55 protein-coding genes and 1 pseudogene (2 of these 56 only partly in view) are annotated in these 56105 nt (G+C 72.0%); 20 read left to right on the top strand and 36 right to left on the bottom strand.

Going from position 1 to position 56105, the window contains the following annotated elements; translation table 11 throughout:
• Window positions 1-568, top strand: partial view of an SAM-dependent methyltransferase gene (locus L3078_RS02150; protein ID WP_239750254.1) — the 3' portion only. 242 nt of this gene lie to the left of the window's left edge; the window shows 568 of its 810 coding nt (coding positions 243-810); the start codon falls outside the window, past its left edge; its stop codon occupies window positions 566-568.
• 101 nt (window positions 569-669) lie between these two features.
• Window positions 670-1095 (top strand): MarR family winged helix-turn-helix transcriptional regulator, encoded by a 426-nt coding sequence (locus L3078_RS02145; RefSeq protein ID WP_239750253.1) that lies wholly within the window; start codon window positions 670-672, stop codon window positions 1093-1095.
• Here the strand turns inward: L3078_RS02145 and L3078_RS02140 are convergent.
• From L3078_RS02140 to L3078_RS02115, 6 genes are read right to left on the bottom strand one after another with little or no spacing between them, the layout of a single operon-like run.
• On the bottom strand, window positions 1088-2833 hold the full coding sequence (locus L3078_RS02140; RefSeq protein WP_239750251.1) for a PP2C family protein-serine/threonine phosphatase: 1746 nt from the start codon (window positions 2831-2833) through the stop codon (window positions 1088-1090). The two genes, L3078_RS02145 and L3078_RS02140, sit on opposite strands and share 8 nt — an antisense overlap.
• Window positions 2830-3900: an ATP-binding SpoIIE family protein phosphatase gene (locus L3078_RS02135; RefSeq protein ID WP_239750249.1), complete on the bottom strand. Its 1071-nt coding sequence runs from the start codon at window positions 3898-3900 to the stop codon at window positions 2830-2832. Before L3078_RS02135 ends, L3078_RS02140 begins: the two co-directional genes overlap by 4 nt.
• Window positions 3900-4340: an anti-sigma regulatory factor gene (locus L3078_RS02130; RefSeq protein ID WP_239760176.1), complete on the bottom strand. Its 441-nt coding sequence runs from the start codon at window positions 4338-4340 to the stop codon at window positions 3900-3902. Before L3078_RS02130 ends, L3078_RS02135 begins: the two co-directional genes overlap by 1 nt.
• The gene (locus L3078_RS02125) at window positions 4340-4780 is read right to left on the bottom strand and encodes an STAS domain-containing protein (RefSeq protein ID WP_239750247.1); all 441 of its coding nucleotides are present in this window, start codon (window positions 4778-4780) and stop codon (window positions 4340-4342) included. The genes L3078_RS02130 and L3078_RS02125 overlap by 1 nt, the downstream gene beginning before the upstream one ends.
• Entirely contained in the window at window positions 4777-5676 is a 900-nt protein-coding gene (locus L3078_RS02120; protein ID WP_239750245.1) for an STAS domain-containing protein, read from the bottom strand. Before L3078_RS02120 ends, L3078_RS02125 begins: the two co-directional genes overlap by 4 nt.
• Window positions 5677-5735: 59 nt before the next feature.
• Entirely contained in the window at window positions 5736-6923 is a 1188-nt protein-coding gene (locus L3078_RS02115) for a PP2C family protein-serine/threonine phosphatase (RefSeq protein WP_239750244.1), read from the bottom strand.
• Between the two features lie 105 nt (window positions 6924-7028).
• Between L3078_RS02115 and L3078_RS02110 the strand changes: the two genes are divergently transcribed.
• A complete protein-coding gene (locus L3078_RS02110; RefSeq protein ID WP_239750243.1) occupies window positions 7029-7460 on the top strand; it encodes a MarR family winged helix-turn-helix transcriptional regulator in 432 nt (143 codons plus the stop codon).
• A gap of 185 nt (window positions 7461-7645) precedes the next feature.
• Here the strand turns inward: L3078_RS02110 and L3078_RS02105 are convergent, their stop codons facing one another.
• Window positions 7646-8050 (bottom strand): STAS domain-containing protein, encoded by a 405-nt coding sequence (locus tag L3078_RS02105; RefSeq protein ID WP_239750242.1) that lies wholly within the window; start codon window positions 8048-8050, stop codon window positions 7646-7648.
• Between the two features lie 114 nt (window positions 8051-8164).
• Window positions 8165-8992, bottom strand: a complete 828-nt coding sequence (locus tag L3078_RS02100; RefSeq protein ID WP_239760175.1) for an RNA polymerase sigma factor SigF — start codon at window positions 8990-8992, stop codon at window positions 8165-8167.
• Between the two features lie 380 nt (window positions 8993-9372).
• Between L3078_RS02100 and L3078_RS02095 the strand changes: the two genes are divergently transcribed.
• The 3 genes from L3078_RS02095 to L3078_RS02085 are packed head-to-tail and all read left to right on the top strand — an operon-like array spanning window position 9373 to window position 11041.
• A complete protein-coding gene (locus tag L3078_RS02095) occupies window positions 9373-10212 on the top strand; it encodes a SigB/SigF/SigG family RNA polymerase sigma factor (RefSeq protein WP_239750241.1) in 840 nt (279 codons plus the stop codon).
• A 22-nt stretch (window positions 10213-10234) separates the two neighbouring features.
• Window positions 10235-10534, top strand: a complete 300-nt coding sequence (locus tag L3078_RS02090; RefSeq protein ID WP_239750240.1) for a DUF5133 domain-containing protein — start codon at window positions 10235-10237, stop codon at window positions 10532-10534.
• A gap of 48 nt (window positions 10535-10582) precedes the next feature.
• A complete protein-coding gene (locus L3078_RS02085) occupies window positions 10583-11041 on the top strand; it encodes an ATP-binding protein (RefSeq protein ID WP_239750238.1) in 459 nt (152 codons plus the stop codon).
• A gap of 39 nt (window positions 11042-11080) precedes the next feature.
• Here L3078_RS02085 and L3078_RS02080 read toward each other — a convergent pair whose 3' ends face one another.
• The 3 genes from L3078_RS02080 to L3078_RS02070 form a co-directional block, all read right to left on the bottom strand.
• On the bottom strand, window positions 11081-11515 hold the full coding sequence (locus L3078_RS02080; protein WP_239750236.1) for an ATP-binding protein: 435 nt from the start codon (window positions 11513-11515) through the stop codon (window positions 11081-11083).
• Window positions 11516-11679: 164 nt separating this feature from the next.
• Entirely contained in the window at window positions 11680-13407 is a 1728-nt protein-coding gene (locus tag L3078_RS02075) for a SpoIIE family protein phosphatase (RefSeq protein ID WP_239750235.1), read from the bottom strand.
• A gap of 226 nt (window positions 13408-13633) precedes the next feature.
• Entirely contained in the window at window positions 13634-14722 is a 1089-nt protein-coding gene (locus L3078_RS02070) for a glutamate--cysteine ligase 2 (protein ID WP_239760174.1), read from the bottom strand.
• Window positions 14723-14907: 185 nt separating this feature from the next.
• Between L3078_RS02070 and L3078_RS02065 the strand changes: the two genes are divergently transcribed.
• The 3 genes from L3078_RS02065 (at window position 14908) to L3078_RS02055 (ending at window position 17495) form a co-directional block, all read left to right on the top strand.
• A complete protein-coding gene (locus L3078_RS02065) occupies window positions 14908-15141 on the top strand; it encodes a hypothetical protein (RefSeq protein WP_086799978.1) in 234 nt (77 codons plus the stop codon).
• Between the two features lie 273 nt (window positions 15142-15414).
• Complete coding sequence (gene rox / locus L3078_RS02060) at window positions 15415-16863, top strand: rifampin monooxygenase (protein WP_239750234.1); 1449 nt, start codon at window positions 15415-15417, stop codon at window positions 16861-16863.
• Complete coding sequence (locus L3078_RS02055) at window positions 16860-17495, top strand: GNAT family N-acetyltransferase (RefSeq protein ID WP_239750233.1); 636 nt, start codon at window positions 16860-16862, stop codon at window positions 17493-17495. Before rox ends, L3078_RS02055 begins: the two co-directional genes overlap by 4 nt.
• Before the next feature lie 108 nt (window positions 17496-17603).
• Here L3078_RS02055 and L3078_RS02050 read toward each other — a convergent pair whose 3' ends face one another.
• Together L3078_RS02050 and L3078_RS02045 are read right to left on the bottom strand one after the other, a co-directional pair.
• Complete coding sequence (locus L3078_RS02050) at window positions 17604-18641, bottom strand: glycoside hydrolase family 5 protein (protein ID WP_239750232.1); 1038 nt, start codon at window positions 18639-18641, stop codon at window positions 17604-17606.
• Window positions 18642-18776: 135 nt separating this feature from the next.
• A complete protein-coding gene (locus L3078_RS02045; RefSeq protein WP_239750231.1) occupies window positions 18777-20027 on the bottom strand; it encodes an LmeA family phospholipid-binding protein in 1251 nt (416 codons plus the stop codon).
• 211 nt (window positions 20028-20238) lie between these two features.
• Between L3078_RS02045 and L3078_RS02040 the strand changes: the two genes are divergently transcribed.
• A complete protein-coding gene (locus L3078_RS02040; RefSeq protein ID WP_239750230.1) occupies window positions 20239-21573 on the top strand; it encodes a cytochrome P450 in 1335 nt (444 codons plus the stop codon).
• Between the two features lie 22 nt (window positions 21574-21595).
• On the opposite strand, the gene L3078_RS02035 is transcribed toward L3078_RS02040, so the two are convergent.
• Both L3078_RS02035 and L3078_RS02030 read right to left on the bottom strand, forming a co-directional pair.
• The gene (locus L3078_RS02035; RefSeq protein WP_239760173.1) at window positions 21596-21727 is read right to left on the bottom strand and encodes a M15 family metallopeptidase; all 132 of its coding nucleotides are present in this window, start codon (window positions 21725-21727) and stop codon (window positions 21596-21598) included.
• Between the two features lie 33 nt (window positions 21728-21760).
• Complete coding sequence (locus L3078_RS02030) at window positions 21761-22822, bottom strand: AfsR/SARP family transcriptional regulator (protein WP_275593216.1); 1062 nt, start codon at window positions 22820-22822, stop codon at window positions 21761-21763.
• 190 nt (window positions 22823-23012) lie between these two features.
• On the opposite strand from L3078_RS02030, the gene L3078_RS02025 reads away from it, so the two are divergent.
• The gene (locus L3078_RS02025) at window positions 23013-24611 is read left to right on the top strand and encodes an AMP-binding protein (protein ID WP_239750228.1); all 1599 of its coding nucleotides are present in this window, start codon (window positions 23013-23015) and stop codon (window positions 24609-24611) included.
• Window positions 24612-24623: 12 nt separating this feature from the next.
• On the opposite strand, the gene L3078_RS44505 is transcribed toward L3078_RS02025, so the two are convergent.
• The 5 genes and pseudogenes from L3078_RS44505 to L3078_RS02005 all read right to left on the bottom strand — a co-directional run.
• Window positions 24624-24758, bottom strand: a complete 135-nt coding sequence (locus L3078_RS44505; RefSeq protein WP_275593114.1) for a hypothetical protein — start codon at window positions 24756-24758, stop codon at window positions 24624-24626.
• 190 nt (window positions 24759-24948) lie between these two features.
• Window positions 24949-25995, bottom strand: a complete 1047-nt coding sequence (locus L3078_RS02020; RefSeq protein ID WP_239750225.1) for a glycoside hydrolase family 5 protein — start codon at window positions 25993-25995, stop codon at window positions 24949-24951.
• A gap of 167 nt (window positions 25996-26162) precedes the next feature.
• Window positions 26163-26333, bottom strand: coding sequence for a hypothetical protein (locus L3078_RS02015; RefSeq protein WP_239750224.1), 171 nt, complete (start codon window positions 26331-26333; stop codon window positions 26163-26165).
• A gap of 139 nt (window positions 26334-26472) precedes the next feature.
• Entirely contained in the window at window positions 26473-27375 is a 903-nt protein-coding gene (locus tag L3078_RS02010) for a UTP--glucose-1-phosphate uridylyltransferase (protein WP_239760171.1), read from the bottom strand.
• 170 nt (window positions 27376-27545) lie between these two features.
• Window positions 27546-27819, bottom strand: a pseudogene (locus L3078_RS02005) (NmrA family transcriptional regulator); the annotation flags it as partial.
• Window positions 27820-27955: 136 nt separating this feature from the next.
• Between L3078_RS02005 and L3078_RS02000 the strand changes: the two are divergent.
• On the top strand, window positions 27956-28546 hold the full coding sequence (locus L3078_RS02000) for a GNAT family N-acetyltransferase (RefSeq protein ID WP_239750222.1): 591 nt from the start codon (window positions 27956-27958) through the stop codon (window positions 28544-28546).
• A gap of 7 nt (window positions 28547-28553) precedes the next feature.
• Here L3078_RS02000 and L3078_RS01995 read toward each other — a convergent pair whose 3' ends face one another.
• The 9 genes from L3078_RS01995 to L3078_RS01955 form a co-directional block, all read right to left on the bottom strand.
• On the bottom strand, window positions 28554-29045 hold the full coding sequence (locus L3078_RS01995) for a group III truncated hemoglobin (protein WP_239750221.1): 492 nt from the start codon (window positions 29043-29045) through the stop codon (window positions 28554-28556).
• Window positions 29042-30247 carry a globin domain-containing protein gene (locus tag L3078_RS01990; RefSeq protein WP_239750220.1) on the bottom strand — a complete coding sequence of 402 codons (1206 nt, stop codon included), beginning with the start codon at window positions 30245-30247 and terminating at the stop codon, window positions 29042-29044. The genes L3078_RS01995 and L3078_RS01990 overlap by 4 nt, the downstream gene beginning before the upstream one ends.
• A 167-nt stretch (window positions 30248-30414) precedes the next feature.
• On the bottom strand, window positions 30415-30855 hold the full coding sequence (locus tag L3078_RS01985; RefSeq protein ID WP_239750219.1) for an RrF2 family transcriptional regulator: 441 nt from the start codon (window positions 30853-30855) through the stop codon (window positions 30415-30417).
• A gap of 80 nt (window positions 30856-30935) precedes the next feature.
• On the bottom strand, window positions 30936-31928 hold the full coding sequence (locus L3078_RS01980) for a BtrH N-terminal domain-containing protein (RefSeq protein WP_239750217.1): 993 nt from the start codon (window positions 31926-31928) through the stop codon (window positions 30936-30938).
• Window positions 31929-31949: 21 nt separating this feature from the next.
• Window positions 31950-32882, bottom strand: a complete 933-nt coding sequence (locus L3078_RS01975) for a hypothetical protein (protein ID WP_239750216.1) — start codon at window positions 32880-32882, stop codon at window positions 31950-31952.
• Window positions 32883-32953: 71 nt separating this feature from the next.
• Window positions 32954-33625, bottom strand: a complete 672-nt coding sequence (locus tag L3078_RS01970) for a nucleoside deaminase (RefSeq protein ID WP_239750215.1) — start codon at window positions 33623-33625, stop codon at window positions 32954-32956.
• A 99-nt stretch (window positions 33626-33724) separates the two neighbouring features.
• The gene (locus tag L3078_RS01965; protein ID WP_239750214.1) at window positions 33725-34603 is read right to left on the bottom strand and encodes an SDR family oxidoreductase; all 879 of its coding nucleotides are present in this window, start codon (window positions 34601-34603) and stop codon (window positions 33725-33727) included.
• Window positions 34604-34744: 141 nt separating this feature from the next.
• Window positions 34745-36376: a phytoene desaturase family protein gene (locus tag L3078_RS01960; protein ID WP_239750213.1), complete on the bottom strand. Its 1632-nt coding sequence runs from the start codon at window positions 36374-36376 to the stop codon at window positions 34745-34747.
• A complete protein-coding gene (locus tag L3078_RS01955) occupies window positions 36369-36896 on the bottom strand; it encodes an SRPBCC family protein (RefSeq protein WP_239750212.1) in 528 nt (175 codons plus the stop codon). The genes L3078_RS01960 and L3078_RS01955 overlap by 8 nt, the downstream gene beginning before the upstream one ends.
• 256 nt (window positions 36897-37152) lie before the next feature.
• Between L3078_RS01955 and L3078_RS01950 the strand changes: the two genes are divergently transcribed.
• The 4 genes from L3078_RS01950 (at window position 37153) to L3078_RS01935 (ending at window position 40339) form a co-directional block, all read left to right on the top strand.
• Window positions 37153-38598: an eCIS core domain-containing protein gene (locus L3078_RS01950; RefSeq protein WP_239750211.1), complete on the top strand. Its 1446-nt coding sequence runs from the start codon at window positions 37153-37155 to the stop codon at window positions 38596-38598.
• A 78-nt stretch (window positions 38599-38676) separates the two neighbouring features.
• Window positions 38677-39579 carry an amidohydrolase family protein gene (locus tag L3078_RS01945; RefSeq protein WP_239750210.1) on the top strand — a complete coding sequence of 301 codons (903 nt, stop codon included), beginning with the start codon at window positions 38677-38679 and terminating at the stop codon, window positions 39577-39579.
• A 65-nt stretch (window positions 39580-39644) separates the two neighbouring features.
• On the top strand, window positions 39645-39950 hold the full coding sequence (locus L3078_RS01940; protein WP_239750208.1) for an ArsR/SmtB family transcription factor: 306 nt from the start codon (window positions 39645-39647) through the stop codon (window positions 39948-39950).
• Complete coding sequence (locus L3078_RS01935; protein ID WP_239750207.1) at window positions 39947-40339, top strand: VOC family protein; 393 nt, start codon at window positions 39947-39949, stop codon at window positions 40337-40339. Before L3078_RS01940 ends, L3078_RS01935 begins: the two co-directional genes overlap by 4 nt.
• A 24-nt stretch (window positions 40340-40363) precedes the next feature.
• Here L3078_RS01935 and L3078_RS01930 read toward each other — a convergent pair whose 3' ends face one another.
• A complete protein-coding gene (locus L3078_RS01930) occupies window positions 40364-41926 on the bottom strand; it encodes a cellulase family glycosylhydrolase (RefSeq protein WP_239750206.1) in 1563 nt (520 codons plus the stop codon).
• A gap of 350 nt (window positions 41927-42276) precedes the next feature.
• On the opposite strand from L3078_RS01930, the gene L3078_RS01925 reads away from it, so the two are divergent.
• Both L3078_RS01925 and L3078_RS01920 read left to right on the top strand, forming a co-directional pair.
• Complete coding sequence (locus L3078_RS01925) at window positions 42277-43353, top strand: LacI family DNA-binding transcriptional regulator (RefSeq protein WP_420864029.1); 1077 nt, start codon at window positions 42277-42279, stop codon at window positions 43351-43353.
• A 79-nt stretch (window positions 43354-43432) separates the two neighbouring features.
• Complete coding sequence (locus tag L3078_RS01920) at window positions 43433-44956, top strand: glycoside hydrolase family 43 protein (protein ID WP_239760169.1); 1524 nt, start codon at window positions 43433-43435, stop codon at window positions 44954-44956.
• Here the strand turns inward: L3078_RS01920 and L3078_RS01915 are convergent.
• Genes L3078_RS01915 through L3078_RS01900 form a run of 4 tightly spaced genes read right to left on the bottom strand, consistent with a single transcriptional unit; the run spans window position 44935 to window position 50065 of the window.
• Window positions 44935-45774 carry an ABC transporter ATP-binding protein gene (locus L3078_RS01915; RefSeq protein ID WP_239750205.1) on the bottom strand — a complete coding sequence of 280 codons (840 nt, stop codon included), beginning with the start codon at window positions 45772-45774 and terminating at the stop codon, window positions 44935-44937. The genes L3078_RS01920 and L3078_RS01915 overlap by 22 nt on opposite strands.
• Entirely contained in the window at window positions 45771-47564 is a 1794-nt protein-coding gene (locus L3078_RS01910) for a dipeptide/oligopeptide/nickel ABC transporter permease/ATP-binding protein (protein ID WP_239750204.1), read from the bottom strand. The genes L3078_RS01915 and L3078_RS01910 overlap by 4 nt, the downstream gene beginning before the upstream one ends.
• The gene (locus tag L3078_RS01905) at window positions 47561-48502 is read right to left on the bottom strand and encodes an ABC transporter permease (protein WP_239750203.1); all 942 of its coding nucleotides are present in this window, start codon (window positions 48500-48502) and stop codon (window positions 47561-47563) included. Before L3078_RS01905 ends, L3078_RS01910 begins: the two co-directional genes overlap by 4 nt.
• Window positions 48503-48511: 9 nt before the next feature.
• On the bottom strand, window positions 48512-50065 hold the full coding sequence (locus L3078_RS01900; protein WP_239750201.1) for an ABC transporter substrate-binding protein: 1554 nt from the start codon (window positions 50063-50065) through the stop codon (window positions 48512-48514).
• Between the two features lie 403 nt (window positions 50066-50468).
• On the opposite strand from L3078_RS01900, the gene L3078_RS01895 reads away from it, so the two are divergent.
• Window positions 50469-51449 carry a LacI family DNA-binding transcriptional regulator gene (locus L3078_RS01895; protein ID WP_239750200.1) on the top strand — a complete coding sequence of 327 codons (981 nt, stop codon included), beginning with the start codon at window positions 50469-50471 and terminating at the stop codon, window positions 51447-51449.
• A gap of 411 nt (window positions 51450-51860) precedes the next feature.
• The gene (locus tag L3078_RS01890; protein ID WP_239750199.1) at window positions 51861-52781 is read left to right on the top strand and encodes an alpha/beta hydrolase fold domain-containing protein; all 921 of its coding nucleotides are present in this window, start codon (window positions 51861-51863) and stop codon (window positions 52779-52781) included.
• 91 nt (window positions 52782-52872) lie between these two features.
• Here L3078_RS01890 and L3078_RS01885 read toward each other — a convergent pair whose 3' ends face one another.
• Entirely contained in the window at window positions 52873-55545 is a 2673-nt protein-coding gene (locus tag L3078_RS01885; RefSeq protein WP_239750198.1) for an alpha-L-rhamnosidase, read from the bottom strand.
• Window positions 55542-56105: the 3' portion of an alpha/beta hydrolase gene (locus tag L3078_RS01880; protein WP_239750197.1), read on the bottom strand. The gene runs 213 nt beyond the window's last position; the window shows 564 of its 777 coding nt (coding positions 214-777); its start codon lies off the right edge, out of view; its stop codon occupies window positions 55542-55544. Before L3078_RS01880 ends, L3078_RS01885 begins: the two co-directional genes overlap by 4 nt.

The following is a 56105-nucleotide window of genomic DNA, read 5'->3' as shown; positions in this document are numbered from 1 at the left end:
CCTCGACATCGGCACCGGCCTCCCGACCTACGACAACACCCATCAGGTCGCCCAGAAGGTCGCCCCCGAGTCCCGCATCGTCTACGTCGACAACGACCCGCTCGTCCTGCGGCACGCGCAGGCGCTGCTCACCAGCACCCCCGAAGGGGTCACCGACTACGTCGACGCCGATCTGCACGACCCGGACACCATCCTCGAGGCCGCCGGCAAGGTCCTCGACTTCGACAAGCCGGTGGCGCTGATGCTGATGGGCATCCTCGGCCACATCCAGGACTACGAGGAGGCCAAGGAGATCGTCCGCCGCCTCCAGGCCGCCCTGCCGTCCGGCAGCTACTTCGTCCACTACGACAGCACGGACACCGACGCCGAACTCAAGCGCGCCCAGGACGGCTACGACGACACCGGGGCCGTCCCCTACGTCCTGCGCAGCCCCCGCCAGCTCCACGCCTACTACGAGGGCCTGGAGCTGCTGGAGCCCGGCATCGTCTCCTGCCCGCTGTGGCGTCCGGAACCGGGCATCGCTCCGGAGCCGACGGACGTGTACGGGGGGGTGGCCTACAAGGCGTAGCGGCACCGGTCGGCGCGCACGGGGCGGGCAGCCGGCCCGGTCGGCTGCGGAGGTCGCGGAAACGGCCGTGTAGTCCTGGGCACTTCGGGTAGGCCCCCCGCATGACCGGCCCCGCCGACTTCGACCGGCAGGTTCTCGACGCGGTGGAGAACCTGGTGCCGCTCTGGTTCTCGGCAGTGGAGGAGGTCACCCCCAGACTGTCCCCGAGACAGATACTGGCGCTCCGTGCTGTGCGCGGGGTGCCAGAGCTGAACCTGACGGGTCTGGCGGAGCGGCTCGGCGTCGGTCTGCCCACCGCCAGCCGGCTCTGTGACCGTCTCGAAGCGGCCGACCTGCTGCGGCGGTGCGCCCGCCTCGACGACCGGCGTGAGGTCCGCCTGGTGGTGACGGAGCGTGGACACCGGTTCCTCGCGGATGTCACCGAACACCTGTCGGTACGGCTCGGCGACGCCCTGGCGGCTCTGCCGCCGGCGGAACGCGCACGGGTGGAACAGGTGTTGCGGACCCTGGGCGGAAGCCTCAGTTGAGGTGTGCCGTGGCGCGCCCCGCGGCACTGTGCACATGGCAGAGCAGCAGGCAGACGTCGTCCTCGTGCTCCTCGTCCAGCAGGGGGGCGAGCAACTGGTCGGCGGACTCCTGGAGGTCGTCGTCCAGGGTCCGCGACGGGAGCCCGCCGAGCGCTGTGGCCAGCTGTTCGATGCCCGGGTCGATGCCCAGGGCACGCCGCTCCACCAGCCCGTCCGTGTAGAGCGCCAGGGTGGACCCCGGCGGCAGCGGCACGGTGTGGTCGGCGATCTCCTGGTGCAGCGGGATGCCGAGCATCGCGCCGGGCTTGGCGTCCAGGATCCGCACACTTCCGTCGGGCGAGCGCAGCACCGGCGGCGGATGGCCGGCGGCGGCCCAGGTGAGCGTGGGTTCGTGCGGATGGAACCGGGCGATGACGGCCGTGGCGTAGAGGTCGGGCTGCAGATGGTGCAGGAACAGATGGAGATGGGTGAGGAGCTGGCCCGGGGTCTTGCCGTCGACCGCGTACGCGCGCAGCGCGGTCCGCAGCTGGCTCATCATCACCGCCGCGCGCAGACCGTGGCCGGTGACGTCACCGATCACGGTGATCAGACTGCCGTCGGGCTGCCGGAAGGCGTCGTACCAGTCGCCGCCGATGTTCAGGCCCCGCGTCGCCGGCAGATAACGCGCGGCCAGCCGCAGCCCCGGTGTGGTGGGCAGCTCGGTGAGCAGGGCCCGTTGCAGGGTCTCGGCGATGTCGCGGTTGTGCTCGAAACGCCGGGCGTTCTCCAGCGCGACACCCGCCCGTCGGGCCAGCTCGATCAGCATGAAGACGTCGTCGGCGTCCCACCGCTCGTCGTCGGGCGGTGACAGCGTCAGCACGCCCAGCGGCGCGCCCCGGGTCACCAGGGGCACGCACAGCAGCGGCCGGGTCGGGTCGAGCGCCGACGGCGGGTGGTCGTCGACCCCGGGCAGCTCGCCGGGATGGTCGGCCGCGTACTGGGGACGCCCGCGGCGCGCCGCGACGACGGCCGCCGCAGGACGCGGGCCGCCCCCGGTCACCTCGCCCTCCCCGTCGAACAGCCAGACGTCGGCGCTGCGGGCGTACCGGGGCACCAGCAGGGACGGCAGCAGCCGCACGATCGCGTCCGGGTTGAGCGACGCGGTGAGCGCGGCGCTGGCGTCGGCGAGGAGGGTGAGCCGGCCGCGCGCGTTCTCGGCCTCCCTGCGGGCCTTCTGCTCGGCGGCGAACAGCTCGCGCTGCGCGCGCCCGGCCGCGTCCAGCTCGGCGTGCAGGGCGAGGACACCCTGGTTGGTCTGGTGCAGCTCCTCGCGGTGGAACGCGACCAGCGCCTCCTGCTCGTCGAGCTTCTCCAGCAGCAGCGCCGCGTCCTCGTCGGCTCCGAACAGGGCCTCCGCGAGCGTCGTCGGGTCACCGGGCACATACTCGCTGTCCGGCAGCCGCACCTCCTCCGAGCAGGCGACCGTCAGCCGCCACGGCTGCCGGAACTCGCCCGGCCGCCGGTTGGCCGACGTCACCTCGACCAGGAACCGGCAGCCACCGGGCCGCGCCGTGACGGCCCGCGCCGTCAGCTGCCACGCGCCGCCCTTGGTCAGGCACTGCCGCAGCTGCGCCGAGAGCACGGACACCAGCCGCGCCCGGTCGGTCGGCGACACCCCGTGCGCGGTGGCCAGCCGAGCGGTGGCGATTCGCGCCCGGGCGGCGTCGGTGACGGAACGGACGGTCCAGGTACGGGTCATGGGAGGTGGTCCGGCGGGGAGGGGCTCAGTACGGCGACGGTGGTGTCGTCGCGGACCGGCCGGGCGGGGCTGCTCGCGTCGCGCACGATCACGGAGGCGATCACAGCGGGGTCGAGGGAGGGGCTGTGGGCGGCGGGCCCAGGACTCCAGCGGCTGGGCAGACCGTCGCTGTGCAGCACGAGCAGGCCGTCGTCCCCCCAGGCCACCTCCTGCTGCGGAAGACGGGCGGCCCGGTGGGCGCCCACTATGCCGGGCCGGGACAGCAACGGCTGCCAGTTGGCGCCGGTGCGCAGCCGCGCCCCGATGTTGCCGACCCCCGAGAACAGCAACCTACCGGCGGCGAGGTCGAGTTGGGCGACGGCGACCGCCGCGCCCCGGGTGTCGCGCAGCGCGCCCTCCAGCCGCCGCAGCAGCTGCGCGGGAGGCAGTTCGGGCGCGCGGTAGAGCTGCTCCACGGCAGCCGAGGAGGCGCGGGCCGCCGCCAGACCGTGGCCCAGGCCGTCGGCCAGCATGAGGGTGGTGAGGCTGTCCGTCCGGACCCAGGCCCAGGCGTCGCCGCTGAACTCCGCCCCGGCGAAGGGGACGTTGACGCCTCCGGCCCGCACGGAGGGGGCGGGGGAGTGGGCCCGGCCCGCCCGGCGCGGCGGGCGGGCGCCGAGCCGGGCCAGGGCGATCGTGCCCCGGCCGACCGTGCTGTGCAGGTCGAAGTCGTCGGCGACCCGGCGACAGGTGCCGAGCCCCGCGCCGAGCGACGACGTCGTCGAGTAGCCGTCGCGCAGCGCGCCCGCCACGTCGCGGACCCCCGGCCCGTGGTCGATCGCCACGATCTGCACCATGGGGGCCGCGCCGTCCGCCCGGTCGGGCGCGGGGCGGGAGACGACCTCCAGCAGTATCAGCCCGCCCCCGGCGTGCTTGAGCAGATTGGTCGCCAGCTCGGTGGCCACCAGCGCACAGCCGGCGGTGCGGTCCTCGTCCAGCCCGGCCCGCGCCGCGGCCGACTCGGCGGCCACCCGGGCGTCGCGCACCCGGGTCGAGTCGTGCACCGGAACCTCCCAGACGCGTGGCATCACCGCTCCTCGCGCGGGCGCGGCGCACCCGAGAGCCAGGACGTCACCGTCACCGAGGTGCCCGAGCCGGGCCGGCTGTCGATCGCGAACTCGTGGACCAGCCGCCGGGCGCCGCCCAGCCCCATCCCCAGCCCCTCGCCGGAGGTGTAGCCGTCGAGGAGGGCCTGGTCGAGGTCGGCGATGCCGGGCCCCTCGTCGCTGAAGGTCAGCCGCAGCCCTCGTGCGCCGCCCTTGTCCACCGGCTCGCACTCCATCTGGCCCCCGCCGCCGTGGACCAGGGTGTTGCGGGCCAGCTCGCTGGCCGCGGTGACCAGTTTGGTCTGGTCGACCAGACCGAAGCCGAGCTGGGCGGCCGCCTGCCGCACATGCTGACGTACCCACACCAGATCGAGATCCGAGTGGATCGGCAGGCAGGCGGAGATGCCGCCGGCGGTCTGCATCACGGACTCTCCTGGCGGGCGTGGACGCGGCGGGGGAAGGTCGGGTCCGGTTCGCCGAGGAGGCGCAGCGCGTCCTCGGTGCTGAGCGCGGTGCGCAGCCCCGGCAAGGTCAGCCCCAGCTCCACCAGCGTGATCGCCACGGCCGGACGCATCCCGGCGACGACCGTCCCGGCGGCGAGCAGGCTCGTCTGGGCGGCGATGTCGCCGAGCACCCTGCCGAGGAAGGAGTCGACCATCTCCACACCGGACAGGTCGATCACCACCCCCGTGGCGCCGCTGCGCGCGACCGTGTCGCTGATGTCCTGCTGGAGCTGCTCGGCCGCGCCGTCGTGCAGATCGCCCTGGAGCGACACCAGGAGCACACTGCCGAGCTTGAGCACGGGGACGGGCGCCCCGTACGCGGACGGGCCGCCGTGCGCGGCGAAGAGATCGCCGTTCACCTGGGCCCCGAACCGGCGCCGTCGCGGGACACGATGTCCGTGCCCAGCTGCCCGAGCGCGTAGGCCAGGGCGTCCGCGAGGCTCGTGCGGGTCAGCACCGAGCTGAGGTCGATGCCCAGGTGGACGATGGTCTGCGCGATCGGCGGCCGGATGCCGGAGACTATGCACTCCGCCCCCATCAGCCGGGCCGCCGCCACGGTCTTCATCAGGTGCTGCGCCACCAGCGAGTCCACGGTGGGCACCCCGGTGATGTCGAGGATGGCGAACCGGGCGTGCTGTTCGACGATGGAGTCGAGGAGCCGCTCCATCACCACCTGGCTGCGCGCGCTGTCCAGCGTGCCGATCAAGGGGACGGCGACGATGCCCTCCCACAGTTTGATCACCGGGGTGGCGACCTCCATCAGCTGCAGCCGCTGCCGGTGGATGAGCTCCTCGCCCTCATTGAGCGCCGTTTCCAGCACCACCAGGCGCAGGGTGCCCATCAGCACCGTCAGGGTCGTGGTGCACTCCCGCAGGTGCGCCGCGGGCGCCGCGGCGAACTCGGCCAGCAGCAGGTCGGTCACGGGCGGCCGCAGGGCGTCCACCTCGGCGGAGATCTGGGTGACCGTGGAGCCGGCCCGCGCCCGGGCGGCGGCCGTCCGGGCCAACTGCTCGCGGACGACGTGGAAGCCGCCGGACTCCGCGTCCTCCACGCTGTCCGAGGCGGCCACGGCGGCGAGCGCGTCCACCACGGCCCGGCCCGCCTCCACCGCCTCGTCGCGGGAGTGGGTGAAGACGGTGCGGAACAGCGCGGCGTCGGCCCAGCGCTGGGCGATCTGTTCCTGGCGGTCGCGCAGGAACCGCGCCACCTCCTGCGTCGGGGTCAACTGGTGGTCTGCCGTGTCCTGTTCCGGCACGGATGTCTCCTCACTCGCTGGGGCGCCTCCCCGCTCCGGGGAACGACTGCTGGGTCGGTTCATCGGGGTGACCGGTCGCCGGCACCCCCGCGGCCGAACCAGTCGAGACAGACCACGAGCGCGTCGTCGTCCGCCACGGGTGTGCCGCGGTGACCGGAGAGCTCCCTGAGCACCGCGCCGGGGACGTCGGCGGCGGGCAGCAGCCGGGTGGCGTTGATCGCCCGGGCCAGGGCCCGGTCCCCGTACGCCTCCCCGCCGGGCGTGGCGACGGAGTACACCCCGTCGCTGACGAAGACCAGCCGGTCGCCCGGTTCGAGCCGCACCTCCTGGGCGAGGTACTCGGTCTCCTCGAACATGCCCAGCGGCAGCTGTGCCTCCAGTTCGACGGCGGCGACGCTCCGGTCGCGCAGCAGCAGCATCCGGGGCGAGCCCGCGTCGACGATCTGCAGGTGTCCGGTGACCAAATCCAGGTCCAGCAGGAGCACCGACAGGTGCTGGGCCCCGCCGTACTGGGCGTGGACGGCCTGGTCGGCGAGGGCCGCCTGCTCGGAGATGGGGACGCCGGCCCGGCGGGCGTTGCGCAGCGCGTTGATCCCCAGCTGGGTCAGCAGGGACGCCTCGATGCCCTCGCCCATGCCGTTGGTGACGTACAGCATCAGGTGGTCGGCGTCGGCGGACCAGTCGAAGTTGTCGCCGAAGATGGCGTAGGCGGGCTCCAGTTGGCCGCCGAGCGCGTACTCGGCGCGAGTGGAGGAGCGGCCCGGCAGCAGCTGCCACTGCATCTCCGCCGCCAGGGTCAGCCGGCTGGAGCGGCGTGCCCGGAGGTAGACGTCGGTGTCGCGCTCCGCGACGACCAGCTCGTGTCCCAGCACCTGGGCGAGCTCGGTCAGTTCGGCGAGGCATTCCTCGGTGTGCGCGGCGGACGGCAGCGTCAGCCGCAGCACGCCCAGCCGGTCACCGCGCACGGTGACCGGCAGATGGAGCCGCACCCGGTCGTCACCGCGTTTCTCGACGTACGGCTCCTGCGCCCCGAACGCCCGGCCGGCCGGCCCGTCGTGCATGGGCAGGGAGTCCGGCGGGGCCGGGCGCGTGGACGCCGGCCGGAGCGCGGTGAGCGAGTAGTCGGCCAGGTAGAGCTCGACGTCCCGGGCCGACCAGTCGTCGGCCAGTACGTCTCTGAGAGCGTCCACCAAGTGGTGCGGAGCAGCGGAACGTAGGGCTCGTTCGGCTGCCACGAATCTGTTCACGATGTCGGATACGCCATTCTTGCCAGAGCTGACAGTGTTCGAGATGCCTGGAAGAGTGGGCCTGTGACTTCCTCCTCCAACCCGCGGCCGGACGAGGTGGCGCGTGTGACCTCCGAGGCGGCAGAGCTGCTGGAGGTCGTGTGGGGACGCGCCTCGACGGCACCGGTGTCCGCCTCCCAGCTTCGCGTGCTGTTCATCCTGGAGCACAACGACGGGATCAACCTGCGGATGCTCGCCGACGCCCTCGGCTCCACGCCGCCCTCCACCAGCCGGCTGTGCGACCGGCTGGAGGCGGTGGGCTTCGTCGAGCGCCACGCCAGCGCGGCCAGCAGGCGCGAGCTGTGTCTGCGGCTGAGCCGGCGCGGGCGGTCGTACCTCGTGGACCTGCGCGTCCGACGTGAACGCGCCCTGCGGTCCGTGCTGGAGCAGATGCCGGCCGCGAAGCGGACCGCGCTGGTGGAGGGGCTGGAGGCGTTCTGCGACGCCGCGGCGGCGCAGATCCACGAGGGCGACGCCACGGACGCGCGGAGCGCCTGACCGCCGCCGACCCGGTTCCGGTTCGACAGCCTCATTCCAACCCTTTCCACACTCTCGGCCCCCGCCTTCACTCTGTTGCCTTCCGGCCATAGTTGTCAAACGACAACCATTGGCCATGGGTGTGTGCCGCCGCGTCGGCGAATGACGCCAAGCGGCGCTGCGCGTCGGCGCGTTGGGGGCGACGGCTATTCCTGCGCGGGCGGCTCGTCCGGAAGCGGGGCGACCTGCCCGGAGTCCACGGCGGCCAGCGCCTCGTCCACGCTGTCCACCGTGGTCACGGTGAGGCTGACACCGGTGAGGTCGAGTATGCGTCGCACGGCCGGAGCCGGGGCGATCACATAGACACCGCCCGGGATCTTCCGCACCTCCTGGTACGTCCGCAGGATGATGTTCATACCGGACGAGTCCATGAAGGGGACGGCCGACACGTCCAGCAGGAAATGCCGTCGGCCGTGCCGCAACTGGTTCGCCAGGTGATGCTGCAGCTCGGTCGCCGTGTCGATGTCCAGTTCCCCTTCGATCGTGAGCAGCACGGCGTCGTCGCGGGGCAGATCGACCTTGATCGACAGGGGGTTGTGGGCAACGGACACGAGAGCCTCCAAGAGAGCCGACCGGGGCGGGTGCCCCGGTTCACGGATTCGACGCATCGTCCGGCGATGCGCCCGTGCGCATACCCGCGAATCGTGCGGGCACACGGGCCCCGATCAGGCGACTCCGGGTTCCAGCAGGCCCGCGCGCAGCCGCTTGATGATGCGGCTGATCAGCCGGGACACATGCATCTGCGACACCCCGAGCTGCTCGGCGATCTGCGACTGGGTCTGTTCCTCCACGAACCGCAGATGCAGGATCCGCCGCTCACGGTCGTCGAGTTCGGCGATCAGCGGCGCCAGCGAGTGGAAGTCCTCCACGAGGCGCATCGCGTGGTCCTCCTCGCCGATGAGGTCGCCCAGCACGGTGTCGCCGTCCTCGCCGCCGTCGGAGGTGAGCGCCGCGTCGAGCGAGGAGGTGTTGTAGCCGTTGGACGCCTTGCGCGCCTCGATGACCTCCTCCTCGGACAGCGACATCAGCTCCGACAGCTCACGCGTCGTCGGCATCCGGCCCAGCCGGGACTGCAGCTCGTCCGTCGCGCGGGCCAGCTCCACCCGCGCCTCCTGCAGCCGCCGCGGTACGTGCACCGCCCAGCTGGTGTCCCGGAAGAACCGCTTGATCTCGCCGACGATGTACGGCACGGCGAACGTGGTGAACTCCACCTCCCGGGACAGCTCGAACCGGTCGATGGCCTTGATCAGCCCGATGGTCCCGACCTGGACGATGTCCTCCAGGGAGTCCTCACGCCCGCGGAAACGCGAGGCCGCGTACCGCACGAGGGAGAGGTTCATCTCGATGAGCGTATTGCGTACGTACTGATAGGTATGGGTGCCTTCTTCCAGCATGGCCAGCCGGTCGAAGAACTGCCGGGACATCTCCCGCGCGTCCTTGGGCCTCACCTGCGACGGGTCCTCGATCAGGGGCAGGTCCACCCCGTCCGCCATGACCCTCCCCCGTGCCGTGGCCGTTGTACGTGCCGTCACGGCTGCCATGCTGTCCACCCCTCTCGCCCGAAGCGTTGTTGCCATCCCACGCTTGCCCCGCGAGCCGCATCTCAGTCCACCGAAATCGTGAAAGGGGCCGTGGCGCTCCCCACTCTGGCCGGAAGTCGTCGCCGGCCCGGGTGACGCGGATCCCGGCCTGGCGATCCGTCACCGAGAATGCGCGCACCGCTGTTTGCCCACCGGGTCGTGGGGCAAGCGGAGTTCCACGCCTCCGCATCGGAGGCACCCCGGCGGAAGCGGTGTTCCGCGCACGGGCCTCGGCGCCCGCCCACCGCTCCCCGTCACAAGTCCCTGAAAGCGTCGTTCAGGAGCGATTTCCCATGCTGGTCAATGCGTCCGCACACGCCACAGACACCACCGTCCGTCCCGTCACCCCCGACAGGAGGACGCACGACGACGCCCCCGACACCGCCTCCGCCTTCGCCCGGCTCGCGGCGATGGAAGAGGGACCCGAACGCGACCACGTCCGGGACGAACTGGTCCGCGCCTGGCTGCCCATGGCGCACCGCATCGCCGGCCGCTTCCGCAACCGCGGCGAGTCGCTGGAGGACCTGCGCCAGGTCGCCGCCATGGGCCTGGTCAAGGCGGTGGACCGCTACGAGCCCGAACGGGGGGCCTTCGAGAGCTACGCCGTGCCCACCATCACCGGAGAGATCAAGAGGCACTTCCGCGACCGGATGTGGACGCTCCGCGTCCCCCGTCGGGTGCAGGACCTCCGCAACAAGGTGCGCGTGGCGCGGCGCGAACTCAGCCAGACCTCCGGCGGCGCCGCCGAGCCCTCCGTCGCCGACATCGCCGCCCTCGCGGGCCTCACGGAGGAAGAGGTCCACGCCGGGATGGAGGCGCTCGACAGCTTCAGCGCCCTGTCGCTGGACGCCGAGATGGCCTCCGGCGACGACGGCTACAGCCTCGCCGACACCCTCGGCGCCCCCGACGCGGCCTACGACACCGTCGTGGACCGCGAGTCGGTGAAGGAAGGACTGCGACGGCTGCCCGAACGCGAGCGGGCCATCCTCTACATGCGCTTCTTCGAGGACATGACCCAGAACCGCATCGCCGACCGCCTCGGCATCTCCCAGATGCACGTCTCCCGCCTCATCAGCCGCAGCTGCGCGCGCGTCCGCGAAGAGGCCCTCGGCCGCACCACGCCCTCCGTCTGACAACCCCCCAGGAGAGAAACAGATGCTGATGCCCCACCCCGCGACCCTGCGCCGGCTCGTCGAGGAGTACGAGTCGGTCGCCCACGAGGGCGAGCGAGGCGACCCGCAGAGCGCTCGCCGCGCGCAGGACCTGGCGTACACGTTGTGCGTGTCCACGGGCACCCGCGACGTCCGCCGGGCCCTGGACGCGGCGCGCGCCCAGCTCGCCGCCGCGCAGGCGACCGCGACCGCCGAGCTGTGCGGGACCGGGACGACACTCCCGGGAGATCTCGGTGGCCATGGACCGGGCGGGAGCGGGTATGCGGCGCTTCATGAACAGTGATGAACCCAGCTGTCCCGAGTCGTCGACCCCGCACCTGACATGACATCGATGGAACGCCACCCGCTCGTGCACCACGACACCGCTCCCACGGCCGGGCCCGCCGCCCGGCCGCCGGGACCGCCGGGCGCGATCACCAACGCCGCGGCGGCCCGCCATCATGTGCGGGCGTTCGTGGGGGAGCGGTGGCGTTCCTCGGCCGGGCCACCGACCGAGCAGTCGATGATCGACCTCATCCTCGTCGTCTCCGAACTGGTCACCAACGCGGTCCGGCACGGCGGCGGCCTCGCCGGGTTCGACGTCGCCCTCACCCCCGAGGGCGTGCGGCTCAGCGTCCGCGACCACAGCGCCGCCGTGCCCGTGGGACTCCACGGGCCCGGCGCGCTGCCGCGTGCCCACGAGGGCAACGGCTACGGATGGCCGTTGATCAACCGGCTCTCCAGCCGGGTCGACGTCGTGCGCCGCGCGTCCGGCGGCAAGACCATCAGCGTGCTGGTGCCGCTGACCTGAGGCCCACCGGGGCCGTCCCGAGGGCCTGCCCCAGGCCCCTCACCAGGGCAGGAAGACGTGGACGTCCTTGCCGTGGTCGTGCACCACCACGCTCACCTCTTCGCAGAGCGTCTGGATCAGATACCAGCCGATACCGCCGCCGCCCTTGCTGGGATGGAAGGGGCGCGGCGCGGGCGACGTCGTGCTCGTGTCCCCCACCGTCACATGCACACCGTCCAGGGTGCGTCGCATCGTCAGCTCGAACCGCCCCGGGGCGTACTGCACCGCGTTCGCGGCCAGTTCCGTGACCACCAGCAGGATGTCGTCCCAGTGCTCGACAGCGGCAGGCGGCGACGTGCGCGAGAGGACACCCAGGAACCCCTCCGCGGCCGTACGAGCCCCCGTCACGTCGCCGAGTTCTCCGTCGAAGGCGGCGTGGCTGTCGTAAATCTCCTCGGCAGGCAGTTTGTCGTCCCTACGTGGCTCTGTTGACATCTCGTCGTCCCCGGTTCGGCTGCTTGAGGCGGACGCGATGGCGCGTGCCTCTCCGACGCTCGTGTTTCCCGTGCGGAGAGCCGCTACGCGTGCGAAAGCGTAGGGATGTGTGGGGTCTTCGGGAAGACCGTGGCCTCCCGGAGCCCCCGGCCCGTGTCCGCGCTCTACCGGTCACCCGCCTCACCGTCCTCGGAGGGGGTGCGGAAGACCAGCAGAGCGACGTCGTCGTCGTTGTCGACGGGACGGGCACGCTCCAGCAGCAGGTCGCAGAACACGTGCAGCGGCCGGTGCGCGAGGGCCGCCGCGTGCTGACGCAGCCGGGCCAGACCCCGGTCGAGGGTGTGCCCCGGCGACTCGATCAGACCGTCCGTGTAGAGCACCAGCGTGGACTTCGGCGGCAGCGGGGTGAGCGTGTCGGTGCGGGCCCGGGTCAGTCCGGTGCCCAGCAGGTGGTCGTGCTCCTCGTCCAGGAACCGGGACCTGCCGTTATGGGTGATCAGCAGCGGCGGCGGATGCCCCGCGTTGGTCCAGCGCAGGGCCCACGTGCCGTCGTCGCGCTCGACCCGGCCGAAGATCAGCGTCGCCATGGACGCCTCGGTCACGTTCACCACGGCCCGGTCCAGCCGCTCCACGATCACGCTCGGCGGCTCCTCCAGCGCCCAGGCGTACGCCCGCAGCATGTTGCGGACCTGCGCCATCCCGGCCGCCGCGTCGATGTTGTGTCCCACGACGTCCCCGATGGCCACCGCCGTGGCCCCGTCCGCCAGCGGGAACGCGTCGTACCAGTCGCCGCCGACCTGGGAGGACTTCGACGCCGACTCGTAGCGCGCGGCCATCCGCAGCCCCGGCACCTCCGGCATCTGGGGCAGCAGATGGCGCTGCATGGTCTCCGCGATGTGCCGCTGGCGCTGGTACAGGCGCGCGTTCTCCAACGCCAGCCCGGCCCGGCGGGCGATGTCGTCCAACAGCGACAGCTCGGCGTCGGTGAAGGCACCCGGCCGCTCGCTCAGGCCCAGGGTGAGAGCGCCGAGCACCGCGCGCGGCCCCCGGATGGGCGCGATGGCCGCCGAGCGCAGCCCCGTCTCCTTGAACAGCCTCTGCTGGGCGACCGTGATTCCCGAGTCCGCCGGCCCCTGGTAGGTCTCCGGCCCGGCCAGGGTCGAGGCCGCCCCGCGCAGTGCCCGGGACAGCGGCATCAGCGACTCCTCGTGCACCGGCGGGAGCGGGCCCTCCAACTCCTCGCGCCGCACCACCACACCGTCGCGGTGGGTCGCCACCGTGGTCCGCCAGACGTCGTCGCTCTCGGTGATCAGGTCCACGACGGCCCAGTCCGCCAGCCGTGGCACCACCAGTCGCACCAGACGGGCCACCGCCTCCTCGGCGTCCAGGGTGGAGCTCAGCCGGGTCGTCGTCTCGGCGAGCAGCGCCAGCCGGTCCAGCTGCGACATCGCCGACGGCTCGCCCTCCGGCACGACGCCGGTCTCCGGGGCGCCCTCGTGGAAGAGCACCGCCGCGCCGGTCGCGGTCCCGTCGAGCCGGCACGGGGTGACCAGCCAGGTCACCGGCAGCAGCGTGCCGTCGCCGCGCAGGAACCACTCCCGGTCACCGCTGCCCGTGCGGCCGCTGAGGAACGCGCGCATCATCGAGCACGCCGCCCGCGGCACGGTGTGCCCGAGCTGGTCCCGGTGCAGCAGCTCGTGGGCGTCCTGCCCGACGAGCGCCTCGGCCGGGCGGCCGAGCAGCTCCTCGGCCCGGGGATTCACCGCGACGACGAGGCCGTTGTCGTCCACCACGTACATACCGGCGTGCAGGAGGTCGGGCAGCCCGTCCGATGAACGCACCGCCGGTCCCGGCGGCCGCCGATCGGTGTGATCCGGACTCCACGCGCTCATGTGGGGGCTCCTCCGACTCCGGTCCCGGTCGAGGACAGGACCGTCGTAGACGTGGGCGGACGGTTCCGCCGTATGTGTTGCACGCATTACCCCGTCCCCGACGACCTACGCGCACGAGGTCCCGGACCGCAGGTGGGAGCGGCTGCCGGGCCCTCGGGCGCCGTCCCGCGCGGTGCACGGACGGCGATCCGCCGGACACGGTACGCGCACCGCGCCCAGGCAGGGGTCAGGCCTGGGTGTGCCGTACGCAGGCCGCGACGACCTCCCGCAGGCTTCCCGTCCGGGCCATCACCTCGCGCTGCACCCGGGCTCCGTTGCCGCGCCCCGTCAGCTCGGCGACGGCGTCGCGGGCCAGGTCGGCGTCCCCGTGGTCGGCGAGGGCCTCCTCGACGTGGTGGAGCAGTGAGCGGACGACGTCCAGGGCAGGCTTGGGCCGCATCGTGACGGGGTCCAGGAGGTTCTCCGACAGCCCGGAGCGGGCGGCCCGCCAGGTGGCCAGCCGCAGCAGCCCGGCACTGTGGCCGAGCGGCTCCACACCGGCCCGCCACTCCCGGGCCGCGGTCTCCACGAGCCCCCGGGCGAGGGCCGCGATGAGGACGGCGGTGTCGGGGTGCAGACAGACGTCCGCGACGCGGATCTCGACGGTCGGATACCGCTGGGAGAGCCGCGCGTCGAAGTAGATCATGCCCTCGTCGCGTACGACCCCCGTGGCGATCAGGTCCGTGACGCACTGGTGGTACCGCTCCGCCGAGCCGAACACGTCCGTCGGCCCGGCCATCGGCCACATGTCCCACACCTGGCTGCGATAGCTGGCGTACCGACTGTCGTGACCCTGCCAAAAGGGGGAGTTCGCGCTCAGCGCCGTCAGCACGGAGAGCCACGGCCGCATCCGGTCCAGGACGGCCACGCCCTCGTCGTCGGACTCGACGGACACATGAACATGGCAGCCGCAGACCAGCTGCACCTGCGTGTGCAGGCCGAACTCCCGCGCCATCCACCGGTACCGGCTGTTCATGGTGATCGTCGGACTCACCGGCAGCGGCGACGTCGCCAGCGCCGCGACCGCGCTGCCGATCCCCTCGGCATGGCGGGCCGCGTCCTTGCGGCAGCGGACGATCTCCGCTCCCAGATCGGTCATCGAGGACTGCGGGTGCGTGGCGAACTCCACCTGCTCGTCGTGCAGCTCCTTCTCGAACACGTCCTGGTCCGTGCCCTCCAACGCGACCCGCGCGAGCACCGCCGCGGCCCTCGCCTGGGGCTCGCCGGTCTCAGGGTCGACCAGGAGAAGTTCCTCTTCCACTCCGACGGTACGCAACGTCATCCGGCCCTTCTGCGCTAGGTGGTGAGAGCCGTGTGCCCTCGGACGACGCCGGGACACCTCACCGGACGGCGTGCGGGCCGTGGCCGTGTACGCGGCGACGGCCCGGGTACCCGTGCCGCGCTTCGGGAGCCGCGCCCGCCGGGCGCGGAACCCCAGTCCGCGACACGGAGGAGGAGAACGTGACCAGCACCACCGAGACGGGCCGCGTCACCGGTACCGCCGACAAGGACTACAACCTGATCTGGTACGTCGAGGCCTGCCTGAACAACGCGCTGCGCCTCGAGTCGTACATCGAGGACGCGGAGCGGGAGAAGGACACCGAGGTCGTCGAGCTGTTCCGCAAGGCGCAGGCCGACAGCCGCAAGGGCGCCGACCTCGGCAAGGAACTCCTGCGCCGGCGTCTGAGCGACTGACGGCGCTCCCGGGCCGCGCGCGGTCCGGGAGAACATCGCACGCTCCGTCCCCGGCACAGCGCCATTGTGGGCACGGCCCGGTCCGTCACGCGAACGGAGGACGGGCCGTCACGCGAACCGGGGGACGAGAACGACAAAGGCAAGGAGGTCCAGTCCTCCTTGCCTGTCTCAACTTATAGCGCACCGGGGGGCTTGCGGCAAGACCCTCCCCGTGCCGCAGAATCGCCGACCGAAGCGAGAAGCAGCGGCGAATCGGCGCACATGGGGGTTGAGATGATCGACGTGATCGTCGTCGGGGGCGGACCGACGGGGCTGATGCTGGCGAGCGAGTTGCGGCTGGCCGGCGTGGGCACGGTCGTGCTGGAGAGGCTGACCGAGCCGACCGGGGAGTCCCGGGGACAGGGCCTGCACGCGCGCAGCGTCGAGGTGATGGACCAGCGAGGACTGCTGGAGCGGTTCCTCGAGGTCAGCGAGAAGTTCCGGGTCGGCGGCCTCTTCGGCGGCATCATGAAGCCCTGGCCGGACAGCCTGGACACGGCACACGCGTACGGGGTCGCCACCCCGCAGCCGGTCACCGAGCGCATCCTCCAGGAGCGCGCCCTGGAACTCGGCACCGACATCCGGCGCGGCAGCGAACTGGTGGGCCTCGACCAGGACGCGGACGGTGTGACCGCCGAACTGGCGGACGGCACACGGTTGCGCGCCCGCTATCTCGTCGGCTGCGACGGGGGCCGCAGCGTGGTGCGCAAGCTCCTCGGCGTCGGCTTCCCCGGCGAGCCCGCCACCGTCGAGACCCTGCTCGGCGAGATGGGGGCGACCGAGGACCCGGCGACGATCGCCACGGTCGTCGAGGAGGTCCGCAGAACCCAACTGCGGTTCGGCCTCGCCCCGCTCGGGGACGGGCACTACCGTGTGCTCGTACCCGCCGAGGGGGTGGCCGAGGACCGTACGACCCCACCGACCCTGGACGAGTTCAAGCAGCGGCTCCGCGCCTTCGCGGGCACCGACTTCGGTGTCCACTCCCCGCGCTGGCTCTCCCGGTTCGGCGACGCCACCCGGCAGGCCGAGCAGTACCGGGTCGGCCGGGTGCTGCTGGCCGGCGACGCCGCGCACATCCATCCGCCGACCGGCGGCCAGGGGCTCAACCTCGGTGTGCAGGACGCCTTCAACCTGGGCTGGAAGCTGGCCGCCGAGGTCAACGGCTGGGCGCCGGAAGGGCTGTTGGACACCTACCACGCCGAACGGCACCCGGTCGCGGCCCGCGTGCTGGTCAACACCCGCGCGCAGATCACCCTGCTGGGGTCCGAGCCGGGTCCGACCGCGCTGCGCGAACTGCTCTCGAGGCTGATGGACTTCGAGGAGGTGAACCGGTACGTGACCGGGATGATCACCGGGGTCGACGTCCGCTACGACCTCGGCGACGGCCACGAGCTGCTCGGCCGGCGGATGCGGGACCTGCCCCTGAAGCGGGGGCGCCTGTACGAGCTGATGCACGACGGCCGCGGCCTGCTGCTCGACCGGAGCGGCACGCTCTCGGTGGAGGGCTGGGCGGACCGGGTCGACCACGTGGTCGACGCCGCCGAGGGCCTGGACGCGCCCGCGGTCCTCCTGCGGCCCGACGGCCATGTGGCGTGGGCCGGCGAGGACCAGCGGGAACTGCTCGACGCGCTCGCCCGGTGGTTCGGGGCCGGGCAGCCGGCGGCGCGCGGGACGCGGCGATGACCCCGGCCCCCGAAGTCCGTCCCTACCTGCCCGAGGATCTCGACGCCCTCCACGACATCTGCGTCCGCACCGCCCACAACGGCGGCGACAGCCGTCCCCACTACGCGGACCCCGACGTCTTCCCGGCGACCTTCGCCACCCCCTACGCCCGGCTGGAACCGGAGCTGACCTTCGTCCTGGACGACGGCCACGGCCGAGCGGTCGGCTACATCCTCGGCACCGCGGACACCCCCGCCTTCGTCGAGGCCTTCCGCGGGCAGTGGCTGCCGCTGGTGAGCGAGCGCTTCCCGCCGCCGGTCGGCCCGACGACCACGCCCGACGCGGAGATCGTCCGGCTGCTGCACCACCCCGAACGCATGGTCCTCCCCGAACTCCTCCCGTATCCCGCCCACTTGCACATCGACCTCCTCCCCGCCTGGCAGGGCAGGGGCCACGGCCGCGCCCTCATGCGCACCTTCCTGCACGCCCTGCGCACCCGGGGCATCCCGGCAGTCCACCTCTCCATGGTCACCAGCAACACACCGGCCCGCGCCTTCTACGACCGCCTGGGCTTCCACGAGATCAAGGTCCCGGACCCCGGCCCGGTGACCTACCTCGGCCGCACGACAGGGGATCGACCCGCGGGTCGGTGAACCGGGCGGTCGGTGGGCCGACGATCCGGTGTGCAGCCCGAAGAAGACAAAGGGGGAGCCGCCCCGACCTCGGTCGTGGCGGCTCCCCGGTCTCTCGGAGGGAGGGTGTTACTTCTGCTTCCACGCCCAGTGCAGCCGGTCCAGGCCGCTCTGGTTGTTGACCTTCAGGCTGAGGCGGGTGCCGGTGCCCTGGAGGGTGGTGAGGGAGTACGTGTCACCGTTGCGCAGACCCGGCCAGTAGACCGAGCCGAGGCGCAGCTCCCGGATGATGTCGGTCGCGGCCTGGATGTAGGCGACCTCGTTGGAGCCGTTGACCGGGCCGTTGTAGTCCAGACCGGTCGTCATGGAGGCGCCGAACTCGTCCAGGATCGTGCGCGAGGCACAGGTGCCGATGCGCTCCTTGAAGTCCGCCTTCCACTGGTCGACGCTGGTCCAGTCGGTGTGCCAGAAGCCGTAGTTGTGCAGGGCGATCCGGGTGCCGTCCAGCCGGCTGTCGGCGCAGATCGGCTTGACGTCCTCGCTGTACTTGTAACCGCCGATGAGGACCCGGTCGCGGGGGATCGAGCGGTGGGTGGCCAGCCAACGGGCGGCCACGTCGCGCCACTCCTCGGAGGTGTAGCCGAACGGCTCGTTCATCGGCTCGAAGTACACCTTGCCGTCGCGACCGTACGCGGAGGTGATCCGTGCCCACATACGGTCCCAGGAGGCCTGGTCGTCGATCTTGCCGTCCTTGGCGTTGTCGGCCTCCCAGTAGCCCAGGATGACCTTGAAGCCCTTGTCGGTGGCGGCGTCGATCGCGGCCCGGTACGACTTCCAGAACGGGCCGTTCACCGAGGTCGGGTTCACCGGCAGCCGGACCGTGTTCGCGCCCAGCTTGGCGAACCCGCCGACGATCGCCCGGGACTTGGCGTACGTCGTGGCGTAGGTGTCGGCCGTGGACAGGCCCGAGGGCACGACCGCGTCGTCGGCGTAGTTGTCGCGCGGGTCGGCCCAGTTGACGCCGCGGAAGTCGCTGACCGGCGGCGGTGAGGCGTGGCGGGCGGCGGGAGCGGCGGACGCGGGGGAGGCGAGGACTCCGCCGAAGGCCGTGACACCGGCCAGCGCTGCCGCGAGGCAGGCTGTCCCGCGATGGTTCTTTCGTGGCACCAGATCCCTTTCTGCGCAGTTGCGTCCGCGAAACCCGGCTGCTCAGGTCGGCGGCTCTGTAGCTTCCGCAACGTAGAAGAGATCTCGAACAGAGGTCAACACATCTGCACACCAAATTTCATCAAGAACACAGAATCACTGGCTGCCGAAGGCCAGTTGGGAGCCCGTGAGCCGGACCCGGATGCCGTCCTCCTCCACGCGTACGTCACGCAGTCGCACGTTCCCGCGCTCCGGTTCCGGCAGTTCGAAGGAGAGGGCCAACCGGTCGGCGAGCGCGGGCCGGGTGAGCCGGGACAGGGCGTCGAGGAGGTCGGGATCGAGGCCCAGACTCCGCAGGACGGCGGGGTTGTCCAGGGCCAGATCGACGAGGTTGAGGCTCTGGGCCTGGCGGGCGAAGCGCGGCGATCCCGTCAGTTCGGTGAGTGCGCCCTCGTCGGAGAGTGCCTCGCGGGCGGTGGCGTCCGACATCCCCAGCCGCCGTACGATCGCCGGCACCGACAACAGGGCCTTCGCCCTGCGCGTCTCCCGGGCGAGGTCGGCGGCGGCCTTCGGAGTCAGATGCAGACCGTCCGAGGCGCGCGTGCCGGGGCGGTACGTGGCCAGGTCCCCGATGTCCAGGCGCATGCCGCCGATCTCCGTGGCGATGCCCCGCTCGCCCTGCCGCTGGATCGTGGCCTCGGCGCGCAGCCGCAGATCACGCCCGGCGACCGGCAGCGTGCCACGCGCCCGGACCCGGTCACGGCCCTCGCCGGTGAACGTCACCTGGGACGCGCCGAGTTCGCGGTTGAGATCGGCGAAGGACAGCAACACGTCGCCGTCGAGCCGCGGGATGCGGGCGCCCCGCACGGAGGTGAGGCCCTCGGCGTCCAGCCGCACGTCATGGGCCGTCGCCGACACCTTCGCCAGCGACACCCGGTCGGCCGCGACGTCCGGCACGGTCAGCCGCACCGAGTCCAGCCGCTTGTCGGCGAGTTGGGTGAGGAAGGGGAAGCCGCCGATCTCCACCTCGGGCGCCGCCGCCAGGTCCAGCCGGTCCTCCAGGGCGTCCGCCGCCCGGTGCTCCGCGTACAGCACCGCCCACCGGTCCGCGAGACCGGCGAACGCGGCGAGGACCACCAGCCCCACGACCGCCTTCACCGCGAGCGGCAGCCCCGCGAACCGCCCCCGGCGCCGCCGTCCGCCCCGCCGGTGCACGGGCGGAGACCACTCCGGCTCCCGCTCCTCCTCGTCACCGCCTCCGACGGTGTCCTCGTCGAAGAACTCCTCCAGGGAGGTCACTTCCAGAGGGCCGTCGTCGAGGGCGCCGAGCTCCTCGTACGGGTTGCGCGGCGCCTCGGAGCGATCGTCGGAGAACTGGTGCGGATCTGTGCGGTGGGGGGAGCGCATCGCCTCATCCGAACATGTCCACCACCCCCGCCCGCAACCTGAACCCCGGGTATGCGATGTAGTTCACGATCGCGACGCCGACCGACGCGGGCCGTCGCGGGCCGTCGCGGAAGGCACGCGAATGAGCGGGCGCGACCGCTGACCGACTGTCACCGATGGTGCCCGCTCCCGTACAGTCCGTGCTGTGAGCCGTCGATCAGGGGGAGGACACATGGACACCGAGGCCGGCCCCGGCACTCATCCGCACGCTCCCGGGACGGAACGGCCCGTCCCCGAGGCCGAACCGGAGCTGGTGGCGCGGTGGCGGTCGGACGGCGGCGAGCTGCTCGATCTGCTGACGCTGGTGCGCGAACGGCTCGGCGGGGTCGCGGCGTTCCGCCTCGGCCCGAGGCCCACCGTCCTCGTGACCGACCCGCAGGCCGTCCGACACGTCCTCGTCACGCGGCCGGAGCGCTACGTCAAACGCTCGCACCGCGCCCGTGTGCTGATCGGCGACGGCCTCCTCGCCGCCGACGGTACGGCGTGGAAGCGGCAACGCCGTCTGCTGCAGTCCCAGTTCACCGGCACGGGGATGCGCCGCTACGAGGAGCGGATCACCGCCGCAGCCCGCACCACCGCGCGACGCTGGGACGCCTACGCCCGCACCGGGCAGACCTTCGACCTCGGCCAGGAGATGCGCCGCTTCGCCCTGGACACCATCTGGCGCTCCCTCACCGGCCACCCCCTCGACGACGAGACCCAGCGCGAACTGGCGGCCGTGGAAGCCGTGGGGGCCGCCCTGCCGGCCCTGCCCGCCGACGCGGACGCGGCCCGGGACGCCGTCGCCGCCGACCTCGCACGGATCGACGCGATCGCCCGGCACGCCATCGACGCCGCCCGCGGCGGTGCGGCGGGCCCTCATGGTCCGGGACTGCTGCACGTGCTGACGGACGCCTCCGCCGAACACCCCGAGTACACCGACCGGTTGATCCGCGACGAGTTCGTCACCCTGCTGGCGGCCGGACACGAGACCACCGCCACCACCCTCACCTGGCTCCACCTGCTCCTCGACCGGCACCCGGAAGCCCGCGCACAGGCCCTGTCCGCCGGTGACGAGGGCTCAGCGGAGCGCCGACAGGCCGTCCAGGCGCTGATTCACGAGACGCTCCGCTTCTACCCGTCCGCCTGGATCCTGGCGCGCCACGCCGCCGAGGACGACGTCCTCGCCGGTCACACCGTCGAGGCGGGCTCCGACCTCCTGGTCTGCCCGTACCTCACCCATCGCGATCCCGCCCTGTGGCCGGACCCCGAGCGCTTCGACCCTCGGCGCTTCACCTCCCCGGGCGGCCGCCCCGCCCAGCCGGGCGCGTACTACCCCTTCGGCATCGGGCCCCGCGCGTGCCTCGGCCTCCAGTTCGCCCTGCGCGAGTCGACCGTCCTCCTCGAACACCTGCTGCCCGTCCACACGCCGGTCTTCCACTCCGCCGCGCCGAAGGCCGTCCACGGCATCACGGTCCGCCCCGACGGCCCCACGCCCGTGAGCCTGAAACCGCCACGGGACCACTGAGGAAGGCGCCCCTCGGCCGGGCTCAGGCGTCGGCCGGGCCGTAGAGGGCCGCCGCCGCGCCGGTGCGCAGGGCCCAGTACCGGTCACCGTAGGACCAGTGCCACCACTCCGGCGGGTAGTTGGTGAGACCGGCCGTGGTGAGCGCGGCGGACAGGGTACGGCGGTTGCGGCGGGCTGCGGCGGTGAGTCAGATCGACGGCGGCGCCCGCGACGTGCGGGCCGGGCTCCGGCGGCGACGGCTGGTGCGGGACGAAGGGGCGGTAGCCCTCCGTGACCAGCAGGCACAGTCCCTCGGGCAGCAGCCGGGCGGCACGGGCCAGCCGCCATACGACCCCTCGCGCAGCAGGGCGTAGGCCCACACGTCGAGCTCGGTGCGGGCCGCGCCGTCGAGGCCCGCCAGCCGGGCCCGGGAGGTGATCAGCACGCCGCAGCGCGCTGCCGGGCAGCAGCGGCCGCACCTGCGCCTCGCAGCCCGCGTCGTCGAGGACCAGCAGCACCCGGCGGCGGGCGAGCAGACCGCGGAACAGGTCGCAGCGTTCGGCGGGATCCTCGGGCGGCTCGGTGCCGAGCGCGCGCAGCAGCCGTGCCAGCACCTCGACGGGCGGCACCGGATCACTGAAGCCGTGCAGTTCGGCGTAGAGCTGGCCGTCGGGATAGTCGGCGGCGACCCGGTGCGCGACCTGCACGGCGAACGGGGACTTCCCGACGCTGCCGGGAACGGGTCGATGCCCAGCGCGTCGGCGAGTACGGCGCGCCCCTCCGCGTAGCCGCGAGCGCGTCGGCCTTTCGGCCCAACCTGCCGCGCCTCCTCCAGCCGTTCGGCCTCGACCCGCAACGCTCGCCCCACCCCACCGAGAGCCGATCCACGCCACAACTCCAGTGCCTGCCCCAGAAGTTCGGAGGCGCCTCGATGATCAGCGGTGGCCGCCCGGTCACGCCCCGCAGCCGTGAGCCGCTCGAAGTCCCGCAGGTCGAGCCGGTCGCGGTCGCCGTCCACCCGCAGCAGATAGCCGGGCGGGCGTGTCTCGATGCCCTCGGCTCCGGCCGGCAGCACGCGCCGCAGTTCGGAGACGTACGTCTGCACGAGCGCGCGTGCGGAGTCCGGCGGCTCGTCGCCCCACACCGTGTCGATCAGCGTCCCGGCGGAGACCACCCGGCCCGGCCGCAGCAGCAACGCGGCCGGCAGCGCGCGGGGCTTGGGTCCGCCGAGCGGAAGTCGGCGGCCGCCGGACCAGACCTCGACCGATATGGGGGGTCACCGACGACATGCGAGTCTCTTCCAGACCTGTTGCCATTCCATCGCATCCCGCGGACCCCTCCCGTGACCTCGGCAAGGGCCCTGATGCGCGAATTCGGCACGGACTCGCCTGCGGCCTCGGCGCGTGGCCCGCGTCGACGGCGTAGCCTGCGGCGGGCCGACGCCTGACGAGGAGCCGCTCGTGACCACCCCTGAAGCGACGACACCCCACCCGCGCAACTCGGGCCTGCGGGTCGATCTCAACCCGGCCGCCGCCGTCGCACGCAACGCCCGCTACCAGGGCGCCTCCGTCGTCGTCCGCTACCCGGGCGGTGACCTCACCTACGCCGAACTCGACGACCGGGCCGCCCGCCTGGCCACCGTGCTGGCGCAGGGCGGCGTCGGCGACGGGGACCGGGTCGCCCACCTCGGACTGAACAGCAGTTCCTTCCTCGTCACCCTGCTGGCCGCCCACCGGCTGGGGGCCGTCTTCGTCCCGGTCAACTTCCGTCTGGCGGCAGCCGAGTTGGAGGCCGTCCTCGTCCGCAGCGGCTCCACCGCGCTCGTCTGCGAGGAGGGGCACCGGGCGAGCGTCGACGGGATCCGCGACCGGACCGCCCTCACCCGGTTCCTCCTGGTGGACGACGACCCCGAGGTGCCGACCGAGGGCGCGCCCGGCTGGGAACCCTGGGCGTCCCTCCTCGCCGACGCCCCGCCCACGACCTCCGTGGCCGTCAAGACCGCCGACGACCCGGCGATCCTGATGTTCACCTCCGGCACCACCGGCACGCCCAAGGGTGTCCTCCTCACCCACGGGAACGTCTGGTGGAACGGGGTGAACGTCGACCTCCAGCTCGACACCCGCCGCGGCGACGTCACCTGTGCCGTCGCCCCGCTGTTCCACATCGGCACCCTGAACAGCTTCGTGATCCGGACCCTGGTGCGCGGCGGCACGGTGGTCGTCAGCCGGGGGTTCGACCCGGGGCGGTGCCTCGACGACCTGGTCACCCACGGGGTCAACTCCATGTTCGGGGTCCCCCACATGTTCGCCGCCATGGCGAGACAACCCGGTGTGTTCGACCGGGACCTGAGCCGTCTGCGGTCGATCGTGGTCGCGGGTGCGCCGGTACCGCCCTCGCTCATCGAGCTCTACGCCCGGCACGGCATCCTGCTCCAGCAGGCGTGGGGCCTGACCGAGACCGCGCCGTTCGCCACGCATCTGCCGGTGGAGCGCACCCTGGAGAAGATCGGCTCCGCGGGCCTCCCCATGCCGTTCACCGAGGTCCGGGTCGTCGACGTGGTCACCCACGCCCCCCTGGGACCGGGAGAACCGGGGGAGATCGTCGTACGCGGCCCCAATGTCACCGCCGGCTACTGGAACGATCCCGGGGCCACCCGCGCCGCCTTCGACGAGGAGGGCTGGTTCCACTCGGGAGACGTCGGCCACCTGGACGAGGACGGCTGCCTGTACATCGTCGACCGGCTCAAGGACATGATCATCAGCGGCGGTGAGAACGTCTATCCCGCCGAGGTCGAGCGGGTCCTCGCCGCGATGCCGGGAGTCGTGGACGTCGCCGTCGTGGGCGTCCCCGACGAACGGTGGGGCGAGACGGTGCAGGCCGTCATGAGCGTGGACGGCACGTCGGAGATCACCCTGGAGGCCGTCCACGCCCACGCGGCGAACCGGTTGGCCCGGTACAAGCTGCCCAGCCGCCTGACCATCGTGCCGGCCGTCCCGAGGAACGCCTCGGGAAAGCTGGACAAGGCCGGCGTCCGCCGCCTGGTCGAAGAGGCGGGCTGAGAACGCGCCTGGTCAGAGCATGCGGCCCAACAGGTGGTCGCGGTCGACCAGTTGGTGCTTGAGCACCAGACCGACGTGCGCCGCGAACGCCGCGTGGAGAACGACCTGCGCCGCGATGTGGAGGAGGAGCACCGTGGCGCCGAGCACGACGTGCACGGTGACCAGCGCGTCGTCGCCGAAGGGCTCGTAGCCGTCCTCCCCGCCCCGGCCGCGCCCGCGTCCCCGGCCCGGGCCCTCACCGCGCCCGCCCCCGCCGACACGACGGGAGCCGGGGCCGGTCGGCGGCTCCCGTCGTGTCGTTGGCCACCGGTTCGGAAGTCGTCCGGCTGATCACCGGTCAGAAGTCGTCCGGTGTCCTGACGCGGTCGCGGATCCAGACGCCCGCCGGCTTGAGGGAGGACGTGCCGGCCCATGGGCCGTTGCCGGCGCAGGTGCCCTGCTTGAAGACGGCGCCACTGCGGTGGTCGTCGGAGAAGTTCCAGTTGACCCAACTGATCTTCTTGGCCGCCAGGAGATCGAGATAGCGCTGCGCCATGGCGAAGTCGTTCGCGCCCTCACCCGCGTAGTTCTGGGTGCCGAACTCGGTGACGAAGACGGGTATCCGGTCCGCCGCGCGAGAAAGGGTCTGGAGGTACTCGTCCCGGTGCGAGTACGCGTAGAAGTGGAAGGTGTACATGATGTTGGCCGCGTTCACCGGGTTGGCGACCACCTCGGACTCGTTCGCGCCCTCCGACACACCGAGCGAGGACCAGGCGCGGGTGCCGACCAGGATCGGCGTGTCCGCGTCCTTGGCCCTGATGACGGGGATGAGCTGCTCGGCGTAGCTCTTGATGCGGGACCAGCTCACGCCGCTGGGTTCGTTCGCGATCTCGTACAGCAGGTTGTTCTTGTCGCGGTGGCGCTGGGCGATCTCGGAGAAGAAGGTCTTGGCGCGGGCGAGGTTGTGGTGCGGGTCGCCCGGGTCGAGCATGTGCCAGTCGACGATGACGTACATGCCGCGGGCGGTGGCCTGCTCGATGGCCGAGTGGACCAGGTCGGTGAAGCGGCGCGGATCGGTCTCGTAGCCGTCCTCCTGGATGTACATGGAGACGCGCAGGACGTCCGCCCTCCAGTCGGAGGCGAGGGCGTTGAGCGAGCCGCTGGTGACGCACTGGCTGTACCACTGCAGACCGTGCGTGCTCATCCCTCGGAGCTGGATCGTTTTTCCTTGCTGGTTGCAGAGCTTGGTGCCGCAGACCTTGAGCTGTCCGTTGGCGGCGACAGGGCTCGCCGCCGCCTTCTGGGTCGTCGGGACGGTGGGGGCGGACTGCGCGGTCGCGGGGGTGAGGACGAGGCCGAGGAGCAGCAGCGCGGCGACGAGCAGAACGGATCGTGCCGGTCTCATGGGGGACTCCTGCCAACTGGTAGGAAACTTTCCTAACAGAAAGGGAATTAGCAGTTGGTCCGGACCTTTGCAAGGGTCACGGCAGCCCACATGTCACATCCGCACCGCGCGCGGTCTCCAGAGGGAAGCGCGGGAGGTCTACCCGAAGCCGGCGAGCTTGCTCGGGTTCAACACCGTGCCAGTACGCCCGCACACCCGTTGGCTTCGACGAACCGCAGTTCGGTGTCCCCCCGCAGCCCGTTGCCGTCGGACAGGCTGACGGCGTCGGGCGCGAGCAGGGCCTCCAGGGCGGCCACGGCCCCGATCCGTCGTCGGTCTGCGGTCTCAGCGAAAGTCACGGTTGCTCCAATCGCGTCTGCCCCCACAAGACCGATCGGCGAGCACTTTTGTGACAGCGCGGACGCGGACACGGTCCAGGGACCACCAGACTGGCGGCAGGAGCGACGGGCGGCCCCGGCTCGGCGGCGCCTGGCCCCGTCAGTTTCCGGGGGAGTCCAGGCCGTTCACCAGGCCGCGCAGGACGGGGCCGTACTCCGGGTGGGCCAGCGCGGAGGCCATCTGGGCGACCAGGTAGTCGGCCGGGTTGCCCGTGTCGTACCAGCGGCCCTTGATGACCTGCCCGTACACCGCACGCGTCGCGGCGTACGCGTTGATCGCGTCGGTCAGGTAGACCTCGCCCGTCCGGTGCTCGTACCAGCGGCGGGTCTGCTCGCGCAGTTCGTCGATGATGCCGGGGGTGACGACATAGCCGCCGATGGCCGCGTACGCCGAGGGCGCGGCGGCGGGCTCGGGCTTCTCCACCAGGCCGGTGATGCGCAGCTGGCCGTCGCCGAGGTCCTCCTTGACTATGGGCACGCCGTAGCGCTGGGACTCGGTCGGGTCCATCGGCAGGAGCGCCAGCACCGGGCAGCCGGTCTGCTCGTAGGCGCGGATCAGCTGCTGGGCGCGGGGGACCTCGGCCACGAAGACGTCGTCGGGCCAGAGCACCAGCACCGGCTCGTCACCGAAGGAGCGGGCGGCGTTCAGCACCGGGGTGCCGTTGCCGTACGGCCCGTACTGGTCGAGATAGGTGATGTGCCCCCGGCGGGCCAGCTCCGCGACCTCCTCGACCGCGTCCGCGTAGGCCGTCTTGCCGTCCTCGCGGAGCTGCTCGACGAGGGCGGGGTTGGGCCGGAAGTGGTCCTGGATGAGGCTCTTCCCGCCGGAGACCACGATGGTGATGTCGGTGATGCCGGAGTCCACCAGCTCGCGCACGGTGTGCTCGACGACCGGCTTGTCGCCGACCGGCAGCATCTCCTTCGGAATCGCCTTGGTGAGGGGCAGCAGTCGGGAACCGAGGCCGGCGGCGGGGATCACGGCCCTGCGAATCGTCGGGGACATCATGTCTCTCTTGGTCGAGCGGCACACCGGACCGGTGGGTACGGCGACCTGGTACACACGGTCGCGCGGCCCCGCCGGAAAGCCTACCCAGGAGGGTGCCCACCCGTCCGCCGGGTCGGCGCGGCCCTCACCCCTGCCGCGCGAGCCAGCACCCGAGTACAGGGCGTCGGGTCGGTGACGACCGTGCGGGGGTCGTTCGTGGCGGCGAGCGCCTCGCGGACGAGTGCGTCGAACTGGATCCCGACCGGGGCCAGCCGTACGGCGTCGCCCTCGGCCGACATGTCGGCTCCCCTGCACGAACTCGAAGAACTGCGTGGCACGCACGATCGACCAGGGGATCCCCGACGCCTCGATCAGCTCCTCCTGGACCTGCTTGGCGCGGAACTAGCCGCTCTCCTGGAGGCGGCCCGTGCCGACCACGGAGAGCGCGACGTGGTGTGTCACGCCGGCCTCGTGGCCCGTCGGCGGCGAGCCTGCACACCGGTTTCGAGCCGACGAGCCCGGCCCGGCGGGGCAGCGGGTGAACCGGCGTGGGCTTATTCGATTGCCGACGGCTCGTTCGGCCCGGTAGGAAGCTCGCATGCTGAGAGGTGCCAAGGTCGGGCTGAGGGCTCGGCACGAGGAAGACGTTCCGATTCTGGTGGCCGAGCTCTACAACGACGTGGTCAACGCCGCGCGGTCCGAGGGCAGGCCGTGGCGTCCGCTCGCCCCCGACGCGAAGGACGCGCGGCCCGTGGATGACGGCACGGCGCAGGACCGCGTCCCGTTCTCCGTCGTGGAGTCGGAGGGCGGGACGCTGATCGGCACCGCGGCGCTCTGGGGCATCGACACCCACAACCGGACCGCGCACATCGGGCTGGGGCTGCTGCCGGCCGCCCGGGGCAAGGGCTACGGCGCGGACGTGGTCGCGGTGCTGTGCCACTACGGTTTCCTCGTGCGCGGCCTGAACCGGCTGCAGATCGAGACGCTGTCGGACAACGCCGCGATGCTGGGCGCCGCCGAGCGCAACGGCTTCGTCCGCGAAGGCGTGCTGCGTTCCTCGGCCTGGGTGATGGGCGAGTTCCTGGACGAGGTGGTGCTCGGGCTCCTCGCCCAGGACTGGAAGCCGGACGCCACGGGCCGGGAGTCGCCCGGGCACGGGGCCGGAGGTGGCGAGCCCGCGCGGAGGTGACCCGGTCTCACCCCTCGCTTTCCGGCCGGTGTCCCGCCGGGTCCGTCCGTCCGTGGTCGGCCGACGGCTCGATGGTGACGAGGACGGGGCCGGGCTCCCGGCGGGGCCGTCCGTCGCCCGCGGTGTTGTGCAGCAGGGCGCGGGCCACGGCGTGCGCCTTGACGATCGCCCGCTCGGACACCGGTCCCGCGTGCCGTCGACGTACCACCGCCGACCACAGCTCCAGCCAGCGGTCGAAGTGCTCGGCGCGCAACGGGCTCTCGGCATGCAGGTCGCGGTGCGCGCGCAGGGCGTTGCGGCGGTAGACCCCCGGGGAGAGCAGGGCGCTCTCCCAGAAGTCGGCCATCACGGGCAGGTGGACGGCCAGGTCGACACGGGCCACCTCCGTGAAGAGCCGGCCGATGAGGGGATCGCCGAGGACCTCGTCGTAGAACGCGCCGACCAGCCGCTCCACGTCCTGGCGGTCGCGGATGTCGGGAAGGCGTCGCGTCCCGCTCACTTGCCGAGCCAGAGGTCGGGGCCGAACACCTCGTAGTGGAGCGCGGCGGGCCGCAGGCCCTTGGCCAGCAGCTCGCCCCGCACCGCCCGCATGAAGGGCAGCGGCCCGCAGAGGTAGGCGGTGGTGTCGGGGTCCGGGGTGAGGTGGTCGAGCGTGGCGCGACCGGTGAGGACATGGGTGCCGGGGGAGCGGTGGGCGTCGCGCTCGTACCACAGGTGGAGGTCGGCACGGGGGAGACGGCTGACGAGGTCCGCCTGCTCGTCGCGGTGCGCATGGTCGAGCGGGGAGCGGTCGGCGTGCACGACGGTGACGGGGCGGGACGAGGAGGTGAGGGCGAGGTGGTCGAGCATCGACAGCATCGGGGTGATGCCGATGCCGGCGGAGGCGAGCAGGAGCGGGGTGTCGCCCTCCGGCAGGACCAGATCACCGGCGGGCACCGAGACGTCCAGCACGCAGCCCACCTCGGCGTGGGTGTGCAGCCAGGACGAGACCTCGCCGTCGGGCACGGTGCCGTCGGCGGCCCTCTCGCGCTTGACCGTGATGCGCCAGGTCTTGTGGTCGGGGGCCGTGGACAGGCTGTACTGGCGGATCTGGTGGGCGCCGTCGGGCAGCTCCACGCGGACACTGACGTACTGACCGGGGCGGAACGCGGGCGTCGGACGTCCGTCGGGCCGGCGCAGGACCAGGGACACGGCGTCGGCGGACTCCTGACGGCGCTCGGCCACCTCCATGGGCCGCCACACCTCCCCGTCCGGCACACCGGCCTCGGTGTAGAGGCGGGCCTCGATCGCGATGAGGGCGTTGGCCATCAGCCAGTAGACCTCGTCCCAGGCGGCACCGACCTCGGGGGTGACGGCGTCACCGAGGACTTCGACGACCGCCGCGAGCAGGTGGCGCCCCACCAAGGGGTACTGGTCCGCGGTGACACCGAGGGAGACGTGCTTGTGGGCGATGCGCGCGAGGACGGCGTCCGGGCGTTCGTCGGGCCGCTCGACCAGGAGGGTGGCGAAGGCCGCCACGGCACCGGCCAGGGCCTCGCGCTGGGCGCCGGATGCCTGGTTGGCGCGGTTGAACAGGTGCCTCAGCAGCTCCGGACGCTCCTCGAACAGCCGCCGGTAGAACACTTCCGTGATCGTGGTCAGCGAGGCTCCCACCACGGGAAGCGTCGCGCGTACGACGGGGGCCGACTGCGCGGAAAGCATCGAAGACACTCCTGTTGCCGAAGATCGATTCGTTAATTGGTGCGTGAGACTCGTATTTTTGGCCGTGGTGGCCGTGGTGGCCGTGGTGGCCGTGGTGGCCGTGGTGGCCGTGGTGGCCGTGGTGCGTGGTGGCCGTTCGACGGTCGCGATCCGGTGCCGCGTGGCGGTCAGCCCGGGGGAGCGCCGAGTGCCAGCAGCACCGGTCCCGTCGGTGACGTCACCAGATCGGCCACGGTCACGCCGTTCAGCGAGGAGTAGAAGGCGGCCTGCGCCTGCCGCAGGGCCCGCCGCAGCCGGCAGGCACCCGAGAGGGGGCACGGGGCGTCGCCCTCGCACACCACGGCTTCCCGGTCGCCCTCCAACGTCCGGACCAGATCGCCCACTTGAGTGCTCCGCCCCGCGGCGGTGAGCGTCAGCCCGCCGTTGCGGCCGCGCCGCGCCTCGATCACGCCCAGGTGCTGCAACTGGGCGATGGCCTTCGCCATGTGCGTGTAGGGGACGTTCATGGAGTCGGCGATCTGGCGTGTGGTCAGCAACTCCTCGCCGTCCACGACGGCCAGGCGCATCACTGCCCGTAGTGCGAGATCCGTGTATCTGGTCAGCCTCACGGCGGCAGCCTAGCAATGTTGCATCGGAGATGCGTATTTAGGGGGCGTGCGGGAGGAGTGGCGTACGTCTCCTCGGTCGACTACGGCTCCAGGCGGCTCAGTTCCCGCATGGCCTCGCGCTCGATGCGTGCGAGATCGCCGAGCACCGTGCCCGCCTGCCGCAGGCACTCCTCCTCGCCCGACGTACCCGCCTTCCCGATCAGCGCTGCCACCTCCGTCCAGAGGCCGGCCGCCTCGGCGTACAGCGTGTGGCCCGCGCGGACCCGGTCGCTGTCGAGCAGTTCGGCGCACTCGGCGAGGAAGTCACGGTAGAGATTGCGGAACAGGGCGCCGCCGGTGCCGGCCTTCTCCATCAGGAGGGCGGCCTGCGGCAGATCCCGTCCTGGATCGTCGGTGCGCCGCGACCATGTCGGTACGAGCTTTCCGGCCTTCTCGATGCCCCGGTGCCCCAGGTTGGCGATGGGCGGGTGGAGGAAGGCGTCGGCGCAGGCGGTGATGGCCGGAACGATCCGGTCCGCCACGGCGGGCGGGCCTCCTGTCGGCACGGTCAGGGTGAACGAGCGGTGCCTGGCACTCATCGGCCCCCGCGCGGCCCGGGCCTCGGCCAGGCTCGCCAGGCTGGTGGACACCGCTCCGCCCTGCTGGTCGGTGTCCACCAGGTGGGCATCACGGTCGTCGTAGCCGTACAGGGCGACCACATGGCCGCCGAAGTGCACCTTCGAGGAGAAGTACTCCAAGTGGTAGCTGTCGAGCTGGAGTCCGACCGGTCGGCCCGCGTCGAGGGGAGCCTTCACGTTCTCCCACGCCCTGCGGGGTGAGCCGGTCTCCTTGACCACCAGGTCCAGGCCGAGGGCGGCGGCCAGGTTCCTGGTGAGCTCGAACGGCTTGACCCGCCCGCCGAGGAACGGGAAGTCCATGTTCTTGCTGTCCCAGTAGATGAAGGACAGGCCGGAGCCGAGGCCGAAGAGCATGGGCTCGGACAGGTCGAGCCCTTGGTGCCGCAGCAGCACCCCCAGGGCCGTCGTCTCGCAGTGGTGCGTACCGCGAGCGTCAATGCCTTCCACTGTCGTCATGCGGGCCATCCAACCCGTTCGCTACGTGCCGCGTCCCGACAGTCGCTTCACTTCGGACGCGGCGTCCCGGGCTTCCCGTTCGGCCCGGGAGACGGCGCCGGCGGCCTCCTCACGCTGTTTCTCCGCCGCACGCTGCTGCCGCTCCGCCCGCCGGAGGTCGTCACGCGCCTGCCGCAGGCGCTGATCGGCGGCCCGGGCCTCCTCCCGCGCCCGGCCGAGGCGTTCGCGCTTCTCCTGAGCCAGCTTCTCCCGCTGTCGCCTAGCAAGCTTCTCTTGCTCCTGCCGAGCCAGCTTCTCCTGTTTCTGCCGAGCGAGCTTTTCTTGTTTCTGCTGAGCGAGTCGCTCCTGCCTCTGACGGCGCCGTTCGGCGACCTCGTCCTGCGTGCTCGTGCTCGTGCGCGTGGGTGCGGTCGGCCTCCGGGGGCGATCGGTCCTCACGGCCGTGGTGCCGGGAAAGTCCGACGGCGGGGTGAGGGCGCTCTCCAGTCGGCCGGTCGCCCACCGGCCGGCCGCGTCCTCGTCGGCGAGCACGGCCCGCAGGGTGGCCTCGACCTCGCGCAGTACCGGGTCCGAGAGCCGGTGCCCGGCCTCGGCGGCGAGCTCGGCGGCCTGCCGGGACAGCGCGGCGACGACGCCCCGGCGCTGCTCGGACAGTTCCTTGACCCCGTCGGCGTCCAGGCTCCGATAGGCGTCGCGCAGCGCCTGCCCGAGGTCCAGGAAGGCCCGGCTCTCCTCCGGCCGGGAGCGCAGCAGCAGGTTCGCCGCCCACGCCGCCAGCGACGGGCGGCGGGCGGCGCGGATCCGACGAGCGTCCGCCACGCGTCCGGCCGCCTTGGCCTCGGTCGCCAGGCTCTCGCGGCGCGAGACGAACGCGGGCGGCGGCGTGACGTAGAGCTCGTCGAGCGCCGAGTCCACGGCACCGCCGTCACCGTCTGGTTCACCGTCGCGCCGCATGATCATCAGGTTCGCCCGGGCCGGGCCGCGCCGCACCTCGGGGCTGTGCCCGAAGCCTCGGGCGGACCGGCTCAGACCGGTCGGTGGCTCCCCGCCCCTTGCCGGGACGTCTCGTCGTGGGCGGCGCCCTGGCCCTGGCGCAGCCGTTGCGCCTCCCGGAAGAGCTGGTTGGTCCGGTCGGACAGGATGCCGCCGAGGAGCAGTTCGGGGGTGTAGAAGGACTGCGCGGCGGCGGCCACCTGCCGTGCGGTCAGGGCGATCTGGATGATGTCGGTGCGACGGATCTCGTCGATCGAGCTCGCCCAGACGACGCGCCGCACATCCGCCCACGCCAGCGCGCTCATGCACATCGAACAGGGCTCACCCGTCGTGTACAGGGTGGTCCCGGCCCAACCCTGGTTGCCCTGCCGCCGTACGTAGTCGTTCATGGCGACCACCTCGCCGTGCAGCAGTGGGCTGTCCGCCCCCTCATTGACCCCGCTCCCCAGCACTTCGCTGGTGCGGCTGTCGACGATCACCGCGCCGAACGGCCACTCGGGGTTGCGCCGAGCCTGCTCGATGGCCAGCCCCATGAACCGCTCGTGCTCGGTACGGCTTCGGGTGCGGCTGCCGCTGCGGATGTGCGGGTCGAACGGTCGGGCGTGGCTCTCCTGGAGCGCGGGCCGGGGGAGGGTGAGCGGTGCCGCGGCTCCCGCCACCACGACTCCGCACCTGCCGAGAAACTGCCGCCTGCCCGCATCCATATATCTCTCCTCACGCCATGTCGACGATTCCGGAGAGTATCGGTTCGAGTTCGCTTAGTAGTGGAGTCGGCGTGCGACGCAACGAACCGCGCAGGGTCCTCAGTGCGTACCGTCCCGAGGTTCCGGCGGTATGGCGCCGGGGCCGAGGAGGCCCGTGGGGTGCAGAGGGCGCTCGGATTCGAGGCGCGGGAGGGTGCGGCGCGTCGCGCGGAGCACGAGGGGCGGGATCGCGGCGCGGGTCAGCTGGGTCAGGCGGAGCCAGCGGGGGATGTAGACGACGGTCCGGCGCTGCTCGACGGTGTGTGCCAGGCGGACGGCGACGGGCTCGACGGGCTGGACGTGTCCGGCGGGAGGTGGCATGTGGGCGCGGAGTTCCCGCATGGTTCTGTGCCGGTTGGCGTCGCGGATCAGTTGGGTGTCGGTCCAGCCCAGATAGGCGATGCCGACGGCCACGCCGTGGTGTGCCGTCTCGGCGCGCAGCGCGTGGGTGAACGCCTCGACGCCGGACTTGGAGGCGCAGTACGCGCTCATCAGGGGCGCGGCGCCGATGGAGGCCAGGGAGGCGATCTGCAGGTGGTAGCCGGCCGTCCTGATCAGGTCCGGCAGGAACGCCCGGGCCGTCTGGGCGCTGCCGATCAGGTTGACGTCGATCACCCGGCGCCAGGTGGCGGGGTCCGACCGGGCGAAGGGGCCGCTCTCGGCGATCCCCGCGTTGGCCACGACGACCGAGGGCGGGCCGAGGCGACCGCGGACGGTCGCGGCGGCGTCGTCGAGCGCCGCGCCGTCGGTGACGTCGACCCGGAGGGCCAGCGTGGTGGCGGGGAGCGCGGCGGCGGTCGCCCGCAGCGCCGGTTCGTCGTGGTCGAGCAGAGCCAGGTGTGCCCCCCGCCGGGCGAGCTGGTGGGCGAGCGCCGCCCCGACGCCGCGGGCCGCCCCGGTCACCACGACGACGCGGTCCTCGAGTGGGCTGTCGTCCACGGCGGGCCCTCCTTCTCCCCGCCTTGCGGGGGTCCGTTCCTCGTGCGGGTCCGGTCCGTTCCTCGTGCGGGTCCTTTTCTCGTGCGGGGCGTCGGGCCCCGCGCCATCCGGCTGCCGTACGGCCACGGGGGGCGTGCGGCGTCAGCGGCGGGGGCCGGGTTTTCGGCCGGTGCGGTCCCGGTGGGCGAGGACACGTTGGGCGCGGGTCAGGCCCGGCAGCCGGTGCCGGCGCAGTGCGGCGCGGGCGGCGTTGGCGCCGGGGGCGCCGTGGACCCCGCCGCCCGGGTGGGCGGAGGCGGAGGCGAGGTAGAGGCCGTCCACGGGGGTCTCGGGGCGGCCGGTGCCGGGGGAGGGGCGGAACACGAGCTGCTGGTGCAGGGCCGCGGTGCCGCCGTTGAGGGCGCCGCCGTACAGGTTGCGGTCGAGGGACTGCAGGGTGGGCGGGGCCAGCACGCGCCGGGCGCGGACACGGGAGCGGAAACCGGGGGCGAACCGCTCGACCTGCCGTTCGATGCGATCGGCCATCAGCTCCTGCTCGGTACGGTTCCATTTGCCGGTCAGCCCCTCGTCGCCCGCGTCGGACTTGATGACCTGTGGCACGTGCGTGTAGGCCCAGGCGGCTTCGGTGCCCCGGGCCGAGCGGGAGGGGTCCGCCGTCGTCATCTGCCCGAAGAGGGCGAAGGGGCGGTCGGGTACCTGGCCCATGGCGATCTGGGCGGCACAGCGGGTGAGTTCGTCGACCCCGTCGGCCAGGTGGACGGTGCCGGCGCCCGCCGCCGCCTCGGCCCGCCAGGGCACGGGTCCGTCACAGGCCCAGTCGACCTTGAACGTGGCGAAGTCCCACTGGAAGCGCCTGAGGTCGGCCAGCACCTGGGAGGGAAGGTGCTCCGGGCTGACGAGGTCGCCGTAGAGGGCCGGTGCGGACACGTCCGCGAGGACGGCGTTGCGGGCGGTCACCGTCTCGCCCTCGGCGGTCAGCACCCCGGCGGCCCGTCCGTCGCGTACCAGGACCCGGCTCACGCGCTGCCCGCAGCGGATGCTGCCGCCGAGCGCCCGCAGCCTGCTGACGAGTGCCGCCGTCAGGGCTCCGGCGCCGCCGGCCGGCACGGGGAAACCGTACGTCTGTCCGAGCATGCACAGCAGCCAGCCGTAGCCGCCGCTGCCCGCGGCCTCCGGCGCGAGGTCGGCGTGCTGGGCGTTCCCGGCCAGCAGGAGTTTGCCGCCCTCCCCCCGGAACTCCTCGTCGCCCATCCGGCGCACCGGTGTCGCCAGGGTGCGGGCCATCCGCAGGCCCCCGGCAGCCCTCAGCCGGACGGCGAGGCGGGCCGTGGCGCGCAGCGGCGGGAAAGGGGTGAACAGCGCGTCGACGATGTCGGGGCCGAGGCGCTCCCAGGTCGCGTGCAGGCGCCTCCAGGCGTCCCCGTCGCCCGGGTGGAAGGCGTCGAGGGACGCGGCGGTGACGTCGATGTCGCGGGAGAGCACCGCGCACCTGTCGTCGCCGAGGGGGTGGGCGAGGACGTGCGGGGCGTGGCTCCAGCGCAGGCCGTGCTCGTGCAGACGCAGCCCTGCGAGGACCGGTGACGCGGCGGCGAGGGGATAGAAGGAGCTGAAGAGGTCGTTGACGAAGTCGGGGTCGACCTCCCGGTCGTGGCGCACCGCGCCGCCGGGCTCGGGCTGTTCCTCCAGGATCTCGACGCTCCATCCGGCGTCGGCCAGCAGATTGGCGGCCACCAGCCCGTTGGGACCGGCCCCGATGACGACGGCGTCAGCCATGGCCGCCGGCGGTGCGGTGCGCCGCCATCCCGCGCGGCTTCCTCGGTCGCTCCGTCCCCGCCTCCTCGGTGCTCTCCCGCTGGGGCGAGCCCTCGGCCTCGCACAGCCGGGCGAGCCGGGCGAGCATCGTGCGGTGCCGCACTTGGATCAGCGCCTCCACACCCACGTTGTGCAGCTTTCCGCCCACGCCCTGCAAGGGGTGCTCGTCCGCGATCACCAGGCAGTACGGCCCCCAGGGGCGCAGCTCGACGGAGATCCGTGCCGTCCCCAGCACCCCTGCCCGGGCCTCGAGGCCCAGCTCGGAGCCCTCGTCGCAGTACCGGACGACCGTCTCGTTGCTCAGCCGCCAGGGGCCCACCCGGATCTCGTAGGCGATGGCCGAGCCGACCTGCGGCCACTGTCCCCGCACCGGTTCGGAGGCCGAGGTCCCCACCACCCACTCCGCGTACCGGGTGCCGTCCGCGAGGACGTCCCACACGGTCTGCGGGCTCACCTTGATCAGACGATGCCGTACCGCCATCCCACACCTCCAGGCCGTCCCGCCTCGGTCGACGCCCGAGTGCCCGGCCCGGGCCGAACCACACCAGGCACGCGCATCGCACGGACGCGCCGGACCTACGACCGCCGTCTCCCGCCTCGTCTCTCGCGTCGTCCCCCGCGTCGCCCCACGGTGTTGCCCGATCGGATGCCGAGGTCTGCCCCTGAGGACCTCGTCGAACGGGGCGATGCCGGTGTAGCAAGGAATTCCACGCGTCGATCATGGGAGAGGGCTGTCAGTGCGGACACGCAGGAGCGACAAGGCAGGCGACGAGCGGAAGGAGAACCGGGGCTCGGCCGTCACACCGGCGGCGTCACCCGCACGGCGGCAGCCGGATCTGTCGTCGCCCCAGGGACTGCTCGCCCTGCAGAACGCCACGGGCAACGCGGCGGTCGTCCAGTTGCTCCGCGGGGCGGGACACTCCTGGGCCCAGGAGGAGCACCGGCACGGTGCCGGCTGCGGGCACGGGAGTGCCGTCGAGCCCACGGTGCAGCGCTCGGCCGTCCATGACGTCCTGCGCGCGCCCGGCCAACCCCTCGACGAGGCCACCCGCACGGACATGGAGGCGCGGCTCGGCGCCGACTTCTCGGACGTCCGCATCCACGACGACAGCGCGGCGAGGGCGTCCGCCGCCGAGGTCGGCGCCCGCGCCTACACCTCCGGCAGCCATGTGGTCATCGGTGACGGCGGAGCCGACAAGCACACGCTGGCCCATGAACTCACCCATGTCATCCAGCAGCGCCAGGGGCCGGTCGCCGGCACGGACAACGGCGGCGGGCTGAAGGTCTCCGACCCGTCCGACCGGTTCGAGCAGGCCGCCGAGGCCAACGCGCGCCGGGTGATGTCCGGCCCCGCCCGGCCCGAGGTGCAGCGGGCGGCCGACCCCGGGCGGGGCGCGGTGGACTCCGTGCGTGACCCGCGTCCGGCGCAGGCGGTCCAGCGGACCCTCGGCGATCCGCAGGAAATGCTCCAGGAGAAATACTGGAAGGACAAGATGACGGCTGCGGGTCATTCCCTCCTTCCGCCCAAGACGAAGAAGAAGAAAGCAGGGCCGGCACCGAAGCGGAAACTGGAGGACATTCTCCACACCGTCGGACCCCAGCTGCTGGAGGAACTGGCCGCCCTGGGCGACAAGGGCAAGGGCCGGCTGAAGCTCTACCGGACCATGTTCGCGAGCGAGGCCGTCGCGATCATGGATTGGAAGGGAAAGGCAGCGGCCACGGAGCAGTGGCTGATGACCGAGAGCAAGGACGGCAACGGGATCGCGAAGCGTTTCCGCGAAGCGGTCGCGGACGGCAGCGGCGACGTCGGAGTCATGCCCGTCAGCAACCACCTGGGTGACGCCGGTCAGGCCGCCGAGTACTTCCATGACGAGGACAAGCAGGTCATGGTCGAATTCACGCTCAAAGAGGGCGCGCACGAACGACTCTTCGATCCGCAATACATGGCGATATCCGGAGAGAAGGGAACTCCCTATCACATCAGGAAGACCCGCGAGGAGGAGACGGGAAGCACCTTCCCGACCGCCGCGGGCGGAGAGGGAAAGCTCCCCGGATTCATCGGCCTCAAGCCCGAGGCCAAGGAGCCGTTCAGCCTCTCCCTCGGGGACAGTGACATCACCCGCCTGCTCTTCCAGATGTTCGTGGAGGACGTCAGGGCGGTGAAGGGCGAGAAGAACGTGTAGTCCGGCACGGGTTGGTGAGAGATCCCTCATCGATCTCCCGGGCGCGGGGGTGGACCCGCCGGCTCGCCGGAGCCGATCATGGACGCCATGAGTGACATGTCCGTGGGGGAGGAAGCCGCCGAGGTCCGCCGTTTCTGGGCGGCGCTCGCCCTGCCCGGCCTCGTCGACGTCCACACGCACTTCATGCCCGAGCGTGTCCTGCGCAAGGTGTGGGAGTACTTCGACGGGCTCGGACCGCTGACCGGTGGCATGGAGTGGCCGATCACCTACCGTCACGAGGAGGCCGAACGGGCCGCCCTGCTGCGGGAGTTCGGTGTGCGGGCCTTCACCGCGATGCTGTACCCGCACAAGCCGGGCATGGCCCGGTGGCTGAACGGCTGGGCGGCCGACTTCGCCGGCCGCACCCCCGACTGTCTGCACACGGCGACCCTCTATCCGGAGCCGGGCGTCGAGGCGTACGTCCGGGAGGCCGTGGAGGCGGGAGCGCGCGTGTTCAAGGCGCATGTGCAGGTGGGGGCGTACGACCCCGCCGACGAACTCCTCGATCCGGCCTGGGGGCTGCTGGCCGAGGCCGGGGTTCCCGTGGTGATCCACTGCGGTTCCGGGCCCGCCCCGGGCAAACACACCGGCCCCGAGCCGATCGCCCGGGTGCTGGCGCGGCACCCTCGGCTGCGGCTGGTCGTCGCCCATATGGGGATGCCCGAGTACGAGGAGTTCTTCGGTCTCGCCGAGCGGTACGGGGAGGTGCGGCTGGACACCACGATGGCGTTCACCGACTTCAGCGAGGGGTTCATGCCGTTCCCCCGCAGGGCCCTGCCCCGACTGGCGGCCCTCGGGGACCGTGTCCTCCTCGGCTCCGACTTCCCCAACCTGCCCTATCCGTACGTGCACCAGCTCCACGCCCTGGAACGGCTGGGCCTCGGCGAGGAGTGGCTGCGGGCGGTGTGCCACGACAACGCGGCGGAGCTGTTCGCACTGTAGGAGCGCCGGGCGGCGCGTCGGCCGGTCACTTGATAGGCAAGTGCATACTTGCCTATGCTGGGGGTGTGGCCGACGACCTGTTCAAAGCCCTGGCCGACCCCACGCGCCGGATCATTCTCGACGAGCTCACCGAGAAGTCCGGGCAGACACTGTTCGAGATCTGTTCCCGGCTGAGCATGAGGCATGGGCTCGGGATCTCGCGTCAGGCGGTCTCCCAGCACCTCGCCGTGCTGGAGTCCGCGGGGCTCGTCGAGACCAGACGGGAGGGCCGCTACAAGTTCCACGACCTCGACACGGCCCCACTGCGGCGGATAACCGAGCGGTGGCCCGTGACCGACACCCCCGGACAGCGGCAGGAGAACACCCCGTGAAGATCCATCTGACCAGCGTCTTCGTCGACGACCAGGCCAAGGCCGAGCACTTCTACACCGAGATCCTGGGCTTCGTGAAGAAGCACGACGTCCCGGTGGGCGAGAAGGACCGCTGGCTGACGGTCGTCTCACCCGACGAGCCCCACGGCACCGAACTCCTCCTGGAGCCCGCCGGTCATCCGGCCGCCAGGACCTACCGGGACGCCCTCGTCGAGGACGGCATCCCGCTCGCCCAGTTCGCCGTCGACGACGTGCGCGCGGAGTACGAGCGGCTGCGCGGCCTCGGCGTGCGCTTCGTCCAGGAGCCCGTGGAGATGGGCCCCGTCACCACCGCCGTCTTCGACGACACCTGCGGCAACCTGATCCAGATCGCGACGGAACCGAAGTAGGGGCCCTCCCTTCGCCGACCGGGATCAGGCGGGCGAACCGGTCACGGTGCCCCCCGACTTGGTGACGTGGTACGTCGCCTTCGCGCCGCTCCAGAAGTGGAAGGTGAGCGTCACCCGGGAGTTCTCCCGCAGGGAGGTGAAGAACTCGGCGGTCAGCTTGATGGCGTCGTCGGTGTAGGCCGAGAACGCGGTGTCCCACTGCTGGTACGAGGTCCAGTTCGCCGGTCCCGCGTTGCTCCCGTCGTCGTACCGGGCCTCCATGGTGGCGAGCCGGTCGCCCCGGAAGCGGGTCGGGATCGCCAGGCCGGTGGTGCTCCCGGAGGCGGCCGAGAGCACCGGGCTGTCGGCGGTGATCACGTCGATCCGCCAGGGCACGCCCCGGGAGAACCGCGCCTCCAGTGTCGCGTTGACCCCGTACGCCCGGTCACCGGCCAGCTCGGTCAGCGCGGTGGCCGTCAGGGTGAGCCGGTTGCCGGAGAGCGTGTAGTCCCTGCCCTGGCGGAGGTTGCGGGAGCCGTGCCGCAGCCCCTGGAAGTCGGTGCCGTTGGGGTTGAGGGTGAGGTCCTCGGCGGTGATGGCACTCGATCGCGGCAGGAACACCTCGTCGCTGGAGGCGGTCCCGGAACGGGTGGTCCAGCTCGACTTAATCTGCCCGAACAGCTCCGCGTCGCGCCATCGGAGGGTGGTGCGGTTCAGGAACTGACCGGCGTCCCACAGCATGGTGGTGAAATTCCTACGGCGGGCGTAGTCGCCCAGGAACTCGAAGTACTTGCGCTGCTCTCCCCGTTGGATGATGCCGGGCCGGTTGTGGTCGTAGGCCAGCAGGGCGTACTCGCCGATGACGACGGGGATGCCGCGCGCGGTGAACGCGGCGTGCACCCGGTCGAAGGTGGCCGTCAGGTCCTGCTCCGAGGTCGCGTCGAACCGGGTGTACCCGGCGATGTTCACACTGAACGGCCACCAGCCGTAGAAGTGGACCGTCGTGGCCACCATGGGGTCGCGCAGCTCCGCCAGCTCGGCGGCCAGCGCGTCGAGGCGGCCCTGGTCGGCGTTGGTGTACAGGGTGGGCAGCACGAGCAGCCGGTTCGCGTTGCCGCCGCCCGAGTCGCGGACGACGCGGTGGAAGACCCGGTTGAGCTCGGCCAGCAGCCGGTAGTTCTCGTCGTCGCCGGAGGTGCCGGTGAACGTGGGCTCGTTGATGCTCTCCAGCGCCAGCCGGGGCGACCTGTCGCGGAACTCCGCCGCTATCTGCGTCCAGGTGGCTCGGTAGCGGGCGAGGACGGTGTCGTGGTCCGTGGGGAGGGTGTCGACCCACATCCAGGAGTCGTGGTGCATGTTCAGCAGGACGTACAGGTTCTCGTCCAGTGCCAGGTCGACGACCTGGCGCACCTTCGCCATCCAGGCCGCGTCGATCGTGTGGTCGGGGGCGCCGCCCTGGTGGATGCCCCAGGTGACGGGCAGGCGGATGCTCTTGAACCCCTGTGACCTGACCTTCTGGAAGAGGGCCCGGGTCACCGGAGGGTTGCCCCAGGACGTCTCGTCGGGGATGGCGTCGTAGGTGTTGCCCAGGTTCCACCCGGGCTGCATGGCCGCCACCGCGCTGCGGGCGGCCGGGGAGCTTGCCGGGGGGGGACGGGGGGATCGGCGGCCCGTGCGGTGGCGGGCATGAGCGGGATCAGGACGAGCGCCAGGAGCAACGCCGTCAGTGCGCTTGCGAGTCGTCCGCTTGCGAGTCTTCTCGTCATCACGTGCACCTTCTGAAGTGGGGGTGTGCGACGCGTGGAACCGGCCCGGAGGCCAGGAGATGCGAACTCGAAGAGAAGGAAACTTTCTCTCTCAGCGGCGGAGAAATTAACATGAGGACGCTTCGGAGGCCACAGTCGCGGCGACCCGAGATGCCAGAATGAAGCGGACAACCAGCAGACGGGCGGGCGATCTTGGCGGACTACACGGCCGACGGGCCGGTGGACGGCGTGGACGGCGACGAGGGACGGGGCGACACGTCCCGGCCGGTCACGATCGCGTTCATCGCCGAGTCGGCGGGGGTGTCGGTCCCCACCGTCTCCAAGGTCATCAACGGCAGGTCCGGCGTCTCCGCGGACACCCGCGCCCGCGTCGAGGAACTGGTCGAGCGCTACGGCTACCGCAAGCCGACCGGCGCGCAGCGCAACAACGTCGTGGAGCTCGTGTTCCGCGAGCTGGAGCACCTGTGGGCGGCCGAGATCATCAGGGGTGTCGAGCGGGTCGCCCGCCGCCACCGCGTCGGCGTCATGGTCTCCGAGTTCGGACTGCACGACTCGGACCCGCTCACCTGGGACGACACCGTCGCCCGGCGGCCGAACTGCGTCCTGTCCGTGGCCCAGCTGTCCGAGGCCGAGCGGGAGCAACTCAGGGCGAAGGGCATCCCGTTCGTCGTCTTCGACCCGGCCACGGAACTGCCCGACGACGTCCCGTTCGTGGGTGCCACCAACTGGTCCGGCGGCCGGGCCGCGACCCGCCACCTCACCGAACTCGGCCACCGCCGTATCGCCATGATCGCCGGCCCGCGTGACCAGCTGTACTGCTGCGCCCGCCTGGACGGATACCGCTCCGCGATGGGGGCCGCCGGTCTGCCGGTCGACCCGGAACTCGTCGTGCACGCGCCCCTCACGCCCGAGGACGGGCACCGGGCGGCACACTCCCTGCTGGCCCTGCCCGACCGTCCGACGGCGATCTTCACCACCAACGACCTCCAGGCGCTCGGCGTCTACCAGGCGGCACGCGAGGCGGGACTGCGGATCCCCGACGACCTGAGCGTCGTCGGATTCGACGACCTGCCGGTCGTGGCCTGGGTCGACCCGCCCCTGACGACCGTTCACCAGCCGCTGACCGAGATGGCCGTGGCAGCGACCGAACTGGCGCTCACCCTCGGCCGGGGCGAGGCGGCGCCGCAGGCCGGGCTGGAGATCGCGACGACCCTGACGGTCCGGGCCAGCACCGCGCCGCCCCCGGAAGCCGACCGGCGAGGCCATTGACCGCCCGGACGGCCGTTACTAGCCTGGTCGGGAAACTTTCCATAGAGGCAGAGAAACTTTCGTGACTGCGAAAGGACCCCTGAGGGTGACCAGCGTGTCCGAGACGGACCCCACCATCAGCAATCCGGTGATCCCCGGCTTCTACCCCGACCCCTCCGTCTGCCGCGCGGGCGACGACTACTACCTCGCCTGCTCCAGCTTCGAGTACTTTCCGGGCGTCCCCCTCTTCCACAGCCGGGACCTCGTGCACTGGACCCAGATCGGCAACGCCCTCGACCGCCCGAGCCAACTGCGGCTCCCCCCGGACACGGCCTCCTCGGGCGGGATCTACGCGCCCACCCTGCGCCACCACGACGGCCGCTTCTGGCTGATCGTCACCAACGTCAGCGGCGACGGCAATCTGCTGTTCACCGCCACCGACCCGGCCGGACCCTGGTCCGACCCGATCCGGCTGCCCGGGGTGCACGGCATCGACCCCGACCTCGCCTGGGACGACGACGGCACCTGCTGGTGCACCACCGCCGGAGTCGGGCAGATCGGCCTCGACCCCCACACCGGGCAGACGTCCGGCACCCGCCGGCACCTGTGGTCCGGGGCACCCGGCGCCAAGGCCCCCGAAGCACCGCACCTTTACCACATCGGCGACCACTGGTATCTCCTCATCGCCGAAGGCGGCACCGAGCGGGGCCACGGCGTCTCGATCGCCCGCGGCAGCAGCCCCACCGGCCCGTTCGAGCCCTGCCCGGCCAACCCGATCCTCAGCCACCGCGGCACGGACCACCCCATCCAGAACACCGGCCACGCCGACCTCGTGCAGGGACCGGACGGTTCGTGGTGGATGGTGCTGCTCGGCGTCCGGCCCGGTGGCGGCACCCCCGGCTGGCACGTACTCGGCCGGGAGACCTACCTGGTGCCCGTCGAATGGGTCGACGGCTGGCCCGTCGTCGGTGAACTGTCGACCACCATGCCCGCACCGCCCTGGCCCCTCACCCCACCCGCCGGCGCACCGGAGATCCGGGACGACTTCGACGCCGCCGAACTGGCGCCGCACTGGATCTCGCTGCGCCGGCGCCCCCCGGAGGACTGCACCACCAAGGAACGGCCCGGTTCACTGACCCTGCGGGCCCGTGGCGGATCCCTCGACGACGCCGACGTGACGTTCGTGGGACGACGTCAGCAGCACCCGTCGTGCCGGGTGCGCACCCTGGTCGACGTGACGCGGGAGCAGGGGCAGGGCGGCCTCGCCGTACGCCTCGACGAACTGCACCACTACGCGGTCGAGACGAGCGACGGACAGGTGCGGGTCCGCGCCCGCATCGGCCCGTTGAGCACGGTCGTGGCATCCCGGCCCGTACCCCCCGGGCCCGTGGTGCTCCGCGCCGAGACGGCCCCCACGCCCATGACCGACGCGCGGACCGGCCCCGACCACGTCTCGCTCGGCTACGAGGAACCGGACGGCACCTACGTCGAACTCGCCTCGCTGGACGGGCGGTACCTGTCCACGGAGGTCGCCGGAGGCTTCACCGGCCGGGTGTTCGGCATGTTCGCCTCCGCGGCCTCCGTCCACTTCGACTGGTTCGACTACGAGCCGCTGGAGAGCTGAAGCGACCGCTGCTCCCGGCGCCGCCGTTGCAGGTCCGGGTCGGGCACGGGTGCGGCCGCCACCAGACGGCGGGTGTACTCGTGCCGGGGCCGGTCGCACACGTCGACGCTGTTTCCCTCCTCCACGATGCGCCCGTGCTGCAGGACCAGCGTGCGGTCCGCGAACTCCTTGACGACGGCGAGGTCGTGCGTGATGAACAGATACGCACAGCCGAGCGTGCACTGCAGCTCGGCGAGGAGCTCCAGCGCGGCCGCCTGGGTGGTGACGTCGAGGGCGCTCGTCGGCTCGTCGCAGATGATCAGCTTCGGCTTGCGGGCGACCGCCCGGGCGATGGCGATGCGCTGGCGCTGACCTCCGCTGAACTGCGCCGGGTACCGGTCCGCCGCGTCCTCCGGCAGCCCGACCCTGCGCAGCAGTTCGGCGATGTCGTCGCGGACCTCGCCGGGGGACCGGGACGAGTCGGCGAGCAGCGGCTCGGCCAGCGTCCGGCCCACCGGCAGCGCCGGGTTGAGCGATCCGTACGGGTTCTGGAAGATCGCCTGGAGGTCGGGGGCGAGCAGCCGGCGGGCCCGGCCGGTGAGGTGGGTGGTGTCCCGGCCGTCGAGCCGGACGCGTCCGCCGCTGACCGGGGTCAGGCCCAGCACCGCGCGGCCGATGGTGGTCTTGCCCGAGCCGGACTCGCCCACCAGGGCCACCGTCTCGGCACGGCCGACCTCGAACGACACCTCCTCGATGACGGTGGTCGGGGGCTTGCGGAAGCCTCGGCCCGGGTAACGCACCGCGAGGCCGTCGATCTGGAGTACGGGAGTTCCGGTCACGCGATCCTGCCCTCGGTCTCGGCCACGCCCTCGGTCCTGTCCCCGGTGCGAGCGATGCTGGGTGTGCTCTCGATGAGCTTCTTCGTGTACGGGTGCCGGGGCCGGTAGAAGATGTCCTCGACCGAGCCCTCCTCCACGATCCGGCCCTGCTCCATCACGATCGCGCGGTCGCAGCTGTCGGCGACCACGCCCAGGTCGTGGGTGATCAGGACGATCGCCATGCCGTGCTCGTCGCGCAGCGACCGCAGCAGGTCCAGGATGCCCGCCTGCACGGTCACGTCCAGTGCCGTGGTGGGTTCGTCGGCGATCAGCACCTTCGGCGACCCGGCCAGCGCCATGGCGATGACGACACGCTGGAGCATGCCGCCGGACAGTTCGTGCGGGTACCGGCGCGCGACGTCGTCGGGATCGCGCAGCTGGACGCTGGTCAGCAGCTCACGGATCCGCTGCCGTACGGGGTCCTTGCCGCCGTCCGCCACGTCGCTGGTGCGCCGGATCACCTCGGTGAGCTGGGAGCCGATGGTGAAGTACGGGTCCAGCGCCACCATGGGCTCCTGCGACACCAGGGCGATCTCGCGGCCCCTCAGGCGCTGCAACTCCCGTTCCGCCAGGCCGCTGACGCGGGTGCCGGCCAGCCAGGCCGCGCCGCTCGTCACTGCTCCGTTGGGCGGGAGCAGCCCGAGCAGGGACAGCCCCGTCACCGTCTTGCCGCTGCCGGACTCGCCCACGAGGCCGAAGATCTCGCCAGGTCGGACGCTGAAGCCGATGGAGTCGACGACGGTACGGGGACCCTGCTCGGTGCCGAACGCGATGGAGTAGTCCCGCACGGCGAGCACCGCCCCGACCGGCGCGGTGCCCGACGGCTCGACGGCCTTGTCGAGGGCCACCGCGGGGACGGGCCGCCGCGACCGGCCGCCGGTAGCCTGCCGCTTGTCCTGTTCGAGGTCCCGCAGGCCGTCGCCGACGAGCCCGAAGGACAGGGACATCAGGCCGATCACCCCGCCGGAGACGAACAGCAGATAGGGGTCCTGCTGCATGATCTGCGCCGCCTCCCCGACCATGCCGCCCCAGCTGGGGGCGGGCGCGGGGGTGGCCAGGCCGAGGAAGCCGAGGCCGGTCTGGATGGCGAGGGCGTTGCCGGAGAAGAGGAAGACCGGGACCAGCACCTGCCCGGTCAGCCGGGGGAGGATGTGCCGGGCCATGATCCGCGCCGGGCCGAGCCCGGACACCCGCGCGGCGTCCACGAACAGTTCCTCGCGCAGCGCCAGACAGGTGCTGCGGATGATCCGGGCGAGACCCGCGGAGGCGAAGAAGCCGAGCGTGACCATGGCGGCGACATTGCTCTGGAAGAAGATCGCGAGCACGGCGAGCGTGATGATGACCGTCGGCACCGAGAGCATGACGTCCAGGACGGCGACGATGACCCGGTCGGTCCAGCCGCGCAGATAGCCGGCCAGCACCCCCAGGGACAGGCCGACGAAGGCGTACACCAGGACGGCCGCGGCCACGCCGACCAGGGTGGGCCGTCCGCCGTACAGGAGCCGGCTCAGCACGTCGCGGCCGAGCACGTCGGTGCCCAGCGGGTGGTTCGCCGACGGACCGGACAGCGTGTGCAGCAGGTCCTGCGCCAGGGGCGGATGCGGTGCCAGCAGCGGGGCGAGGATCACGGCGACGGTGATCCCGACGACCACGACCAGTGCCGCGGCCGCGAAGGGGCGGCGCCATATCCCGGCGAAGGGGTTGAGCCTCGCCCGTGATCGCGCCCTCGGGGGCGCCTCGACAGTGGTCATTCCGTCCGTACCTTCGGGTTGAGGAGGCTGTAGAGGACGTCCACGAGCAGGTTCACCACGATGACCATGACCGTGAAGGTGATGGTGAGCCCCTGGACGACCGGGAGATCGTGCTGGTTGGTCGCGTCCACGACGGTGGTGCCGAGGCCGGGCAGGGTGAAGACGTTCTCGACGAGGATCGTGCCGGGGATGAAGGTGACCATCATCAGACCGATGGTGGTCACCACCGGCAGTCCGCAGCCCCGCAGGGCGTGCTTCCAGATGATCGAGGTGGGGCGGACACCGGAGGCCCGCAGTGTTCTGATGTGGTCCAGGCCGAGGGTGGTCAGCATCGCGTCCCGGGTGACCTTGGAGATGAACGCGATCCCGCCGATGGCGAGCGAGATCACGGGCAGCACCAGGCCGAGCGCCCACTGCCCCGGCGACTCGGCGAACGGGGTGTACCCGGTCGCCGGGAAGACGGCGAACTTGACGGCGAACACGGCGACCAGGACCAGGGCGATCCAGAAGTTGGGCACCGCGCTGCCCAGCAGCGACACGACGTCGAACACCCGGCGGCCGACCCGGCCGCGTGTCGCGCTGAACACGCCGAGCGTCACACCGACCACGGTCGCGACCACGGTGCCTCCGATCACCAGCGCCAGGGTGACCGGCAGACGCTGCCCGATCAGCCCCAGCACGGATTCACCGGAGAACAACGAGCTGCCGAGGTCGCCGCGCACGGCGTCGCGGAGGTAGAGCCAGTACTGCACGACGACCGGCTGGTCGAGGTGCATGGCCGCCCTCAGCGCGTCGTACTGCTCCTGCGTCGCGTTGATGCCGAGGACCGTTCGTGCCGGGTCACCCGGCACGAACGACTCCAGGAGGAAGGTGATCGCCGAGACGATCACCAGCAGCGGCACGGACAGCGCCAGCCTGCGGAGAATGATGGGAAACATCTGCCCTCGTCAGCCGGTGGTCCACAGGGTGTTGGAGGTCAGCTGTGCGCCGCCCTCCGGGAACTTCACCCCGCGCAGCTTGCTGTTGAACATGGCGATCGTGTCGGTCCCGGAGATCGGCAGGGCGAGCGCCTTGCGCACGATCACGTCGGTGAGGTCCTTCGACGCCTGCGCACTGGACTTCGGGGGCGCCGCGGCGAGCCGGGTGAAGGCGGCGTCGACGTCCGGATCGGACACCTGGAAGACGTTCATGATGCCCGTCTTGCTGAACGGCGGCTGCTGAGCGTAGAAGTTGGCCTCGCCGCCGGTGCCGGGCGAGAGCACGGTGGCCGCGTACTTCTTCGTCAGCAGGTCGTTGATCCAGCCGCCGAAGTTCGTGGCGGCTCGCAGCTTCAACTTGACGCCCACCTTGGCGAGTTGATCCTGCACGGCCTGGATCATCTTGGTCGTGGACGGGTCGAACGACCCGTAGTTCACGGGGATGGTCAGGCCCTTGGCGTAGCCCGCGTCCTTCAGCAGCTTCTTCGCCTTGGCGGGGTCGTAGGGGTACATCTCCGCTGCGGCCTTGCTGTAGCCGTCGTAGCCGGGCATCTGCGGCTGCGACACGGGGGTGCCGTAGTCGCCGTAGACCGCCTTCGTGATCGCCGCGCGGTCGACGGCGAAGTTCAGCGCCTGCCGGACCCGCTCGTCGCCGAGCCCCTTGACGACGGTGCCGTCACGGTCGAGGAGGAACAGGCCCGCCCAGGTGGTGGGCTTCTGGAGCGTGGTGATCGCCTTGTCGCCCTTGACGGTCGGCGCCACGTCCGGGGTGCCGTACATGAGGTCGATCTGGCCGGACTTCAGGGCCTGCACCTGGGAGTTGACGTTGGGCATCACCCGGACGGTGATCTTCTTGAAGTGGATGGCGTCCTGGTCGTAGAAGTTCTTGTTCGGGACGTAGACGTAGTGGTCGCCGGAGACGGACTGCTTGGCGTCGTAGACGTAGGGTCCGGCGCCGAAGGTGGTGGAGGCCAGCTTCTTCGGGGCCTTGAGCCCGGCCGGGCTGATGATGGCGCCGCCCATGTACGGGGGAGTGAACAGGGTGCCCATGTCAGGGTTGGGCGTGGGGCTCGTGACCACGACGGTCGCGTCGTCGGGGGTGGAGAACGTCAGCGGACGGAACCAGGCGACGGCGGGCCCGCTGCCCTTCTGGAAGTACTTGAACGAGTTGACGACGTCGGCGGAGGTGACGGGCGTGCCGTCGGCGAACTTCGCGCCCTTGCGCAGGCGCAGCTCGAACCTGGTGTTCTTCTTGCCGACGTAGCCCCACTTGTCCGCGAGGCCGGCCCCGAGGCTGCCGTCCGGCTTGCGGGTCAGCAGCGTCGCGTAGGCGGGGTCCATGTAGTTGAGGAAGGGCCCGACGGCGACCGCGGAGGGATCCAGACTGTTGGGCGCGGAGGACAGGGCGATGGTCAGGTCGACCGGGCCGGTGCTGCCGCTGTCGCTCTGTCCACCGCCGCAGGCGGCGAGGGAGAGCGTGGCCACCACGCAGATCGAGGCCTGGAGTGCGGTTCTTCTCTTCATCGAGGGTCTCCGAAAGGAAAAGCGGGCCGAATTGAGGAGGTTGCGAGGGGTCAGCCATCGAGGCGGGGAGCCTGGTGGGCGGATCCGCCGATGTTCGGGTGAGGAGCCGACGGGAGAGCCGCCGGGGATATGGGGGGACGATGCCGATTCGACGGACGAGCCCACCGCGGCGTAGTCGGAGGGTCACTCCGTCTCGTGGGCGCCGCGGGGAGTCTGCTTCAATGTCGGCGATCGGATGAGTCGGTAGGGCGTCCCATCGCGAAAACCTCGCATCATCGCTACTTGGAGTAGCTTTAACGTGTCGCTAACACGTTAAAGTGGGTGCCCGTAAACTAACTGTGTCTCCTGCGTCGCGCAAGAGGTTCGTGGAAGGTGGTCGTCGATGGCACCGCGAGGCGCGAGAGTGACGAGTGCGGACGTGGCCCGTGAGGCGGGTGTCTCGCGGGCCACGGTGAGCTTCGTGCTCAACAACACGGCCCACCAGAAGATCACCGACGCCACCCGTCAGCGGGTCCTGGACGCGGCCCGCAAGCTCGGCTACGCCCCCTCCGCCGCGGCCCGGGCCCTCCGCTACGGACGCTCCGACGTGGTGCTCGGCCTGCTGCCCGACTGGCCGCTCGGCTACGCCACCGGCCTCCTCGTCCAGGAGCTGACGCTCGCGTTCGCGAAGCGTGATCTCACGTTCGTCGTCCACTCCAGCATCCGGGGGGCCCGCTCGCTGGGCGAGATCTGGAAGGCGGTCACCCCGGCCGCCGTACTGGCCTTCGCGCCGTTCTCCGAGGCCGACCACGCGGCGATGCGGGCCGCCGGCACCGAGGTGATCGCCGCCCTGTACGAGGACACGGGGCTCGGGGAGGAGGAGGGCATCACGAGTGCGAACGCCATCGGCGCCCTCCAGGCCCGCCATCTGGCCACCTCCCACCAGCGCCTCGGGTACGCCTATCCCGACGACGAGCGGGTCGACGTCTTCGCCCGGCCGCGCCTGGACGGTGTCCGCAAGGTCTGCGCCGAGCTGGGGCTGCCCGCGCCCGAGGTCCGGACCGTCCCGCTGACCCCGGGGGCCGCCGCCGAGGCCGTACGGTCCTGGCTGGACGCCGATTCGCCGGTCACCGGCATCTGCGCGTTCAACGACGACGTGGCCGTGAGCGTGCTGTCCGGTCTGCGGTACCTCGGCCTCGAAGCGCCCCGGGACATGGCCGTGGTCGGCGTCGACAACACCCCTGCCGCGGCGGTGTCCTGGCCACCGTTGACCACCGTCGTCCAGGACCTCCCGGGGATCGCCGAGCTGTACGCGGACTCGGTGCGGGCCGCGCTCGACGGGACACCGGCCGCGGGGCTCCAGGTGGAGCCGCGGATCAGGCTGGAGATACGCGGGTCGGCCTGACGGGCGGTCGTGACGGGGAGGCCGCCGGTCGTGATGGGGCTGGGCAGAAATCGGTACGAGGCTCATCGAGAGGCCGGTCCAGAGGCTGGGAGGCCGGTCCAGAGCGGTCAGGCGGACACCGAGCGCGGAGAAGCCGGTCGCGGAGAGTTCCATAGCGGGAAGGCCCGCCGAGGAGCCGGTCACGAGGGGGTCGGGAGCGGCCAGAGTTGAGAGACGCGAGGGGCGGGAGTCGCGAGGGCGGGGAGGCGCCAAGGCGGCTGAACCGGCCTGGTCCGACGTCTGTTGCCCTCCCCCCCCGTGTCGACCCCGGACCCTTCCTCAGGTCTCGACACCCCTCCCGGAGAGTTCCCGGCGTGCGAGCCATGTCGGGCCCCATGCCCACCCTGACGTCACCACCGAAAAGAGGTCACCATGCCCCTGGACCCCTATCTCGCGGAGCGACTCCACCTGATCGCCGGCCTCACCTTCCCCGATCTCGCCGAGGCGGACGCGCGGGCCAGGTTCGGCGTGTTCATGCGGGATCCGGCGGAGTGGACCCAGCCCGCCGTCGTCGTCGAGGATCGTGAGATACCCGGGCCGCACGGCCCCGTGCCGGTACGGACGTACACGCCGGCCCACCCCGCCTCCAGGGCCGTCCTGTGGGCGCACGGCGGCGGGTTCGCCGCCGGTGACCTCGACATGCCCGAGGCGCATGTCGTCGCGGCCGAACTGGCCGCGCGGACCGGGGCCGTGGTCGCCTCCGTCGACTACCGGCTGGCGACGGGCGGGGTCCGCCACCCCGTCCCGCCGGACGACGTCCACACCGCGTGGCGCTGGCTGCGGACCGAACAGGCCGCCGACGCCGACCTGGTGGCCCTCGGCGGGGCGAGCGCGGGCGCGGCGCTGGCGCTGTCCGCCGCGCTGCGGGACCGCGACGCGTCGCTGCGTCCGGCCGATGTCCTGCTGCTCGCCTACCCGTTCGCGCACTTCCCCGTCCCGGCGCTGGACGCCGCCACGGCCGCCGAGATGGCGGACTTCCCGCCGACGATGAGGTTCACCACGGCGGACATCGAGTTCATGGTGGAGAACTACGTCGGCCGGCTCACCGACCTGCCGCGTGAAGCGCTGCCGGGCGCTGCCCCGCTGCACGGCCTCCCGCCCGTCCGCGTCCTGATCGCCGAGTACGACGACCTGCGGCCCTCGGCCGAGCTCCTGGCACGGCAGTTGACCGCGTCCGAGGTCGGCGTCACGACCTACCTGGCCGCGGGCATGCCGCACGGCCACCTCAACCGGACCCCGGCGCTCGCCGAGGTCGACCGTTCGCTCGACTTCTTCGCCGACGCCCTGCGCTGAGACATGAGACTGGTAAGAGCGGCCCGCCGCGTGTCAGGGAGCAGCGGGCCGCTCGTACGGGGGCCCGGTCGTGGAACCGGGCGGGCGGGAGCTAGGCCGACGGCCTCCCGGGGTGCGTGGCTCGACGGGCCGAGCTCGGACGCAGGGACAACTGGTGGCTGCCTGAGGCGAGTTCACCGACGGCCTCAGCCGGTTGCCAGCCCTCGGGCGCGCTGAACCGTCCGGTGGTGCCGGGCGGCAGCACGGCCCGCACGGTGAGGGTGTCGTCGCTGAGGGACCAGGCGACGGACGCGATGCCGTACGGGGTGGCGATCGAGGCCTCGGCGGAGGTGAGCGTGGCGCCGGGGCGCGGGGCGAACTCCAGCGTGCGGTAGCCGGGGGAGAGGGGCCGCAGCCCCGCCACGGACCGGTAGAGCCAGGCGGCGACGGCGCCGTACGCGTAGTGGTTGAACGACAGCATCGTGACCGCCTTCTCGACGTCGACGGTGCCGTCGGGACGGATCGCGTCCCACCGCTCCCACATGGTCGTCGCGCCACGGTCGACCTGGTAGAGCCAGCCCGGACACTCGGAGTTGAGCAACAGCTCGTAGGCCTCGGCCACATGACCGGTGCCGTCGAGGGCGGGCAGCAAGAACGGCGTGCCCAGGAACCCGGTGCCGATCCGGCCACCGCCCGCGCGCACCAGGGCGGCCAGGGCCTTGCCCACGTCGGCGCGCTCGCCGTCGGGCGCGATGCCGAAGCAGAGGGCGAGCGCGCAGCCCGTCTGGGTGGTGCGGGCGTGGTCGCCCCACTCGCGCCAGGCGGCCTCGGCGGTACGTCGGTGCAGGTCCGCGTACCGTTCGACGTCCTCCGGGCGGCCCAGTTCACGGGCCGCGTCGGCGAGCAGCCGGGCGCTGTGCGCGACGAACGCGGTGGCGACGTACCCGGGGTCGGTGGTGGCGCGCGCCGGGTCCTCCGGGGGCGCGGCCGGGTCCAGCCAGTCACCGAGCTGCGCGTTGCCGCTCCAGGTCCCGTCCTCGTCGAGGTGGGCGACGGTGAACTCGACCCACGCGCGCATCGCCGGGTAGTGGCGCTCCAGCATGCCGGACCGGCCGTACGCCTCGAAGAGCGCGGTCGGCACGATCGTGGCGGCGTCGCCCCAGCCGGCGGCGGCTCCCGCGAACGGCAGTGCGGCGGGCGGCAGTTCACCGAGTGGGACGTCGGGGACCACCAGCGGGACCGCGCCGTCCGGCCGCTGCTCGATACGGAGGTCGGTGAGCCAGCTGTCGAGGAAGGAGGCGCTGTCGTACGTGGCGCAGGCCGTCGGGGCGAAGGCCATGATGTCGCCGGTCCAGCCGAGCCGTTCGTCCCGCTGCGGGCAGTCCGTGGGCACGGCGAGGAAGTTGCCGCGCTGGGAGCGTACGACGTTGCCGTACAGGGTGTTCACCCGTTCGTCGGAGCAGCGGAACTCGCCGATGCGCCGCAGGTCGCTGGCGACGACCTCGGCCTCGACCGCCTCGACCGTCACCCCCGGGGAGGCGACGATCTCGGCGTACCGGAAGCCGTGGAAGGTGAACTCCGGGACCAGTTCGGCGCTGCCACCGGCCAGCGTGTACTGGTCGGTGGCGCGGGCGCCGCGCAGGATGCTCGTCAGCAGGCGGCCGTCGGCGTCGAGGACCTCGGCGTGCCGGACGGTGACGGTGCCGCCGCGGGGGCCGTCGACGCGCAGCCGCAGCCAGCCGGTCAGGTTCTCGCCCGCGTCGACGGCGATCGTGCCGTCGGGCAGGGTCCGCCGCTCGGGCCGCAGGACCTGGACGACACGGACGGGCGGATGGGCCCGTTGGGCCAGCCCTTTCGGCAGGGGCAGGACGGCGACCGGTTCCCAGCCGGTGTCGACGAAGCCCGGCAGGCGCCAGCCGTCGGGTTCGTGGCGCAGGTCGCGTTCGCAGCCGTCGTACAGGTCCGCCGCGAGCAGGTCGCCGTAACCGCCCTTCCAGTGGCGATCGGTGGTGATCGTGACCCTGGTGCCGTCCGCCAGGTCCACTTCGAGCTGGGCGAGCAGTGCCGTGGTGTCGCCGTAGACGTCACGGTTCTTGTGCCAGGTGAGGTGGCCGCGGACCCAGCCGTCGCCGACCGCGGCCGACAGCGCGTTCGCGCCGGGGCGGAGCAGGGGGCTGACGTCGTAGGTGGCGTAGAGCAGCCGGTCGGGGTAGCTGGTCCAGCCCGGTTCCAGCAGGTCCTCGGAGACGGTACGGCCGTTGACGGCGGTGCGGTGCACGCCGAGCGAGGTGACGTACAGCCGTGCGGAGACCGGCTCCGCCGGGAGGTGGAACTCCCGGCGGAGCAACGGCACGGGGCCGGGGGAGGTGCGGCCCCGGTCTTCGGACAGGTGGACGGGGCGGGCCGCCCAGTCCACGTCGTCGAGCAGCGCGCCCTCCAGCCGGGCGGCGTCGCTCCACCGCGTCCACCCGAGGTCGGTGCGGACGCGGACGCGCCAGTACCGGACCTCGCGACTGGCCAGCGGCTGGGCCGGCCACGGGTGGTCGGTCACCGTGTCGGCCTCGATCTCCCCGCTGGAGACGGGGTCGTCGAAGGACGGGTCGGCCGACACCTCGATCTCGTAGGCGTGCTGGAGGATGCCCGGCCGTTCGCCGGTGAGCGACCAGGACAGACGCGGCATGGGGTACGCGGTGGCGACGAGACCTGAGTCGTCCGCCGTGCGCAGGCCGGTCACCGAGGTCGTGGTGTCCGTCGGGGGCGGTGCTGTGGGACCGGGCGTGGTCATGGCTGGAGGTGCCTTTGGAAGAAGCTGAGCGTGGAGCCGTGCAGCGCGGTGCGGTGGGGGACGCTTCCCCAGTCGTGTTCCGCGCCTTCGACGATCTCCAGTTCGGCGTTCTGGCCGTAGTGGTCCAGGTAGCGGCGTGCGTACTCCACGGGCGCGATGTCGTCCTTGTCGCCGTGCAGGATGTGGACCGGCCCGGTGTACGTGCTCGACCGTCCGTAGACATCGAGGCCGGCGATGTCCGCGACGAGCGCGGCGCTCATCCTGTGGCCGCCGGCGTCGACGTAGCCCTTCTCCGCGAGCTCCGGGGCGAGTGCCCGGCCCTTGAGGTATCCGCTGCCGATCTCGAACGGGGCGACCGCGGCCGGGGACCACAGGCACAGGGCGGCGATCCCGGGCTCCTCGCCGGCCGTGATCCCGGCGACCACGCCGCCCATGCTCATGCCGACCAGGCCGATGCGCTCCGGGTCCACGAAGTCGAGGGTGCGCACGGTGCTCAGAACCGCGCGCGTCTCGGCGATCTCGCCCGTGATGGTCACGTCGAAGAAGTCGCCGTCGCTCTC

The sequence above is a fragment of the Streptomyces deccanensis genome (assembly GCF_022385335.1).
Taxonomy (GTDB): domain Bacteria; phylum Actinomycetota; class Actinomycetes; order Streptomycetales; family Streptomycetaceae; genus Streptomyces; species Streptomyces deccanensis.
Note: the sequence above shows the minus strand (reverse complement) of the source record. Positions and strands in the feature narration are given on the sequence as shown.

Excerpts from the sequence above, each read along its gene's own strand:
- L3078_RS02145 (WP_239750253.1), top strand. The coding sequence starts at position 670 with ATGACCGGCCCCGCCGACTTCGACCGGCAGGTTCTCGACGCGGTGGAG.
- L3078_RS02140 (WP_239750251.1), bottom strand. The coding sequence starts at position 2,833 with ATGACCCGTACCTGGACCGTCCGTTCCGTCACCGACGCCGCCCGGGCG.
- L3078_RS02135 (WP_239750249.1), bottom strand. The coding sequence starts at position 3,900 with ATGCCACGCGTCTGGGAGGTTCCGGTGCACGACTCGACCCGGGTGCGC.
- L3078_RS02130 (WP_239760176.1), bottom strand. The coding sequence starts at position 4,340 with ATGCAGACCGCCGGCGGCATCTCCGCCTGCCTGCCGATCCACTCGGAT.
- L3078_RS02100 (WP_239760175.1), bottom strand. The coding sequence starts at position 8,992 with ATGGCGGACGGGGTGGACCTGCCCCTGATCGAGGACCCGTCGCAGGTG.
- L3078_RS02095 (WP_239750241.1), top strand. The coding sequence starts at position 9,373 with ATGCTGGTCAATGCGTCCGCACACGCCACAGACACCACCGTCCGTCCC.
- L3078_RS02090 (WP_239750240.1), top strand. The coding sequence starts at position 10,235 with ATGCTGATGCCCCACCCCGCGACCCTGCGCCGGCTCGTCGAGGAGTAC.
- L3078_RS02085 (WP_239750238.1), top strand. The coding sequence starts at position 10,583 with ATGGAACGCCACCCGCTCGTGCACCACGACACCGCTCCCACGGCCGGG.
- L3078_RS02080 (WP_239750236.1), bottom strand. The coding sequence starts at position 11,515 with ATGTCAACAGAGCCACGTAGGGACGACAAACTGCCTGCCGAGGAGATT.
- L3078_RS02075 (WP_239750235.1), bottom strand. The coding sequence starts at position 13,407 with ATGAGCGCGTGGAGTCCGGATCACACCGATCGGCGGCCGCCGGGACCG.
- rox (WP_239750234.1), top strand. The coding sequence starts at position 15,415 with ATGATCGACGTGATCGTCGTCGGGGGCGGACCGACGGGGCTGATGCTG.
- L3078_RS02055 (WP_239750233.1), top strand. The coding sequence starts at position 16,860 with ATGACCCCGGCCCCCGAAGTCCGTCCCTACCTGCCCGAGGATCTCGAC.
- L3078_RS02045 (WP_239750231.1), bottom strand. The coding sequence starts at position 20,027 with ATGCGCTCCCCCCACCGCACAGATCCGCACCAGTTCTCCGACGATCGC.
- L3078_RS02040 (WP_239750230.1), top strand. The coding sequence starts at position 20,239 with ATGGACACCGAGGCCGGCCCCGGCACTCATCCGCACGCTCCCGGGACG.
- L3078_RS02020 (WP_239750225.1), bottom strand. The coding sequence starts at position 25,995 with ATGAGACCGGCACGATCCGTTCTGCTCGTCGCCGCGCTGCTGCTCCTC.
- L3078_RS02010 (WP_239760171.1), bottom strand. The coding sequence starts at position 27,375 with ATGTCCCCGACGATTCGCAGGGCCGTGATCCCCGCCGCCGGCCTCGGT.
- L3078_RS02000 (WP_239750222.1), top strand. The coding sequence starts at position 27,956 with ATGCTGAGAGGTGCCAAGGTCGGGCTGAGGGCTCGGCACGAGGAAGAC.
- L3078_RS01990 (WP_239750220.1), bottom strand. The coding sequence starts at position 30,247 with ATGCTTTCCGCGCAGTCGGCCCCCGTCGTACGCGCGACGCTTCCCGTG.
- L3078_RS01980 (WP_239750217.1), bottom strand. The coding sequence starts at position 31,928 with ATGACGACAGTGGAAGGCATTGACGCTCGCGGTACGCACCACTGCGAG.
- L3078_RS01975 (WP_239750216.1), bottom strand. The coding sequence starts at position 32,882 with ATGCGGCGCGACGGTGAACCAGACGGTGACGGCGGTGCCGTGGACTCG.
- L3078_RS01970 (WP_239750215.1), bottom strand. The coding sequence starts at position 33,625 with ATGGATGCGGGCAGGCGGCAGTTTCTCGGCAGGTGCGGAGTCGTGGTG.
- L3078_RS01960 (WP_239750213.1), bottom strand. The coding sequence starts at position 36,376 with ATGGCTGACGCCGTCGTCATCGGGGCCGGTCCCAACGGGCTGGTGGCC.
- L3078_RS01955 (WP_239750212.1), bottom strand. The coding sequence starts at position 36,896 with ATGGCGGTACGGCATCGTCTGATCAAGGTGAGCCCGCAGACCGTGTGG.
- L3078_RS01945 (WP_239750210.1), top strand. The coding sequence starts at position 38,677 with ATGGACGCCATGAGTGACATGTCCGTGGGGGAGGAAGCCGCCGAGGTC.
- L3078_RS01930 (WP_239750206.1), bottom strand. The coding sequence starts at position 41,926 with ATGCAGCCCGGGTGGAACCTGGGCAACACCTACGACGCCATCCCCGAC.
- L3078_RS01910 (WP_239750204.1), bottom strand. The coding sequence starts at position 47,564 with ATGACCACTGTCGAGGCGCCCCCGAGGGCGCGATCACGGGCGAGGCTC.
- L3078_RS01905 (WP_239750203.1), bottom strand. The coding sequence starts at position 48,502 with ATGTTTCCCATCATTCTCCGCAGGCTGGCGCTGTCCGTGCCGCTGCTG.
- L3078_RS01900 (WP_239750201.1), bottom strand. The coding sequence starts at position 50,065 with ATGAAGAGAAGAACCGCACTCCAGGCCTCGATCTGCGTGGTGGCCACG.
- L3078_RS01890 (WP_239750199.1), top strand. The coding sequence starts at position 51,861 with ATGCCCCTGGACCCCTATCTCGCGGAGCGACTCCACCTGATCGCCGGC.
- L3078_RS01885 (WP_239750198.1), bottom strand. The coding sequence starts at position 55,545 with ATGACCACGCCCGGTCCCACAGCACCGCCCCCGACGGACACCACGACC.